This is a genomic window from Scandinavium tedordense, from assembly GCF_024764965.1.
Taxonomy (GTDB): Bacteria; Pseudomonadota; Gammaproteobacteria; order Enterobacterales; family Enterobacteriaceae; genus Scandinavium; species Scandinavium tedordense.
In genome coordinates this window covers 57,672-115,342 of the sequence record NZ_JALIGG010000053.1, presented here as the reverse complement: position 1 = coordinate 115,342, position 57,671 = coordinate 57,672, and the positions used below count along the sequence as shown (strand labels likewise).

General features: G+C 53.9%; 52 protein-coding genes (2 of these 52 cut by a window edge). 20 read left to right on the top strand and 32 right to left on the bottom strand.

From position 1 onward, the window contains the following. Window positions 1-2,240 carry the 3' portion of a preprotein translocase subunit SecA gene (secA, locus tag MUU46_RS08230; RefSeq protein WP_374684997.1) on the top strand. The gene continues 463 nt to the left of window position 1, outside the view, so the window shows 2,240 of its 2,703 coding nt (coding positions 464-2,703); its start codon lies beyond the left edge, outside the window; it ends in the stop codon at window positions 2,238-2,240. Between the two features lie 70 nt (window positions 2,241-2,310). After that, the gene (gene mutT / locus MUU46_RS08225) at window positions 2,311-2,703 is read left to right on the top strand and encodes an 8-oxo-dGTP diphosphatase MutT (protein WP_159761065.1); all 393 of its coding nucleotides are present in this window, start codon (window positions 2,311-2,313) and stop codon (window positions 2,701-2,703) included. Here mutT and yacG read toward each other — a convergent pair. From yacG to coaE, 3 genes are read right to left on the bottom strand one after another with little or no spacing between them, the layout of a single operon-like run. Then, a complete protein-coding gene (yacG, locus tag MUU46_RS08220; protein ID WP_258965279.1) occupies window positions 2,700-2,894 on the bottom strand; it encodes a DNA gyrase inhibitor YacG in 195 nt (64 codons plus the stop codon). The two genes, mutT and yacG, sit on opposite strands and share 4 nt — an antisense overlap. A 9-nt stretch (window positions 2,895-2,903) precedes the next feature. Continuing rightward, window positions 2,904-3,647, bottom strand: coding sequence for a cell division protein ZapD (zapD, locus tag MUU46_RS08215; protein WP_258965278.1), 744 nt, complete (start codon window positions 3,645-3,647; stop codon window positions 2,904-2,906). Beyond that, entirely contained in the window at window positions 3,647-4,267 is a 621-nt protein-coding gene (gene coaE / locus MUU46_RS08210) for a dephospho-CoA kinase (protein WP_258965277.1), read from the bottom strand. Before coaE ends, zapD begins: the two co-directional genes overlap by 1 nt. A 228-nt stretch (window positions 4,268-4,495) precedes the next feature. Here coaE and MUU46_RS08205 point away from each other — a divergent pair, with 228 nt between their 5' ends. Next, on the top strand, window positions 4,496-5,539 hold the full coding sequence (locus MUU46_RS08205; protein WP_159761073.1) for a GMP reductase: 1,044 nt from the start codon (window positions 4,496-4,498) through the stop codon (window positions 5,537-5,539). 34 nt (window positions 5,540-5,573) lie between these two features. On the opposite strand, the gene hofC is transcribed toward MUU46_RS08205, so the two are convergent. Genes hofC through ppdD form a run of 3 tightly spaced genes read right to left on the bottom strand, consistent with a single transcriptional unit; the run spans window position 5,574 to window position 8,595 of the window. Beyond that, the gene (gene hofC / locus MUU46_RS08200; RefSeq protein ID WP_258965276.1) at window positions 5,574-6,773 is read right to left on the bottom strand and encodes a protein transport protein HofC; all 1,200 of its coding nucleotides are present in this window, start codon (window positions 6,771-6,773) and stop codon (window positions 5,574-5,576) included. Beyond that, complete coding sequence (gene gspE, locus MUU46_RS08195) at window positions 6,763-8,148, bottom strand: type II secretion system protein GspE (protein ID WP_258965275.1); 1,386 nt, start codon at window positions 8,146-8,148, stop codon at window positions 6,763-6,765. Before gspE ends, hofC begins: the two co-directional genes overlap by 11 nt. 9 nt (window positions 8,149-8,157) lie before the next feature. After that, window positions 8,158-8,595 carry a prepilin peptidase-dependent pilin gene (ppdD, locus tag MUU46_RS08190; RefSeq protein ID WP_258965274.1) on the bottom strand — a complete coding sequence of 146 codons (438 nt, stop codon included), beginning with the start codon at window positions 8,593-8,595 and terminating at the stop codon, window positions 8,158-8,160. Between the two features lie 437 nt (window positions 8,596-9,032). Here ppdD and MUU46_RS08185 point away from each other — a divergent pair, with 437 nt between their 5' ends. Then, complete coding sequence (locus MUU46_RS08185) at window positions 9,033-9,734, top strand: hypothetical protein (protein WP_258965273.1); 702 nt, start codon at window positions 9,033-9,035, stop codon at window positions 9,732-9,734. A gap of 70 nt (window positions 9,735-9,804) precedes the next feature. Here MUU46_RS08185 and nadC read toward each other — a convergent pair whose 3' ends face one another. Continuing rightward, a complete protein-coding gene (nadC, locus tag MUU46_RS08180; RefSeq protein WP_159761083.1) occupies window positions 9,805-10,698 on the bottom strand; it encodes a carboxylating nicotinate-nucleotide diphosphorylase in 894 nt (297 codons plus the stop codon). Window positions 10,699-10,785: 87 nt separating this feature from the next. Here nadC and ampD point away from each other — a divergent pair, with 87 nt between their 5' ends. Further along, window positions 10,786-11,349: a 1,6-anhydro-N-acetylmuramyl-L-alanine amidase AmpD gene (ampD, locus tag MUU46_RS08175; RefSeq protein ID WP_159761085.1), complete on the top strand. Its 564-nt coding sequence runs from the start codon at window positions 10,786-10,788 to the stop codon at window positions 11,347-11,349. Then, a complete protein-coding gene (ampE, locus tag MUU46_RS08170) occupies window positions 11,346-12,200 on the top strand; it encodes a beta-lactamase regulator AmpE (protein ID WP_159761087.1) in 855 nt (284 codons plus the stop codon). Before ampD ends, ampE begins: the two co-directional genes overlap by 4 nt. Before the next feature lie 46 nt (window positions 12,201-12,246). Here ampE and MUU46_RS08165 read toward each other — a convergent pair whose 3' ends face one another. From MUU46_RS08165 to aroP, 6 genes are all read right to left on the bottom strand, one after another. Then, window positions 12,247-13,197, bottom strand: coding sequence for a glycoside hydrolase family 43 protein (locus tag MUU46_RS08165; RefSeq protein WP_159761089.1), 951 nt, complete (start codon window positions 13,195-13,197; stop codon window positions 12,247-12,249). Further along, window positions 13,194-14,597 (bottom strand): glycoside-pentoside-hexuronide (GPH):cation symporter, encoded by a 1,404-nt coding sequence (locus MUU46_RS08160; protein ID WP_159761091.1) that lies wholly within the window; start codon window positions 14,595-14,597, stop codon window positions 13,194-13,196. Before MUU46_RS08160 ends, MUU46_RS08165 begins: the two co-directional genes overlap by 4 nt. Before the next feature lie 164 nt (window positions 14,598-14,761). Then, window positions 14,762-16,129 carry a PTS transporter subunit EIIC gene (locus MUU46_RS08155; RefSeq protein WP_258965272.1) on the bottom strand — a complete coding sequence of 456 codons (1,368 nt, stop codon included), beginning with the start codon at window positions 16,127-16,129 and terminating at the stop codon, window positions 14,762-14,764. 39 nt (window positions 16,130-16,168) lie between these two features. Then, window positions 16,169-17,239 (bottom strand): SIS domain-containing protein, encoded by a 1,071-nt coding sequence (locus MUU46_RS08150; protein ID WP_258965271.1) that lies wholly within the window; start codon window positions 17,237-17,239, stop codon window positions 16,169-16,171. Window positions 17,240-17,391: 152 nt separating this feature from the next. Next, the gene (locus MUU46_RS08145; RefSeq protein WP_258965270.1) at window positions 17,392-18,432 is read right to left on the bottom strand and encodes a LacI family DNA-binding transcriptional regulator; all 1,041 of its coding nucleotides are present in this window, start codon (window positions 18,430-18,432) and stop codon (window positions 17,392-17,394) included. 104 nt (window positions 18,433-18,536) lie between these two features. Next, window positions 18,537-19,904, bottom strand: a complete 1,368-nt coding sequence (gene aroP, locus MUU46_RS08140; protein ID WP_159761099.1) for an aromatic amino acid transporter AroP — start codon at window positions 19,902-19,904, stop codon at window positions 18,537-18,539. A gap of 560 nt (window positions 19,905-20,464) precedes the next feature. On the opposite strand from aroP, the gene pdhR reads away from it, so the two are divergent. The 5 genes from pdhR to MUU46_RS08115 all read left to right on the top strand — a co-directional run bounded on the left by pdhR (window position 20,465) and on the right by MUU46_RS08115 (window position 28,046). Further along, entirely contained in the window at window positions 20,465-21,229 is a 765-nt protein-coding gene (gene pdhR, locus MUU46_RS08135) for a pyruvate dehydrogenase complex transcriptional repressor PdhR (RefSeq protein WP_110510788.1), read from the top strand. 158 nt (window positions 21,230-21,387) lie between these two features. Further along, window positions 21,388-24,051 (top strand): pyruvate dehydrogenase (acetyl-transferring), homodimeric type, encoded by a 2,664-nt coding sequence (aceE, locus tag MUU46_RS08130; RefSeq protein WP_258965269.1) that lies wholly within the window; start codon window positions 21,388-21,390, stop codon window positions 24,049-24,051. 14 nt (window positions 24,052-24,065) lie between these two features. Beyond that, a complete protein-coding gene (aceF, locus tag MUU46_RS08125; RefSeq protein ID WP_258965268.1) occupies window positions 24,066-25,943 on the top strand; it encodes a pyruvate dehydrogenase complex dihydrolipoyllysine-residue acetyltransferase in 1,878 nt (625 codons plus the stop codon). 203 nt (window positions 25,944-26,146) lie between these two features. Continuing rightward, the gene (lpdA, locus tag MUU46_RS08120; protein WP_159761264.1) at window positions 26,147-27,571 is read left to right on the top strand and encodes a dihydrolipoyl dehydrogenase; all 1,425 of its coding nucleotides are present in this window, start codon (window positions 26,147-26,149) and stop codon (window positions 27,569-27,571) included. A 190-nt stretch (window positions 27,572-27,761) separates the two neighbouring features. Next, the gene (locus MUU46_RS08115) at window positions 27,762-28,046 is read left to right on the top strand and encodes a hypothetical protein (protein WP_159761105.1); all 285 of its coding nucleotides are present in this window, start codon (window positions 27,762-27,764) and stop codon (window positions 28,044-28,046) included. 80 nt (window positions 28,047-28,126) lie between these two features. Here the strand turns inward: MUU46_RS08115 and MUU46_RS08110 are convergent, their stop codons facing one another. The 5 genes from MUU46_RS08110 to MUU46_RS08090 form a co-directional block, all read right to left on the bottom strand. Beyond that, complete coding sequence (locus MUU46_RS08110; RefSeq protein WP_258965267.1) at window positions 28,127-28,606, bottom strand: GlcG/HbpS family heme-binding protein; 480 nt, start codon at window positions 28,604-28,606, stop codon at window positions 28,127-28,129. An 87-nt stretch (window positions 28,607-28,693) separates the two neighbouring features. After that, window positions 28,694-29,305, bottom strand: a complete 612-nt coding sequence (locus MUU46_RS08105) for a response regulator transcription factor (protein ID WP_258965266.1) — start codon at window positions 29,303-29,305, stop codon at window positions 28,694-28,696. A gap of 6 nt (window positions 29,306-29,311) precedes the next feature. Continuing rightward, the gene (locus MUU46_RS08100; RefSeq protein WP_159761111.1) at window positions 29,312-30,616 is read right to left on the bottom strand and encodes a sensor histidine kinase; all 1,305 of its coding nucleotides are present in this window, start codon (window positions 30,614-30,616) and stop codon (window positions 29,312-29,314) included. 146 nt (window positions 30,617-30,762) lie between these two features. Continuing rightward, entirely contained in the window at window positions 30,763-31,557 is a 795-nt protein-coding gene (locus tag MUU46_RS08095) for a DUF2950 family protein (RefSeq protein WP_258965265.1), read from the bottom strand. Between the two features lie 12 nt (window positions 31,558-31,569). After that, on the bottom strand, window positions 31,570-33,315 hold the full coding sequence (locus MUU46_RS08090) for a DUF3300 domain-containing protein (RefSeq protein ID WP_258965264.1): 1,746 nt from the start codon (window positions 33,313-33,315) through the stop codon (window positions 31,570-31,572). A 491-nt stretch (window positions 33,316-33,806) separates the two neighbouring features. Between MUU46_RS08090 and acnB the strand changes: the two genes are divergently transcribed. Together acnB and yacL are read left to right on the top strand one after the other, a co-directional pair. Next, on the top strand, window positions 33,807-36,404 hold the full coding sequence (gene acnB, locus MUU46_RS08085) for a bifunctional aconitate hydratase 2/2-methylisocitrate dehydratase (protein ID WP_258965263.1): 2,598 nt from the start codon (window positions 33,807-33,809) through the stop codon (window positions 36,402-36,404). 219 nt (window positions 36,405-36,623) lie between these two features. Beyond that, window positions 36,624-36,986 carry a protein YacL gene (gene yacL, locus MUU46_RS08080; RefSeq protein WP_159761119.1) on the top strand — a complete coding sequence of 121 codons (363 nt, stop codon included), beginning with the start codon at window positions 36,624-36,626 and terminating at the stop codon, window positions 36,984-36,986. A 39-nt stretch (window positions 36,987-37,025) separates the two neighbouring features. On the opposite strand, the gene speD is transcribed toward yacL, so the two are convergent. The 3 genes from speD to MUU46_RS08065 form a co-directional block, all read right to left on the bottom strand. Beyond that, window positions 37,026-37,820: an adenosylmethionine decarboxylase gene (gene speD / locus MUU46_RS08075; RefSeq protein WP_159761121.1), complete on the bottom strand. Its 795-nt coding sequence runs from the start codon at window positions 37,818-37,820 to the stop codon at window positions 37,026-37,028. Continuing rightward, window positions 37,807-38,694, bottom strand: a complete 888-nt coding sequence (gene speE, locus MUU46_RS08070) for a polyamine aminopropyltransferase (protein WP_258965262.1) — start codon at window positions 38,692-38,694, stop codon at window positions 37,807-37,809. The genes speD and speE overlap by 14 nt, the downstream gene beginning before the upstream one ends. A 97-nt stretch (window positions 38,695-38,791) precedes the next feature. After that, window positions 38,792-39,139, bottom strand: a complete 348-nt coding sequence (locus tag MUU46_RS08065; protein WP_159761125.1) for a YacC family pilotin-like protein — start codon at window positions 39,137-39,139, stop codon at window positions 38,792-38,794. Between the two features lie 145 nt (window positions 39,140-39,284). Between MUU46_RS08065 and cueO the strand changes: the two genes are divergently transcribed. Further along, on the top strand, window positions 39,285-40,859 hold the full coding sequence (gene cueO / locus MUU46_RS08060; RefSeq protein ID WP_258965261.1) for a multicopper oxidase CueO: 1,575 nt from the start codon (window positions 39,285-39,287) through the stop codon (window positions 40,857-40,859). Window positions 40,860-40,973: 114 nt separating this feature from the next. Here the strand turns inward: cueO and MUU46_RS08055 are convergent, their stop codons facing one another. Then, window positions 40,974-43,364: a glucose/quinate/shikimate family membrane-bound PQQ-dependent dehydrogenase gene (locus MUU46_RS08055; protein ID WP_258965260.1), complete on the bottom strand. Its 2,391-nt coding sequence runs from the start codon at window positions 43,362-43,364 to the stop codon at window positions 40,974-40,976. 206 nt (window positions 43,365-43,570) lie between these two features. Here MUU46_RS08055 and hpt point away from each other — a divergent pair, with 206 nt between their 5' ends. Beyond that, window positions 43,571-44,107 carry a hypoxanthine phosphoribosyltransferase gene (gene hpt, locus MUU46_RS08050; protein WP_258965259.1) on the top strand — a complete coding sequence of 179 codons (537 nt, stop codon included), beginning with the start codon at window positions 43,571-43,573 and terminating at the stop codon, window positions 44,105-44,107. Between the two features lie 92 nt (window positions 44,108-44,199). On the opposite strand, the gene can is transcribed toward hpt, so the two are convergent. Continuing rightward, entirely contained in the window at window positions 44,200-44,862 is a 663-nt protein-coding gene (gene can, locus MUU46_RS08045; RefSeq protein WP_110510807.1) for a carbonate dehydratase, read from the bottom strand. A gap of 106 nt (window positions 44,863-44,968) precedes the next feature. On the opposite strand from can, the gene MUU46_RS08040 reads away from it, so the two are divergent. From MUU46_RS08040 to MUU46_RS08025, 4 genes are all read left to right on the top strand, one after another. Then, entirely contained in the window at window positions 44,969-45,895 is a 927-nt protein-coding gene (locus MUU46_RS08040) for an ABC transporter ATP-binding protein (RefSeq protein ID WP_159761133.1), read from the top strand. Beyond that, window positions 45,892-46,662, top strand: coding sequence for an ABC transporter permease (locus MUU46_RS08035; protein WP_110510809.1), 771 nt, complete (start codon window positions 45,892-45,894; stop codon window positions 46,660-46,662). Before MUU46_RS08040 ends, MUU46_RS08035 begins: the two co-directional genes overlap by 4 nt. A 110-nt stretch (window positions 46,663-46,772) precedes the next feature. Then, window positions 46,773-47,213: a PTS sugar transporter subunit IIA gene (locus MUU46_RS08030; RefSeq protein ID WP_159761135.1), complete on the top strand. Its 441-nt coding sequence runs from the start codon at window positions 46,773-46,775 to the stop codon at window positions 47,211-47,213. Between the two features lie 61 nt (window positions 47,214-47,274). Continuing rightward, the gene (locus tag MUU46_RS08025; protein WP_258965258.1) at window positions 47,275-48,522 is read left to right on the top strand and encodes a polysaccharide deacetylase family protein; all 1,248 of its coding nucleotides are present in this window, start codon (window positions 47,275-47,277) and stop codon (window positions 48,520-48,522) included. A gap of 3 nt (window positions 48,523-48,525) precedes the next feature. Here MUU46_RS08025 and panD read toward each other — a convergent pair whose 3' ends face one another. The 9 genes from panD to thpR form a co-directional block, all read right to left on the bottom strand. After that, window positions 48,526-48,906: an aspartate 1-decarboxylase gene (gene panD / locus MUU46_RS08020; protein ID WP_159761139.1), complete on the bottom strand. Its 381-nt coding sequence runs from the start codon at window positions 48,904-48,906 to the stop codon at window positions 48,526-48,528. A 247-nt stretch (window positions 48,907-49,153) separates the two neighbouring features. Then, window positions 49,154-50,017, bottom strand: a complete 864-nt coding sequence (gene panC / locus MUU46_RS08015; protein ID WP_159761141.1) for a pantoate--beta-alanine ligase — start codon at window positions 50,015-50,017, stop codon at window positions 49,154-49,156. 10 nt (window positions 50,018-50,027) lie between these two features. Continuing rightward, complete coding sequence (gene panB, locus MUU46_RS08010) at window positions 50,028-50,819, bottom strand: 3-methyl-2-oxobutanoate hydroxymethyltransferase (RefSeq protein ID WP_258965257.1); 792 nt, start codon at window positions 50,817-50,819, stop codon at window positions 50,028-50,030. A gap of 75 nt (window positions 50,820-50,894) precedes the next feature. Then, window positions 50,895-51,374 carry a 2-amino-4-hydroxy-6-hydroxymethyldihydropteridine diphosphokinase gene (folK, locus tag MUU46_RS08005; RefSeq protein WP_159761143.1) on the bottom strand — a complete coding sequence of 160 codons (480 nt, stop codon included), beginning with the start codon at window positions 51,372-51,374 and terminating at the stop codon, window positions 50,895-50,897. Then, window positions 51,371-52,768, bottom strand: a complete 1,398-nt coding sequence (pcnB, locus tag MUU46_RS08000; protein ID WP_159761266.1) for a polynucleotide adenylyltransferase PcnB — start codon at window positions 52,766-52,768, stop codon at window positions 51,371-51,373. The genes folK and pcnB overlap by 4 nt, the downstream gene beginning before the upstream one ends. A 94-nt stretch (window positions 52,769-52,862) precedes the next feature. Continuing rightward, window positions 52,863-53,717 carry a tRNA glutamyl-Q(34) synthetase GluQRS gene (gene gluQRS, locus MUU46_RS07995; RefSeq protein ID WP_258965256.1) on the bottom strand — a complete coding sequence of 285 codons (855 nt, stop codon included), beginning with the start codon at window positions 53,715-53,717 and terminating at the stop codon, window positions 52,863-52,865. Window positions 53,718-53,781: 64 nt separating this feature from the next. After that, window positions 53,782-54,237 carry an RNA polymerase-binding protein DksA gene (gene dksA / locus MUU46_RS07990; RefSeq protein ID WP_159761147.1) on the bottom strand — a complete coding sequence of 152 codons (456 nt, stop codon included), beginning with the start codon at window positions 54,235-54,237 and terminating at the stop codon, window positions 53,782-53,784. Between the two features lie 155 nt (window positions 54,238-54,392). Next, window positions 54,393-55,118, bottom strand: a complete 726-nt coding sequence (gene sfsA, locus MUU46_RS07985) for a DNA/RNA nuclease SfsA (RefSeq protein WP_258965255.1) — start codon at window positions 55,116-55,118, stop codon at window positions 54,393-54,395. A gap of 12 nt (window positions 55,119-55,130) precedes the next feature. Further along, entirely contained in the window at window positions 55,131-55,661 is a 531-nt protein-coding gene (gene thpR, locus MUU46_RS07980) for an RNA 2',3'-cyclic phosphodiesterase (RefSeq protein ID WP_258965254.1), read from the bottom strand. Window positions 55,662-55,734: 73 nt separating this feature from the next. Here thpR and hrpB point away from each other — a divergent pair, with 73 nt between their 5' ends. After that, on the top strand, window positions 55,735-57,671 hold the 5' portion of the coding sequence (gene hrpB / locus MUU46_RS07975) for an ATP-dependent helicase HrpB (RefSeq protein ID WP_258965253.1). The gene runs 493 nt beyond the window's last position; 1,937 of the gene's 2,430 nt are visible here — the first part of the coding sequence; the start codon lies at window positions 55,735-55,737; its stop codon lies off the right edge, out of view.

Below are 57,671 nucleotides of genomic sequence, written 5' to 3'. Positions count from 1 at the left end.
TAAACATGTCCGGTATGCCCGCTCCGGCGAAGCGTGAAGCTTACGCCGCCGACATCACTTACGGTACCAACAACGAATACGGTTTCGACTACCTGCGCGATAACATGGCGTTCAGCCCTGAAGAACGCGTTCAGCGTCAACTGCACTACGCATTGGTCGATGAAGTGGATTCAATCCTCATCGATGAAGCTCGTACTCCGCTTATCATCTCCGGCCCGGCTGAAGACAGCTCCGAGATGTACAAGCAGGTAAACAAAATTATCCCGCATTTGATCCGTCAGGAAAAAGAAGACTCCGACACCTTCCAGGGTGAAGGTCACTTCTCCGTGGATGAGAAATCGCGTCAGGTTAACATCACTGAACGTGGTCTGGTGCTGGTTGAAGAACTGCTGGTGAGAGAAGGCATTATGGATGAAGGGGAGTCCCTGTACTCTCCAACTAACATCATGCTGATGCACCACGTGACCGCCGCGCTGCGTGCCCACGTGTTGTTCACCCGTGATGTCGACTACATCGTGAAAGATGGCGAAGTGATCATCGTCGATGAACACACCGGTCGTACCATGCAGGGTCGTCGCTGGTCTGACGGTCTGCATCAGGCGGTTGAAGCCAAAGAAGGCGTGGACATTCAGAACGAAAACCAGACGCTGGCTTCCATTACCTTCCAGAACTACTTCCGTCTGTATGAAAAGCTGGCGGGTATGACAGGTACTGCGGATACCGAAGCGTTCGAGTTCAGCTCCATCTATAAACTCGACACCATCGTCGTGCCAACCAACCGTCCAATGATTCGTAAAGATATGCCGGACCTGGTCTACATGACCGAGCTGGACAAAATTGGCGCGATCATCGAAGACATTAAAGAGCGTACCGCTAACGGCCAGCCAGTACTGGTGGGGACCATCTCCATCGAGAAATCCGAAGTGGTTTCAAACGAGCTGACCAAAGCGGGTATCAAGCACAACGTTCTGAATGCCAAATTCCACGCCAACGAAGCAGGTATCGTTGCTCAGGCGGGTTATCCGGCGTCAGTGACCATCGCAACTAACATGGCAGGTCGTGGTACGGATATCGTGCTGGGCGGTAGCTGGCAGGAAGAAGTTGCCGCTCTGGAAGAGCCAACTCCTGAGAAGGTAGCCCAGATTAAAGCGGACTGGCAGGTGCGTCACGATGCTGTTCTGGCATCCGGCGGTCTGCATATCATTGGTACTGAGCGTCACGAATCTCGCCGTATCGATAACCAGCTGCGTGGTCGTGCAGGTCGTCAGGGGGATGCCGGTTCTTCCCGCTTCTACCTGTCGATGGAAGATGCTCTGATGCGTATCTTCGCCTCCGATCGCGTTTCCGGCATGATGCGTAAGCTCGGTATGAAACCTGGCGAAGCGATTGAGCACCCGTGGGTGACCAAAGCGATTGCCAACGCACAGCGTAAAGTTGAAAGCCGTAACTTCGATATTCGTAAGCAGCTGCTGGAATATGATGATGTCGCGAACGATCAGCGTCGTGCGATCTACTCCCAGCGTAACGAATTGCTGGACGTGTCCGATGTGAGCGAAACCATCGCCAGCATCCGTGAAGACGTGTTCAAAACCACCATTGACGCGCACATTCCGCCACAGTCTCTGGAAGAAATGTGGGATGTTGAAGGCCTTCAGGAACGCCTGAAAAACGACTTCGACCTCGAAATGCCAATCAAAGAGTGGCTGGATAAAGAGCCGGATCTGCACGAAGAAACACTGCGTGAGCGTATTCTGCAGAGTGGAATCGAAGTCTATCAGCGTAAAGAAGAAGTGGTCGGCACCGAAATGATGCGCCACTTCGAGAAAGGCGTAATGCTGCAGACGCTCGACTCCCTGTGGAAAGAGCACCTGGCAGCGATGGATTACCTGCGTCAGGGTATCCATCTGCGCGGCTATGCGCAGAAAGACCCTAAGCAGGAGTACAAGCGCGAATCGTTCTCCATGTTTGCGGCTATGCTCGAATCACTGAAATATGAAGTGATCAGCACCCTGTGCAAAGTGCAGGTGCGTATGCCAGAAGAAGTCGAAGCGATGGAAGAACAGCGTCGCGAAGAAGCTGAGCGTCTGGCACAGATGCAGCAGCTTAGCCATGCTGATGACAACACCGCTGTCTCCGAAGAGCTGGCTGCCCAAACCGGCGAGCGTAAAGTCGGTCGCAACGATCCGTGTCCGTGCGGTTCAGGTAAAAAATATAAGCAGTGCCATGGTCGTATCAACTAAGCTCTGCTAAACACTCAGATCTGCGAAACAAAGGCGCTGGTGACAGCGCCTTTTTTATGGAATGAAGACAATGAAAAAACTGCAAATTTCAACCGGGATCCTGCGTAACGCCGCAGGCGAAATCTTTATCACCCAACGTGCCGCCGATGCGCATATGGCAAACATGTGGGAGTTCCCGGGTGGGAAGATTGAAGAAGGTGAAAGCCCGGAGCTGGCACTGGCGCGAGAGTTATTCGAAGAAGTGGGGATCTTGCCTGAGTCTGCAATGCTATTTGATAAGCTGGAGTTTGAATTTCCGGACCGACATATCACGCTGTGGTTCTGGTTGGTGGATAGCTGGCAGGGTGAGCCTTGGGGGAAAGAGGGTCAACCGGGACGCTGGGTCGCACAGAAAGATCTGTTGGCCGAAGAATTTCCACCTGCCAACGAACCGGTTATCGCCAAACTGATAGCACAGGCTTAAATCTGTTCCTCGCTCCAGTCTTCGCTTTCAGACAGATCGCCGCTGCTCGGGATCCGTTTCTCTTCAGCGGCCCACTCGCCTAAATCGATCAGCTGGCAGCGTTTGCAGCAGAAGGGGCGGAACGGACTCTGTTCGCCCCAGATGATGCTCTTGCCGCAGGTGGGGCAGTTTACGTTAATTACGTCGCTCATGATGATTCCTTAACAACAAGCCAGTTCGAAATCCAGACGCTCTGGAACAGTGCCATTTTCGCTGTCCAGAGGCAAGAAACGGATGGCAAAACGGCTCTTGTGGCCGGAGATTTGCGGATACAGCTGATCGTCAAGCACCAGCTGGAGACGCAGAAGGTCAGCATCTTCGCCGTTATCCTGAAAGAAACCATTCAGGCTGGTTTGCTTACGGAACGCCGCGGAATTACGGATCAGATCGATAATAAGCGTCAGTGCCTGATTCATCGGTTCCAGGCTTTCCAGCCAATGCGTTACCTGTGCGTCGCGCTTCGACTGTGGGGCATGCAGCCAGATATGCAGCGTCGGTAAATCAAAGCTACAGCAGCCACCGGGAATGCTCAGACGCTGGCGCACCAGAGCAATCAGTTTGTCTTCGCGCAGCAGCTGGCCTACGCGCGGAGCAGCCATGAGAATACTGCTGCTGTTTTTTAGTTGTTGGCGCAGGGATTCAATGCGGTTTTTATCGACGCCGGGCACTTCATCCCATTGCTTCAGTTTGCGCTGCTGGCGTTCCAGTTCTTTCAGTAAATCTGTACGAACTTCACCGCGTTCGAACACATCCAGTAAGTCCCCAATATTTCTAAAAAAATGCAATGCGCTGGCGTGATCGCGTACCGGCAGGTTGCAATTCAGTTGCTGAACCAGGAACTCAATGCGTAACCAAGTGCGCATTTTCTCATTCAGGGGATGTTCAAAGAGGACGTGGGTGTGCATTACGATTTTTCCTGTGAATCGGCCTGACGAGCCAGCTTCAGATAGCTGTCGTGCAGGCGGGCTACATCCAATGCGATGGCATCTGGTGCACCGTTGTTATCAATGATGTCGTCCGCCACGGCGAGGCGCTGTTCACGCGTGACCTGGGCGGCTAGGATCTGTTTTGCATGTGCTTCTGACACATTATCGCGCTGCATCGTGCGCTGGAGCTGTGTTTCCTCAGAAACGTCGACTACCAACACTCGGTCAGCTTTTTGCCAGAGCTGATTTTCCACCAACAGCGGAACCACCCATAGAACATAAGGCGATGTTGCCTGCTGTATCTGACGCTGTGTTTCCTGCTGGATCAGAGGGTGAAGAAGGGCATTAAGCCAGGATTTCTCAGCGGCATTAGCGAAAATTCGCTCCCGAAGCTGACGACGATTTAGGCTGCCATCGGGCAAGCGTAGCGCAGCGCCAAAGTGGCTGACAATGGCCAGTAACGCTGGCGTTCCAGGTTCGACAACCTGACGCGCGATGATATCGGCATCAATAACGTTAACGCCTAAGTCGGCAAAGGCGTTCGCAACGGTGCTTTTTCCACTCCCGATGCCACCTGTTAACGCGACTGTATACCCCATACCACCCTATCCTGTGAATAATTACCGCTACAAATCAACCGGTTAAATTTAAGCTTTATGGTGACCAAAATGACAAACGTTAAAATCGCTGTTCACCAGGTAAATTTGTACGATTGTAGCGTAAAAAAAGTGAAAATCGCAGTCTTGCGAAGGGATGATTACTGCGTATGATAACGTCACTGGAGTTGTGCTTAGTCCATTTTTGCCTCTAACCCCAGGAATCCGTACATGCGTATCGAAGAAGATCTGAAGTTAGGTTTTAAAGACGTTCTTATCCGCCCTAAACGCTCTACCCTCAAAAGCCGTTCCGAAGTTGAGCTGGAACGCGAATACACCTTTAAGCATTCTGGTCAGAAATGGTCTGGTGTTCCAATCATTGCTGCAAACATGGATACGGTTGGCACATTCGCAATGGCAAAAGCCCTGGCGTCCTTCGGTATTCTGACCGCCGTGCACAAACACTATTCTGTTGAAGACTGGAAAGCCTTCGCGGGTAGCGTGTCTGACGATATGCTGAAACACGTGATGGTTTCTACCGGTACGTCCGACGCGGATTTCGAAAAAACCAAACAGATCCTCAACCTGCATTCTGCGCTGAACTTCATCTGCATCGACGTGGCGAACGGTTATTCCGAACACTTCGTTCAGTTCCTGATTAAAGCGCGTGAAGCCTGGCCGACCAAAACCATCTGTGCAGGTAACGTCGTTACCGGTGAGATGTGTGAAGAGCTGATCCTGGCTGGCGCTGACATCGTGAAAGTCGGTATTGGTCCTGGTTCCGTTTGCACCACCCGTGTAAAAACCGGTGTTGGCTACCCGCAACTGTCTGCTGTTATCGAATGTGCCGATGCGGCACACGGCCTCGGCGGTCAGATCGTAAGTGATGGCGGCTGTACAACTCCGGGCGACGTAGCGAAAGCCTTTGGTGGCGGCGCTGATTTCGTGATGCTTGGCGGTATGCTGGCCGGTCACGAAGAAAGCGGCGGCACTGTAGTTGAAGAGAACGGCGAAAAATTCATGCTGTTCTACGGTATGAGCTCCGAGTCTGCGATGAATCGTCACGTTGGTGGTGTTGCTAAATATCGCGCGGCAGAAGGTAAAACCGTTAAGCTGGCACTGCGTGGCCCGGTAGAAAATACCGCTCGTGATGTCCTCGGTGGCCTGCGTTCTGCATGTACCTACGTCGGTGCATCACGCCTGAAAGAGCTGACCAAACGTACGACCTTTATCCGCGTTCAGGAACAAGAGAACCGCGTGTTCAACAGCCTGTAATGCCGTGAATCGCTGGCGTATTTTGCGCCAGCGATTACCCTCCACTGATAGCATCCCCCAGATGAAATATTGGCAGATACATTGCCACCACCAGTGTTCCGATAATAACGCCTGTCACCAATAACATCACCGGTTCGAGTAGCGTTGCCAGATTCTCAGCCTGCTGATGCGTTTGACCACTGTGATAGTGCGCCAGATTCTCGAGCATTTTATCGAGAGAGCCTGATACCTCGCCGGTTCTGACCAGCTGTTTACACAACGGCGTAAAGATTTTTTGCTGATCCATTGCCTGCCAGATGGCACAGCCCTTGGCGATTGATTCGCTGGTCTGATGGATAACATCGCGCCACCACGGACAGGTCAGGGTCTTTCCCACGCTTTCCAGACCTTGCAGAAAAGGGATCCCAGCGTTCTGCGTTAAGGCCAGAACGGTATAAATCTGGCTGAGTCTTTGTCCGCGAATCAGTCCGGACACCACCGGAAGCGCTAACAGCAGTTGCGGCCGAATCCTTTGCCAGTAAGGGCTACGGCGTAAAACAGGGCGAAGTAAAAAAGGGAGCGCTGCCAGTAATCCAATCAGCGGTAACCCATTTTGTACCCCGGCTGACAGCGACATCACTATCTGAGTCAGCATTGGAAGCGGCGTATCAAAGGTGCGATAAATGGCGGCAAACTCCGGCAATACAAAGACACTCATTCCAATTACCACTAATAACGCCAGTAGCAATATGATCAGCGGATAGCGCAATGCCTTTTTCACCTTTTGACTCAGCTTATGTTGTTCTTCCTGCTGACGGGCAAGATGGGCGCAGCAATAATCGAGCTTACCGGTCATTTCTCCGGCCTGGATAAGCGTGTGATATAGCGGTGGAAAGGCCTCCGGCCACTGCTGCATGGCGTCGGAGAGTGACTCACCGTGCGCCAACCGCTGGGCCAGATCCCGCATCATTGCCTGCCACTGCGCGACAGGATGCTGTTCAGCCAAAAGCATCAAACTCTCTGAAAGCGTCAGCCCTGCCTGTAGCAATGTGGCCAGTTGCTGCATTAGCTCACTGCTGTATTGCGTGCGCCAGTGTGATTTTCGGGTAGCCCGGCGGGTGAGAGACAATGGCTGGATCCCGTCACGCCCGGCATTCTCCATCGCCGCCATTTTATTTTCCGCCCAGACGTTACCCTGGCGGATTTCACCGAGCGACGTCACGCCACGCCAGTGCCAGAGCTGTTTACTCGCCATCGGGGACGCCGATCACCCGCAGCAGCTCTTCCACTGTGGTTTGCCCTTGCTCGACGGCTTTACAGCCATGTTCAAACAGGGTCATCATGCCGGAATCACGGGCCAGACGTTGCACGTCTTCCGGGCTGGCACCGCTGACAATGGCCTGTTTCAGCGAAGGCATAATAGTGAGTACTTCAAACAGCGCGATACGCCCATGGTATCCGTGATAGCAGTGCTCGCACCCGACGGCTCGCCAGCGCGGCAACGCCTTGGGCCACAGGGAAACCGGGAGTGAGTCATGGTACCCTTCTTGCTGGCAACAATGCGGGCATAAACGGCGCACTAGCCGTTGGGCGATGACCAGCAACAGCGCCGAGGAGATCATCCAGCGGGCGACGCCCATTTGCTGAAGCCTGACCAGCGTTTCGGTGGTGGAATTGGTGTGTAGCGTCGACAGCACCAGATGCCCGGTCTGTGCGGCGTTGATGGCGATTTCGGCGGTTTCGGTATCGCGTATTTCGCCCACCATCACCACGTCCGGATCCTGGCGCAGCAGCGCGCGCAAAACGCTCTGGAAAGTCAGGCCTGCCCGGGTATTGATCTGTGTCTGATTGATGCCATCAAGCGGGATCTCGACCGGATCTTCGACGCTACACAGATTTATCTCCGGGCGATTACGAGCCTGTAGCGCACTGTACAGCGTGACGGTTTTGCCGCTGCCGGTGGGACCGGTAACCAGTATCAGTCCCTGTGGTTGATTAAGCGCCTGAAGAAAGGCTTCAAGTTGGGCATTGTCCATTCCCAGCGTATTGATATCCAGCGCTAGCTTCACCTGATGCAGGAGGCGGAGAACCACTTTTTCACCGCCGCGACAAGGCAGGGTGGCAATGCGGAAGGAGACGCTGCGCCCGGTGATGTCGACGGTAAATTGGCCGTCCTGCGGCAATCGCCGTTCAGCGATATCCAGATTTCCTAATACCTTGAGGCGGGCAGTGAGTGGCGCGCTGAGCGTGGGGGCGAAATCCGGCAAGGAATGCAGCACGCCGTCCACCCGAAGTCGAATGCGCAATACGTCCTCCCCTGGCTCGACGTGAATGTCGGATGCGCGCTGTTGGAGCGCCTGCTGAAAGGTCTGGTTCAGCAATTCAACAACGTTGCCGTTGTCGTCCCTGGCAGCAGGTAAATATGAATCATGAGAGGTGTGAAGATGCTGATCCATGCGGGGCTGATCCCAGCATTCAATATCGATGCGCTTTTGCGTGGAGAATCGCAGGGCGGCCATTAACTCGCCAGGTGGCGTGCCGACAACCGCAATATTTAGAACCTGTTCGCCATTGCTGAGCAGTACCGCCTGGTGCCGCTGGCATAACGTGAGAAGTTTATCGTTTTTCATTTTCGCCTCTCAAGGTGCCGTGAAGCGGAATACGTCTTCACACGCCTGTTGCAGAGCACTGTCGCTGGCGATGGTGCAGGTGCGCTGCCAGCCGGTTACGCCATTCGCATTGTCCCAAGCGGGTATCAGGGTAACGCTTAAGCCGTTCAGGCTTTCCTGGCCGGTTAATGTCACCGTTCCCTGGAGGATTTCCATGGCAGAGACATAGCGGCTGGTGGTGGGGGAATGGATCCCATTGGTGCTTCCATCGCAGGGGGCGGTTCCTCCGTGGTCGAGAGCGCAAAGCTCAATGGCAGTGCGGTACGGCATAAACGTTTGTAGCATGTCTGTGAGGGCTGCTTTTCGCAGGTAATTTTGATAAGCCGGAATGCCGATGGCACTGAGGATGGCAATGATGCCAATCACCACCATCAGTTCTATCAGGGTGAATCCTTGTTGTTTATTCATGCGTAAGTTCCTTATATGACTGGATGCATCCTGACAGGCTATATCTCAGATAGATAACCATGAATTCTGAAACAGGAAAGCGTCTTCCAGTCTTTTTAATGTGTTTCACTTAATAGAGGAAATATTGCTGGAAGGATCGCAAAGTTGTTATGGAATGACACGCTCCTCGCTCATCAATGAATAATGTTGCAGGCGGTCATTACACCTCTTGCTGTGCTGTTTACTCGTGGGGGACGTTATTTTTTCTGTTGCATATATTTAACGCGCGCATGAGCAGTTCTTAACATGTGCCTGCAGATATCGTTTAACGCAATGAAATCATTTATGAAACAGATCGTAAGCTTATTAATTATAATTTATAAATATATAATTTAATTGCAGCATTGGTTTTTAAATAGATACTGTGAATAAATTGAACTGTCTCTTAGGAGCATCTTTTGGGTTTTAACTTTGGTGGTATGTTTTCACGGCGATTGGCAACGACACCTGTGCCCTCATCTTCAGGACGGCCCTACACAGGTACCTTTAATTTAACTGCCCAGCTAGATGTGGTAGCGAAAGGTATGTTGATTAATCGTATTGAAAAGGTCATGCGTGAGTATTTGCTGTCCTCACAAAATAATGAAGTGAGCAGATCTATGCGCGTCGATTTGTCAAGAATGGATTTCTATCTGGATAGCAAGAAAGTCAGTGTTCCCGGAAATGAAAATGCCAGTTTCGATAACTTTATGCTTGCCGCTTCACAGCCAGGTTTTGAGTGGATGCAGGGGGGGATTCCGGCTATCTCTTCATTTTTTCACCAGGGTTTGTTTGTTGACTTGCACGCATCAATTCCGCAGTGGTCCTCGGATAATGGTGAACCATGGATTATCAATATGGTAAGTCTGGATAATCATTCCACAGTAAATGAGTTTCACCTCTTTAGCTCAGGTGTTATGAAGATAATTTCCCGCGCGAAGGTAGCTAATGTCATTATTATTGGAAATAAAATAGTTTTAACAAATAGAAATACAAGCAATATTGAGATGCAATTAACGCTCCGTTTGGCGGGGGGGAAAGGACGGCGCTGTTGGGTCACCGATCCCCGAAATCATGCGGATTATGCGGTCGCGCGGTTAGAGTGCGAAGGGTTGATGTAAAAAAATAAGCGTTGTGCAAATTATGTAGAATACATGTAAGGCCTCTTCCTCGCAGGAAGAGGCCTCTTGGTTAGCGAAAACGCATCGACAGGTCGAGTGCCTGCACGTGTTTGGTTAGCGCGCCAACGGAGATGTAATCCACACCGGTTTCAGCAAAATTACGAATGGTGTCGAAAGTCACGTTGCCAGACACTTCAAGCCGCGCCTGGCCATTGGTCATTCTCACGGCTTCGCGCATTTGTGCGGTATCGAAGTTATCCAGCATGATGATGTCGGCCCCGGCGTTCAGCGCGGCCTGTAACTCTTCCAGGTTTTCCACTTCAACTTCTACCGGTACATCCGGGTGCAGCCAGAAGGCTTTTTCCACCGCCTGACGAACGGAACCGGAAGCAATAATGTGGTTCTCCTTAATCAGAAATGCATCTGATAAGCCCAGACGATGATTAGCCCCGCCACCGCACAATACAGCGTATTTCAGTGCGGTACGCAGGCCTGGTAAGGTTTTTCGGGTGTCGAGGAGTTGCGTGTTCGTGCCTTCGAGTAAATCGACATAGCGACGAACCACACTGGCGACGCCGGAAAGGGTTTGCACAAAATTCAGCGCGGTACGTTCGCCCGTCAGCAGTACACGTGATGGGCCGTTCAGTTCAAACAGTGGCTGATTTTCTTCCAGTAAGTCGCCGTCCTTAACGTGCCAGATGATGCTGACGTCGTCTCCGGCGAGCTGAATAAACACTTCTTCCACCCAGCGTTTACCGCAAAATACGCCTGCTTCACGGGTGATCACCACGGCATGAGAGCGCGTGTCTTCCGGCAATAGCTGTGCGGTAATATCGTTCGCGGCGTTCACTTCGCCACCTAAATCTTCACGGAGTGCATGGGCAACGGCAGCAGGGATATCGAGGTTAATACGTTCCAACAGTGCGTCACGACGATGCTCAGGATTGTAGCGGCGAGGCGGCATGATAAAACTCCAAATGGTAAGGAATCATAAGTTATAAACATGCTACTCTGAACCGGATTTCTGCACCATATATTAAGGAGAGCCCGCATGCAGTTACACGGTGGCTGGCTGGAGAACGCCCGTCGTGTTCCATCGCCGCATCATGATTGCCGCCCGGATGATGAAGCGCCTTCGCTGCTGGTGGTTCATAATATCAGTTTGCCGCCCGGTGAATTTGGTGGCCCGTGGATTGACGCATTATTCACTGGAACTATAGACTCCGAAGCACATCCTTTTTTCGCCGAAATTGCCCAATTACGCGTTTCAGCCCATTGTCTGATTCGCCGTGACGGCGAAATCGTGCAGTATGTTCCCTTCGATAAACGCGCCTGGCATGCGGGTGTTTCACGCTACAACGGGCGCGAAAGATGTAATGATTTTTCGATTGGTATTGAACTGGAAGGCACGGATACTCTGGCATATACCGATGAACAATATCAGCAACTTGCGGCCCTGACCCAAGTGTTGATGTCGGCTTATCCGGCGATTGCCCGCAATATGACGGGCCACTGTGATATCGCACCTGAACGTAAAACCGATCCAGGCCCGGCGTTTGACTGGTCACGGTTTCGTTCTCTGGTGAGCCACCCGTCAGATAAGGAGATGACATGACGCTGTTTACCACCTTACTGGTGTTGATCGCCGAACGTTTGTTCAAACTAGGCGAACACTGGCAACTCGACCACCGGCTGGAAGTTCTTTTCCGCCGTATCAAGAACTATTCCTTTATTGGCACCGTGCTGATGACCGTCATCACGATGGCGATTGTGTATGTGTTGCAGCGCGCGCTGCTCGGGGTGTTGTTTAACGTTCCGCTGTTAGTGATGTGGATCCTGATTGGCCTGCTGTGTATTGGCGCGGGCAAGGTACGATTGCATTATCACGCCTATCTGAAAGCCGCTTCCCGTAACGATGCCCATGCGCGTGATGCGATGGCCACTGAGTTGACGCTGATTCATGGCGTTCCGCCGGGTTGTGATGAGCGAGAATTTCTGCGTGAGCTGCAAAATGCGCTGCTGTGGATTAACTATCGTTACTACCTCGCGCCGCTGTTCTGGTTCGTCGTCGGCGGTCCGTTCGGGCCAGTAACGCTGATGGGCTACGCGTTCCTGCGAGCGTGGCAAAGCTGGCTGGCGCGTTATCAGACGCCGCGTGACCGTCAGCAATCCGCAGTCGATGCCATTTTGCACGTGCTGGACTGGGTGCCGGTGCGGCTGGTGGGCGTTGTGTACGCGTTGATTGGCCATGGTGAAAAAGCGCTGCCAGCGTGGTTCGCCTCGCTGGGCGATCGCCATACGTCGCAGTATCAGGTGCTGACTCGTCTGGCGCAGTTCTCGCTGGCGCGTGAGACGCATGTCGATAAAGTGGAAACGCCAAAAGCGGCGGTGTCGATGGCGAAGAAAGCTTCCTATGCGGTGGTGGTTATCATGGCGTTGCTGACGATTTACGGCACGCTGGTTTAATACCCTGCAACTCTAATTATTTGGGTATAACAGCGTGCCGTTGTTTTTACAGAGAGTCCGCATGCGGGATGCCGAAATCAGGCATCCCGTTTTCTTTCCAGTGGATAAGCTTCAAACGGGTATGACGGTTCGGATCGTACAGCGGGTCACCTTCGATTTCGGTATAGTTCCGGGCATGATAAACCAGCACATCGTCACCGTTCGGGGTTTGAGTAAAGCTGTTATGCCCCGGCCCGTACTGCTTGTTTTCATAGCTGGTAGTGAACACCGGCTGCGTTGATTTATGCCAGTTGCTGGCCTGCATCGGGTCGGCGTCGATATCAATCCATAACAGCCCCATGCAGTAGTTTTCATCGGTGGCGCTGGCGGAATAACTAACGAACAGTTTGTCGTTATGAACCAGCACTGCCGGGCCTTCGTTAACCAGAAAACCGCGACACTCCCAGTCAAATTCCGGTTTGCTGAGCATTACCGGATTGCCCTTAATCGTCCACAGATTTTCCAGTTCGGCCAGATACAGATTGGTGTTTCCGGCGATATCCGGCGCCTTCTGCGCCCACAGATACCACTGCTTTCCCTGATGTTCAAACGTCGTGGCGTCGAGGGCAAACGTATCAAACTGCGTCTTCACCTGGCCTTTCTCCCACCACATACCCGTCAGCGGATCGGCGTCGTCACAGGTCAGGGCGAACATCCGGTGCTGGAACATTCCAAGCGTATCCAAATCATGGGTATGCGTCGCGGCAAAATAGATAACCCAGGTGCCGTCGATACAGTGCAGTTCTGGCGCCCAGATGAGCTGGCTCATCGGGCCGGTGTCGGGTTTGCGCCACACAACCACCGGTTCGGCTGTGCGTAATCCGTCGATATCAGCAGCGCGGCGAATTTCCAGCCGGTCATATTCCGGCACCGAGGCAATGAAGTAATACAGGCCGTCATGGCGCAGGATAAACGGGTCCGCACGCTGCTCAATAAATGGGTTTAGCCAGTGGCTCATTGTGGTTTCCTCACCAGTTCAGCCTGTTGCTGATAGTCACTCAGTTCACGATAATTCTGGCGACGTTTTTCCAGGTCGGACTGAATCTTCTTCATCATTTCACGATCCACTTTCAGCAGGCGCACCACGCCAGCAGTGATCAGATAGCCCACGCCTGGAATGATGCTGAACAGCAGGACAATGCCGTTCAGCGCTGCCGGGCTTTGTGCTTTCGCACCCGCATCGTAACCGTACCAGGAGAGCAGGAAGCCGACCATCGCGCCCGCTACCGCCAGCCCGACTTTCAGGAAGAACAGATTACCTGAGAAGCTGATGCCGGTGATGCGTTTGCCCGTTTTCCATTCGCCGTAGTCATCGACGTCCGCCATCAGCGACCAGTGCAGCGGGGATGGGATCTGATGCAGGATGTTGAGCAGGAAGTAGAGCACCATTATCATCATCGTGGCGTGCGGGTCGAAGAAATAGAAGGCACAGGAGAAAATCGCCAGCACGATGTTGGTCCAGAAGAACACTTGCAGCTTGCACCAGCGGTCGGTCAGTACTTTCGCCAGCATACTGCCAATCATCATACCCACGACGCCGAGGCTGATAAACAGTGTCGCGAAATGGGTACTTTGCTGCATCACCCAGGTAACGTAATACATGGTCGCTGCCATGCGGATAAAGCCAGGGCAGACGTTGCTCAGGGTCAGCAGCAGAATGCGCACCCACTGATCGTTTTTCCACACGTCCTTCAGGTCACGCTTTAATTCATCATTGGTTTGCACCGCCGGACGTACACGTTCGCGCACGGTTGCGAAACAGAACAGGAACATACACATGCCGATAAACGCCAACACGGTCATCGCCATCTGGTAGCCTTTGGCTTTGTTATCGCCGCCAAACCAGTCGGCCATTGGCAGCAGCGTCAGCGATAGCAGCAGTGTGGCGATGCCGACCATCACGAAACGATAGGACTGGCACGCCACGCGTTCTTTTGGGTCATTGGTGATAACGCTGCCGAGCGAGCAATAAGGAATGTTGATTGCCGTGTAGGTAATCGACAGCAGGAAATAGGTGACGAAGGCATAGATAACTTTGCTGTTGTAGCTCCATTCCGGGGTGGTGAACATCATCACGCTGAATAGCGCGTAGGGGAACGCAATCCACAACAGCCAAGGGCGGAAGCGGCCATATTTGCTGCGGGTGCGGTCCGCCATTGCGCCCATAAGCGGGTCGGTGACCGCATCAATAACGCGAATCGATAGCAGTAATACCCCGACAAGTGCAGGCGAGAGCCCAAAAATATCGGTATAAAAGTAGTTAACAAACAACATAATGGCGCCGAAGATGATGTTGCATCCCGCGTCGCCCATGCCATAGCCGATTTTTTCTTTAACCGTTAATTTGTTGTTTTCCATCGACGTTTCCTCGCCATGAGATATGCAGTCGATTATTCACGGACGATGGCAATATTGCGTTGCAGGAATGCGGTGCTGATATGGATAAATGAGCTGTGAAGAAGAAAGTGTGAGGAAGGTAACATGCTGCTGTAGCGGTTTCAGCCGCTACAGCATGTGGATAATTAGCGTAAATCGGTGGCGGGAACCAGCAGGCGACTCTTGCCGTAGATAATGGTGAGAATTGCCGGAACGCTGAAGGCCACTGCAATCGCAATCACTTCGTAAATGGCTTTCGAATCCGGGCCGCTGAACAGACCGAGCTCAAAGACGTTTAGCACCGGCAAGAAGCTATAGGTTTTAACCCGCAGGAAGCCGGTGATAGCACCACCCATTGCCGCGCCGATACAGCCGAAGATAAATAGCATCCGATATTTCAGGTTTACGCCGTACAGCGCTGGTTCGGTGATGCCGAAAAACGCGGAGATAGAGGCGGAAATCGCGAGCTGTTTATCTTTCAGGTTACGGGCGATAAAGATGGCCCCGAACGCCGCACCAAACTGGCCCATGACCGCCGACATAAACATTGCCATTACAGTGTCGTAGCCGTTGACCTGCATATTGATGAGCGCTATCGGGATGATCCCCCAGTGCACGCCGAACACGACAAACAATTGGCCAATGCCGGCCAGTAGCGCCCCGGACAGTACCGGACTCAGGTTATACAGCCAAGTGTAACCGTTGGCGATACCCATCCCCACGTAGTCGGCAATCGGGCCAATCACCGTGAAGACAACGAAACCACACACCAGCAGAGACAGGCACGGCACGAAGACCAGCGCGGCCACTTCCGGAACCACTTTTTTAAACCAGCGCTCGACGTAGCTCAGGAACCACACCGCGAAAATTGCCGGGATCACCGCGCCGCCATAGATTTTCAGCGGGAAGGTGAGGTGGAAAATCTCGATGCTGTTTGGCGTGGCGGCATCCGTTAACGGGAAGATCATCGCCGCGGTCAGCGCTAGCGCGGTAAAGCGATTGGTTTTGAATTTATCGGATGCGGTGACGGCGATAAACAGCGGCAGCATCACGAACACCCCGCTTGAGAGCGCGTTCAGCACCACGAACAGCCAGGATTTGGTGGAAATCAGATCCATCGTTTGCAGCAAAACGACCAATCCTTTGACCACCCCGACGCCCGCCAGTACGCCGATGTACGGCGTGAAAATGGCGGAGAGCGTTGCCAGCATCCGGTTGAACAACGAGCTTTTTTGCGCAGGCTGTGCGGCGGGCGCGTTGCCGTCCGAGAGGATTGGGCTCATCGCCGCGAACACGTTCTCAACTTTAGGGCCGATAACAATCTGGAACTGGCTGCCGTTGTTCACCAGCTTCACCACTTCTGGCAGCGCGTACAGCTGCTCTTCATTGATTTTGCTGTCGTCTTTCAGGTTCAGACGCAGACGGGTGGCGCAATGAGTGGCGTGAACCACATTTTCCTTACCGCCAACGGCGGCGAGGATCTGCTCTGCTATGGGTAAGTATGAAGTCGCCATGGTGAAGCACCTTATAAGTCAGAGGGTACGGTTGGCTAATCAGGCGTAGTCGCCAGGTTTGGTTTTACTTTTCACGGCAATGCCAAAGTCGGTAAAGATGCGTTGTGGCAGGTTGTTGCCTTTCCCCTCGGCGATGTGATGAGCGAGGATCTGGAACGGGATAATCATCAGCAGCGGCAGCACGGTTTCCGGCATATCGACGTTCAGCGCCAGCGTATGTGGGTCATCGCTGTTGCCCGGCATGACGGTGTAAACGTACTGGGTGTGGCGCTGTTGGTACTGGCGCAGCAGGTTCAGACGCTCGCGGGCCACGCTCGGCACGTCGAGGAAAAATAGCCGGTGCTGCGGGTTAATTTCGAAATACGGGCCGTGCATAAACACTTCCATTTCAATGCCCTGAGATGGCACGCGCACGGTTTCGGTGAATTTGGTCGCCATTTCCATGCATACGCCAACCGCCGGGCCGTAGCCGATGCTGGTGAAGCGTGGGGAGGCGATGAGACTGTCCTGCCAGCGGGTGAAAAATGATTCGGTGGTGTCGATGATGGCCGGGATTGCGTTCACGGCTTCGCGCAATGTCGCCAGCTCTTGCAGCTCACGCGCATCATCAATCGCCCCAACGGCGTGAGCGTGACGCAAGCCCATCAGCATTAGCGTCAGAATGGTGGCGACGTAGCCTTTGGTCACGTAGCCCACGCGCTCTTCGCCGATATCCAGCAGCACAAAGGTGTCTGCCGTTTTGGCCAGCTCACTTTGCGGTTTGCTGGTTACGCCGACGGTTTTCACGGGATAGCGTTTTTTCAGTGCCGTCAGGGCGTGCAGGGTAGAGGTGCTTTCCCCGCTCTGCGAAACCGCCACTACCGTACGAATGGCAGGATTATGCTTCTCGAAATGCTGATAGTGGAACGGCTCAGCGATAGTTACGCGCACATCAGACAGGCTTTCGATGTAGTACTTGGCGCTGATCGCTGCGTTGACGCTTGATCCAGTTGCCAGTAGCAACCACTCATTCTCGTCTTCGATTACCGGGATTGACGCCGGATAGTTATTCAGGATTTGCGACAATGTCGCGTGTTCTTCGTGGATGTAAGTCATCATAGTCGGATTCATCTTGCCCTCTCTGTGTCAAAAACCTGAAAACGTTTTCAGTAAAATATGATCAGGGAAAATGATTGGTCAATTTAATGATCTCAGGTATGTGATTTAGATCGATTTACAGGCCCGGTTAGCGCAGTGCCACCGGGCAAGGTCGAGGGAAGGAATTAAGCAGATTCGCCGGTAATGAGCTGGGGGACTATCTCTGATGCGTCAGGCAACATGTCCTGCAATAGGGTCATCATTTGACGGATAACCTGTTGCCCTAACACATTATTTTGATGATCGATGGTAGTCAGGCGTGGAATATAATATTCGCTGCCGGGGAAGTATTCACAGCTGGCGACGGCGATATCGTTCGGCACATTCAGGCCGTTGTCTTTGAGAGCGCGAATGGCACCCATCGCCACACGGTCGTTGATCGCCAGTAACGCCTGGGGCAGGGCGCGCCCGGATTTCAGCAGTCGCGAAATGGCCTCATAACCGTGCTGGGAGTAGAAGTTGGTTTCGATGATATGCGCGTTGTCAGCGTCGATCTCAGCCTGTCGCAGGGTATCGCGGAAGGCACTGACACGCTGGCCTGTCATGTATACGCCCGGCGAACCGCCGATAAACGCGATGTCGCGATGACCTTTCTCCAACAAATATTTGGTCACCATTTTCACGCAGTTCACCTGATCGCGCTGCAGGCAGGTGTAATCGTAATGAGCCAGTTTTCGCCCCACCACAATCACCGGCAGCGTGGTAATAAGTTTCTGTAAACCATCGAGATAGCCTTCTGGAATTTTCAGATAATCGATGTTGCCGCCGAGGATAATCACCCCGTCGAGCTGGCTGTCGATGATGCTGCTGAAAATCTGATCTTCGGCGATCACCTGGCTTGAATCGGTGCGCTTGTTGGCGGATTGCGTATCGAACAGCACGATTTTGTAGCCCGCCTGCAAACAGGATTTTTCAATCTGTTCGACCAGAGTGGCGAAGTAAGGGCTGGTGATGTCGGAAACCACAACGGCCAGCGTCATGCTCTTGCGGGAGATCATGCTGCGGGCCATCAGGTTCGGGCTGAAATTGTGATCGTCGATGACTTTTTGTACTTTCTCGCGCGTCTTGTCAGACACCCAGCTGTTGTTGTTCAGCACCCGTGAAACAGTCGCGATGGAGACGTTCGCCAGTTCGGCAATGTCTTTGATCGTCAGGTTCTTTTTCATCGGTCGCACGCATCCTTTTGTCGGCTGTTACCGCTGGATGGTACATCTTTTTGGGCGGGGGAGAAACGCTCTGTACCCGCAATGAGGTACAGAGCGTGAAGGGATTAAGCGCGGACGGCTTTAGCCCCTTTCTGTTTAACCATGTAGCCAATGCCCAGAATCACAATCCACACCGGGATCAGATAGACGGAGATGGCCATGCCCGGCGTCATCAGCATGATGACCAGCACCGCGGCAACGGTAAACAGGCAAATCCAGTTCCCCAGTGGATAGAACAGGGCAGGGAAGCGCGTGGCGACGCCCTGCTGTTTCTTCGCGCGGCGGAATTTGATGTGCGCCAGGCTAATCATCGCCCAGTTAATCACCAGAGCAGACACAACCAGCGCCATCAGCAGGCCAAATGCAGATTCCGGCGCCAGGTAGTTGATCAGCACACACAGCGCGGTGAACAGCGCAGAAACCAGAATGGTGTTAACCGGCACGCCACGTTTGTCGACTTTAGACAGCGCTTTCGGGGCGTTGCCTTGCTGCGACAGGCCGAACAGCATACGACTGTTACAGTATACGCAACTGTTATACACCGACAGCGCGGCGGTCAGCACCACTACATTCAGGGCGTTAGCCACGAAGGTGTCACCGAGTTCGTGGAAGATAAGCACGAACGGGCTGGTGTCTGAGGTGACGCGCGTCCACGGCATCAGCGACAGCAGCACCGCCAGCGAGCCCACATAGAAGATAAGGATCCGGTAGATAACCTGGTTGGTGGCTTTCGGGATGCTTTTCTGCGGATCATCGGCTTCAGCGGCAGTGATACCGACCAGCTCGAGGCCGCCGAAAGAGAACATGATGATCGCCATCATCATCACCAGTCCATGTATGCCATGCGGCAGGAAACCGCCCTGCTCCCAGAGGTTGCGCACGGTAGCCTGTGGGCCGCCATTGCCGCTGAACAGCAGCCAGCCGCCGAACAGGATCATTGCTACAACTGCGACCACTTTGATAATCGCGAACCAGAACTCCATCTCCCCGAACACTTTAACGTTGGTCAGATTGATGAGGTTAATGGCCACGAAGAACACCGCAGCTGACGCCCAGGTTGGGATTTCAGGCCACCAGAACTGGATGTACTTCCCGACCGCCGTCAGCTCTGCCATCGCGACCAGCACGTACAGCACCCAGTAGTTCCAGCCGGAAGCGAAACCGGCAAAGTTGCCCCAGTACTTATAGGCAAAGTGGCTGAAGGAACCGGCAACCGGCTCTTCTACCACCATTTCCCCTAACTGACGCATGATCAGAAAGGCCACAAAACCTGCTATCGCATAGCCGAGAATAATCCCCGGTCCTGCGGATTGAATAACGGAGGCGCTGCCCAGAAACAGACCCGTTCCGATAGCTCCACCCAGCGCAATCAGCTGAATGTGGCGGTTTTTAAGGCCGCGCTTCAGCTGTTCGCCTTGCTGTTGACCTTCCATTATGAAACCTCGTGATTGATTGTTTTCTCTACGCTTTTATAAGAACCGAGGTTCTAAGCGCGTGTCGTTATGAACTTTCCATATCCTGTACATTATTTTTTACAGAGCAGAGGTCTGAAAGTTATTCGAGAGTCTTCCGCAGTTGGGAGAATAGTGGTAAGTGCGCCTGAATGCACCTGCTTTATGAAGGGGTGATGACGAGTTGCATAAAAAGAAAGCAAATGTAAATGCGGGAAGGGAGTAGATCGGTAATCTGATATTTAGACATTACGGGGAGAACATGAATGTTAATGCATTTTTTGTGGTGTTGAATCGGTTCAGGTTGCACATTTTTTCGTTTCCGCCAGGTTAAATCTCCTCCTTTATAGGTAAACGCGACATTTGTGCAAAGTTACAATTCTGAAACGTGTCTTCTGTAAGGTTGTTAAAATGTGCCGGGTTTACTGATTTCAATCAAAACCTGTATGGACAGAAGGTGAATACTTTGTTACTTTAGCGTCACGAACTATGAATTGGTAAGACCAATTGACTCCGGGTAAAATGGCTTGAGACAGGGAACCATGGCCTACAGCAAAATCCGCCAACCAAAACTATCCGATGTGATTGAGCAGCAGCTGGAGTTTTTGATCCTTGAGGGGACGCTGCGCCCCGGTGAAAAACTCCCGCCTGAACGCGAACTGGCAAAACAGTTCGACGTGTCCCGACCCTCTCTGCGTGAGGCGATCCAACGTCTCGAAGCGAAGGGCCTTCTGCTTCGTCGCCAGGGAGGCGGTACCTTTGTTCAAAGTAGCCTTTGGCAGAGCTTCAGCGATCCGCTGGTAGAATTGCTCTCCGACCACCCTGAATCCCAATTTGATCTGCTGGAAACCCGCCACGCACTGGAAGGTATTGCCGCGTACTATGCTGCTTTACGCAGTAACGAAGAAGATCGTACGCGCATCCGCGAGCTACACCGCGCGATTGAAGTCGCTCAGCAGTCCGGCGATCTTGATGCCGAATCCAGCGCTGTCGTCCAGTATCAAATTGCCGTCACCGAAGCCGCCCATAATGTGGTCTTACTCCATCTGCTACGCTGCATGGAACCTATGCTCGCGCAGAACGTTCGACAGAACTTTGAATTGCTGTATGCCAGTCGGGAAATGCTTCCGCTGGTCAGCAGCCATCGCACTCGTGTTTTCGAGGCGATAATGGCCAGAGAGCCGGAGCAGGCACGAGAAGCGTCGCACCGTCACCTGGCCTTCATTGAGGAAATCTTGCTGGACCGCAGTCGAGAGCAAAGTCGTCGAGACCGCTCGCTTCGCCGCCTACAGCAACGGAAGGACTAGCATCATCTGATTTTTATGCGCCAGTTTTTAGAGCGCGGCAACTAAACGCAGAACCTGTCTTATTGCGCTTTCCATTGCCTGAAATATGAAGGGCAGAAAACGCAATGGGACAGGTTCCAGACTAATCAACGTTATTAGATAGATAAGGAATACCCCCCATGTCAGACCGTTTGCAAAATGACGTGGATCCGATCGAAACTCGCGACTGGCTACAGGCGATCGAATCGGTCATCCGTGAAGAAGGTGTTGAGCGCGCTCAGTATCTGATTGATCAGCTGCTTTCCGAAGCCCGCAAAGGCGGTGTGAGCGTGGCAGCTGGAGCCGGGGCAAGCAATTATGTGAATACAATTGCCGTTGAAGATGAGCCGGAATATCCGGGCGATCTGGATCTGGAACGCCGCATCCGTTCAGCTATCCGCTGGAACGCGATCATGACCGTTCTGCGCGCATCCAAAAAAGATTTGGAACTGGGTGGCCATATGTCCTCCTTCCAGTCTTCTGCGACCATTTATGAAGTGTGCTACAACCACTTCTTCCGTGCACGCAACGAGCAAGATGGCGGCGACCTGGTGTACTTCCAGGGTCATATCTCTCCTGGCGTTTACGCACGTGCATTCCTTGAAGGTCGTCTGACCGAAGACCAGATGAACAACTTCCGTCAGGAAGTTCACGGTAACGGTCTGTCTTCTTACCCGCACCCGAAACTGATGCCAGAATTCTGGCAGTTCCCGACCGTTTCCATGGGTCTGGGCCCAATCGGTGCTATTTACCAGGCTAAGTTCCTGAAATATCTGGAACACCGTGGCCTGAAAGATACCTCTAAGCAGACTGTTTACGCCTTCCTGGGTGACGGCGAGATGGACGAACCAGAATCCAAGGGTGCTATCACCATCGCAACCCGCGACAAGCTGGACAACCTGTGCTTCATCATCAACTGTAACCTCCAGCGCCTGGATGGCCCGGTCACCGGTAACGGTAAAATCGTTAACGAACTGGAAGGCATCTTCAGCGGTGCTGGCTGGAACGTGGTGAAAGTCATGTGGGGCGGTCGTTGGGATGAGCTGCTGCGTCAAGACACCAGCGGCAAGCTGATTCAGCTGATGAACGAAACCGTTGATGGCGACTACCAGACCTTCAAATCCAAAAACGGCGCTTACGTACGTGAGCACTTCTTCGGTAAATATCCTGAAACCGCCGCACTGGTTGCAGACTGGACTGATGAGCAGATCTGGGCGCTGAACCGTGGTGGTCACGATCCGAAGAAAGTCTACGCTGCACTGAAAAACGCGCAGGACACCAAAGGTAAAGCGACTGTCATCCTTGCACATACCGTTAAAGGTTATGGCATGGGCGAAACTGCCGAAGGCAAAAACATCGCTCACCAGGTGAAGAAAATGAACATGGACGGCGTTCGTTACGTCCGCGATCGTTTCAACGTACCGGTTACCGATGCTGACATCGAAAAACTGCCGTACGTCACCTTCGCTGAAGGTTCTGAAGAACACACCTACCTGCACGCACAGCGTCAGAAGCTGCATGGCTACCTGCCAAGCCGCCAGGTGAACTTCTCCGAGAAACTGGAAATGCCTGCGCTGGCAGACTTCTCTCCGCTGCTGGAAGAGCAGAACAAAGAGATCTCTACCACCATCGCTTTCGTTCGTGCCCTGAACGTGATGCTGAAGAACCCGTCTATCAAAGAGCGCCTGGTTCCAATCCTCGCCGATGAAGCGCGTACCTTCGGTATGGAAGGTCTGTTCCGTCAGATTGGTATCTACAGCTCCAATGGTCAGCAGTACACCCCGCAGGACCGTGAGCAGGTAGCGTATTACAAAGAAGACGAGAAAGGTCAGATCCTGCAGGAAGGTATCAACGAACTGGGTGCCGGCGCATCCTGGTTGGCGGCTGCGACATCTTACAGCACCAACAACCTGCCAATGATCCCGTTCTACATCTACTACTCCATGTTCGGTTTCCAGCGTATCGGTGACCTGTGCTGGCAGGCAGGCGATCAGCAGGCTCGTGGCTTCCTGGTCGGTGGTACTTCCGGTCGTACAACCCTTAACGGTGAAGGTCTGCAGCACGAAGATGGTCACAGCCATATTCAGTCTCTGACTATCCCGAACTGTATCTCTTATGATCCGTCTTACGCGTACGAAGTTGCTGTCATCATGCATGACGGTCTGGTTCGCATGTACGGTGAAGCGCAAGAGAACGTGTTCTATTACATCACCACGCTGAACGAAAACTACCACATGCCGGCGATGCCGGAAGGCGCCGAGGAAGGTATCCGTAAAGGTATCTACAAACTCGAAACCGTTGCGGGTAACAAAGGTAAAGTTCAGCTGCTGGGCTCCGGTTCTATCCTGCGTCACGTCCGTGAAGCAGCGCAGATCCTGGCCAACGACTACGGCGTGGGCTCTGACGTGTACTCCGTCACCTCCTTCACTGAACTGGCCCGTGACGGTCAGGACTGTGAACGCTGGAACATGCTGCACCCGATGGAAACTCCGCGCGTTCCGTACATCGCTCAGGTGATGAACGACGCACCGGCAGTTGCATCGACTGACTATATGAAACTGTTTGCTGAACAGGTTCGTACTTATGTACCGGCTGATGATTACCGCGTACTGGGTACCGACGGCTTTGGTCGCTCCGACAGCCGTGAAAACCTGCGTCACCACTTCGAAGTTGATGCTTCTTATGTGGTTGTTGCAGCCTTGGGCGAACTGGCCAAACGTGGTGAAATCGACAAGAAAGTGGTAGCGGAAGCGATCACCAAGTTCAACATCGATGCAGATAAAGTTAACCCGCGTCTGGCGTAAGAGGTAAGAGAATAATGGCTATCGAAATCAATGTGCCGGACATCGGGGCTGATGAAGTTGAAATCACCGAGATCCTGGTCAAACCAGGCGACAAAGTTGAAGTTGAACAGTCGCTGATCACCGTAGAAGGCGATAAAGCCTCTATGGAAGTTCCGTCTCCGCAGGCTGGCATCGTCAAAGAGATCAAAGTCTCTGTCGGTGACAAAACTGAGACCGGTAAACTGATCATGATTTTCGATTCCGCCGACGGTGCAGCAGCTGCTGCACCTGCCAAGGCAGAAGAGAAGACAGAAGCGGCACCTGCTGCTGCCCCAGCTGCGGCTGCGGCAAAAGACGTTAACGTACCGGATATCGGCGACGACGAAGTTGAAGTCACCGAAATCCTGGTCAAAGTGGGCGACACCGTTGCCGCTGAGCAGTCTCTGATCACCGTTGAAGGCGACAAAGCCTCAATGGAAGTTCCGGCACCGTTCGCAGGCACTGTGAAAGAGATCAAAATCAACACCGGCGACAAAGTGTCTACCGGCTCCCTGATTATGGTCTTCGAAGTGGCGGGTGCTGCACCTGCTGCCGCTCCGGCACAGTCTGCAGCTCCGGCTGCTGCAGCGGCTCCTGCTGCGACTGGCGCAAAAGACGTTAACGTACCGGACATCGGCGGTGACGAAGTTGAAGTAACCGAAGTGATGGTGAAAGTGGGCGACAAAGTTGCCGCTGAACAGTCACTGATCACCGTAGAAGGTGACAAGGCTTCAATGGAAGTTCCGGCTCCGTTCGCAGGTACCGTAAAAGAAATCAAAATCAGCACCGGCGACAAAGTGTCTACCGGCTCTCTGATCATGGTCTTCGAAGTGGAAGGCGCAGCACCTGCTGCGGCTCCGGCTGCTGCACCAGCGGCCGCCGCTCCGGCACCGGCTAAAGCAGCCCCGGCTGCGAAAGCAGAAGGCAAATCAGAGTTTGCTGAGAACGACGCTTACGTTCACGCGACTCCGCTTATCCGTCGTCTGGCACGCGAATTCGGCGTTAACCTGGCAAAAGTGAAAGGTTCCGGTCGTAAAGGCCGTATCCTGCGCGAAGACGTTCAGGCTTACGTGAAAGACGCAGTGAAACGCGCTGAGTCAGCACCTGCTGCCGCAAGCGGTGGTGGTCTGCCAGGCATGCTGCCATGGCCGAAAGTGGACTTCAGCAAGTTCGGCGAAATCGAAGAAGTGGAAATGGGCCGCATCCAGAAAATCTCTGGTGCTAACCTGAGCCGCAACTGGGTGATGATCCCGCACGTTACCCACTTCGACAAAACCGATATCACTGATCTGGAAGCGTTCCGTAAACAGCAGAACGAAGAAGCGGCTAAGCGCAAGCTGGACGTGAAGTTCACCCCAGTGGTGTTCATCATGAAAGCAGTTGCAACTGCACTTGAGCAGATGCCACGTTTCAACAGCTCTCTGTCTGAAGATGGCCAGAAACTGACGCTGAAGAAATACATCAACGTCGGCGTCGCGGTTGATACCCCGAACGGTCTGGTTGTTCCGGTCTTTAAAGATGTGAACAAGAAGAGCATCACCGAACTGTCTCGCGAACTGATGGCTATCTCCAAGAAAGCCCGTGATGGCAAGCTGACCGCTGGCGAAATGCAGGGCGGTTGTTTCACCATCTCCAGCCTCGGCGGGATCGGGACGACTCACTTCGCGCCAATCGTGAATGCGCCAGAAGTGGCCATACTCGGTGTGTCCAAGTCGGCGATGGAGCCGGTGTGGAATGGTAAAGAGTTCGTACCGCGTCTGATGATGCCTATGTCTCTTTCCTTCGACCACCGTGTCATCGATGGTGCTGATGGTGCTCGCTTCATTACCATCATCAACAACACCCTGGCTGACATTCGCCGCCTGGTGATGTAAGCGAAAAAGCCGGCCAATCGGCCGGCTTTTTTCTGGTAATCTCATTACGCACCATGAGGTTATCGTCGCAAAAAGACAATTCGTTTGCCGTTTGTTGTTTCAAAATTGTTAACAATTTTGTAAAATACGGGCGGATAGAACATCCCGGTGGCAATGGGCGAAGTAAGACCAGGGATCGTCGGGAATAAATAACAGAGGTCATGATGAGTACTGAAATCAAAACTCAGGTCGTCGTACTTGGGGCAGGCCCGGCAGGTTACTCCGCTGCCTTCCGTTGCGCTGATTTAGGTCTGGAAACCGTCATCGTCGAGCGTTACAGCACCCTCGGTGGTGTTTGTCTGAACGTCGGCTGTATCCCTTCTAAAGCGCTGCTGCACGTCGCGAAAGTTATCGAAGAAGCGAAAGCGCTGGCTGAACACGGTATCGTCTTCGGTGAGCCGAAAACGGATATCGACAAAATTCGTACCTGGAAAGAAAAAGTTATCACTCAGCTGACCGGTGGCCTCGCTGGCATGGCCAAAGGTCGTAAAGTAAAAGTGGTAAACGGTCTGGGTAAATTCACCGGTGCGAACACGCTGGAAGTGGAAGGCGAAAACGGCAAAACCGTTATCAACTTCGACAATGCGATCATCGCGGCGGGTTCCCGTCCGATCGAACTGCCGTTCATTCCGCATGAAGATCCGCGCGTGTGGGACTCCACCGATGCCCTGGAACTGAAAACCGTACCAAAACGCCTGCTGGTCATGGGTGGCGGTATCATCGGTCTGGAAATGGGTACGGTGTATCACTCTCTGGGTTCAGAGATTGACGTGGTTGAAATGTTCGACCAGGTTATCCCGGCTGCCGATAAAGACGTCGTTAAAGTCTTCACCAAGCGCATCAGCAAGAAATTCAACCTGATGCTGGAAACCAAAGTAACTGCCGTTGAAGCGAAAGAAGACGGTATTTACGTTTCCATGGAAGGCAAAAAAGCGCCTGCTGAAGCACAGCGCTATGACGCCGTGCTGGTCGCTATCGGCCGTGTACCGAACGGTAAAAACCTCGACGCGGGCAAAGCTGGCGTGGAAGTGGACGACCGTGGTTTCATCCGTGTTGACAAGCAGCTGCGTACTAACGTCCCTCACATCTTTGCTATCGGCGATATCGTCGGTCAGCCAATGCTGGCACACAAAGGTGTTCATGAAGGTCACGTTGCCGCTGAAGTTATCGCGGGCATGAAGCACTACTTCGACCCGAAAGTGATTCCATCTATCGCCTATACTGAGCCAGAAGTTGCCTGGGTTGGTCTGACGGAGAAAGAAGCGAAAGAGAAAGGCATCAGCTACGAAACCTCCACCTTCCCGTGGGCTGCTTCTGGCCGTGCTATCGCTTCCGATTGCGCAGACGGTATGACCAAACTGATTTTCGACAAAGAAACTCACCGTGTTATCGGTGGTGCGATTGTCGGTACCAACGGCGGCGAGCTGCTGGGTGAAATCGGTCTGGCTATCGAAATGGGCTGTGATGCAGAAGACATCGCTCTGACTATCCACGCTCACCCGACTCTGCACGAGTCCGTTGGCCTGGCGGCAGAAGTGTTCGAAGGTAGCATTACCGACCTGCCGAACCCGAAAGCGAAAAAGAAATAAGATTTCTGAATGTAATAAGCGGCCTGAGGGCCGCTTTTTTTATGCTCGTAGAAAGCCTGTAGATGCTCGGCGAAGTGGTAAGTTGTTTATTTAAAAACATTTCTGCGTAAATATCTGTGCACATCTATTCATTACTTTGAAAATAATCACGGGGTAAACTTATAGTGTAAAAACTAGAGTGAGGTGCACTATGAAAACTTTTCTGACTACCGCTGTGCTGGCGACGACGCTATTTTCCGGTCTGGCATTGGCTGATGATCCCGTCATCCCTTGGGCAGACAACAGCGGCGGTACTGAAACCACCCACATCGCGACGATGGGACAAAACCTGAATGCCCAGCATCAGGCGATCTCCAAAACCCAGGAAGGCGTTTGGGCCGCAAACTCCGGCAGCATTAAAGCCGATGAAAATGCGCTGACCAGCACACGTCCTGCCGTGGTCGAACAGCCTGGTCTGATGCCACATCAGGGCTAAGTTACTGCTTAGCGGGCAATAAAAAAGCAGAAGGATGTTTTCACATTCTTCTGCTTCAGTGTTCTAACCGACCAGACGTTTTACAACTTCACGTTATCCAGTGCCGTTTGCGCACAGACTTCGTCCAGATTGCCGCCCGGCGCACCGCCGATACCGATAGCGCCAATCACCTCATTCCCGTCTTTCACCGGTAAACCACCGGCCAGCAACAGCAGGCCCGGAATATCCTTTAAGTTCTGCGTGCCCGCATTGCTCTGTGCCGCTTTCATGACTTTACCGCTGGCATTTTTCATGGTCAGGGCGGTGTACGCTTTCATTTGACTAGCCTTCACGGTGTGCGGCCCGGCGTTGTCGGTTCGCTGCACGGCTTTCACCACACCCGCTCTGTCGACCACGGTAACCGTTACCTGATAATTCTTCGCGCTGCAGGCGCTGATGGCTTCCTGCGCCAGGCTGTTGGCCTGCGTCAGAGAGATATTTTTCTGGCTCAGGGGTTCAGCCTGAACTGCGGCAGAGACTAAACCGGCCAGCAGGGCGGCGGAGATGATGAGTTTTTTCATTGCAGGCTTCCTCTTTGTCGTGTTCAGTCATGCTAACAAGGCAAAGCCGGAAGGGTAATTCGGGCGAATACGGAGTCGTCCTGGTAATTATACGTATTCCAGTTTGTCGTGTTCGCGAATGGCCTGCACCAGACTGCTGACGCCGAGCTTGCTGAAAATCGCCGCCCGGTGCGCTTCGACGGTGCGGGTTGAGAGCGCTAAGCGCACCGCGACCTCTTTGTTGCTGGCTCCGGTCATCAGCTCATGCAGCACGTCCGTTTCTCTGGCGGTCAGCTGGGCGAAGAGCGCTTTGGCACGAGCGCGTTCCTGCCATCTGTGTTGGCGTTTTTTGCTTTCGGCAAAGGCCAGATGAACCGTCTCAATAAGCAGATCGGCGTCCAGCGGCTTGGTGAAAAACTCAAACACGCCGTGATGAAACGCCCGACGGCAAGCGTCGACCGAGCCATGGCCAGTCATCATCACCACCGGCAGCAGTGGATGTGATGCGCTGTGTTTTTCGATCCACGCCAGGCCGCTTTGGCCCGGCATCCGCATATCCAGCAGCAGGCAGCCGGCTAACATGCTTTCTGGCTTGCAGGCCGCGCTAAAGGCGTCAATGGCGTCGAAGCACTGCGTTGACCACTGCATGGTCGAGAACAGAAAAGCGAGCGATTCGCGAATCGACGCGTCGTCGTCCACCACGTAGATAATGTTTTCCATTGTTAGTTACGTCTCTCTGATAAACCACAAACTGATTTCGGCCCCGCCATCCGGAGTATTCGCCAGTTGAATATTGCCATTCATCCGCATCATCAGCGATTCTGTAAGCGTTAGTCCCAAACCTAATCCTCCTTCACGTTCGCTGAACAGCGGCATTAGCGCCAGCTTAAGCGCCTCCGGGCTAAAGCCTGGACCGCCGTCGGCGATCGTCACCTTTACCCGATCGCCAGCCGCAACGCTGGCAATATGTACCCAACCGCGTCCGCTTGCCATTTGGGCCTGAATGGCGTTGTTAAGCAAATTATGCAGCACTTGTTCCAGCCAAAGACGATCGGCCTGGATTATCCATGCGCTGAAATTATGGGTGAGACGAATGTGTTTTGAGCCAGGCTCGTGTTCCAGCAGATTGCCGACTCGCTGCCAGCTGTGTTCCAAATTGACCCTGGTCATCGCGACCGCTTCCCGGGTCAGATGCGCGCGAAAACGGGTGAGCAACTCGCTTATTCGCTGAGTCTGAGTCAGCGCCGAGCGCATGGCGTGGAGCGCTTCGGCGTTGTGACCCTGATCCAGCTGGCGCATTCCGCCCTGGATCCACATCTGGGTCGCCGTCAGTGGCTGGTTAATTTCGTGTACTACGCCAGCGGCCATTTCGCCGAGCGTGTTCAGCCGCGCGTGCTGATAAAAATCTGCGCGCTGGCGATCGGTGCGCTGTTGTTCACGGCCCCACAACAGCAGCATTATCATGCTGATAACCATAGTCCAGGCGGCGACAATCAGAAAATAAGGGAAACGCGCCACGCCGAGCCAGTCAGGGTTCGTGCTGGCCTGCAAAATGAATGGCTGAAAGTGTTGCGGGAATTGCCGTGTCCAGTGCCAGCGATATTCCCCCAGGGCTTGCGGGACGCTCAGGCTGAGCTGAATATCGGTAAAGCGTGAGTCAGTTTGCAGCAGCGGCGCGAGATTGATTTGCACCCGAATCTGGCGATAAGGGTTATACAGCCAATAGCTCATAGGCGAGAGCATTTCGACGCGCGGCGCATTCAGTGGGCGCAGAACGGTTTTTTCCAGCACCTGAATCTGCGGGAATTTTTGCTGTAGCAGCGAAAGCGATTCATCACCATTGAGAATGGGAATGACCGATTCATTTTGCGTGAGGGCGGTGCTGATGGTACTGAACAATCCGTTGAAGGCGCGATCACAAGCCCAATACTGACGGCGGATCTGCTCGGCGTACAGCAGAGCACTGCTCAGCAGACAGGCGATGAGCCAGATAAGCACTCCTCGTTGAAGATACGCGCGTTGAGTTGTCATTCTGCATCCGAAAAATCCTGTCACTAATGACTAGTATCACAGAGAATAAGGCGGCTCGTCAGCAGGATATTGAAATGTGCGCGAGTTCACGCGATTGGGTGGGGAGATAATGAAAAAGGGCCCGCCTGATGCGAGCCCCTCGGTGTTTACTGATTAATTTCCTGCCACGGTTTCTCTGGGGCAAAAACCTTAACGGCTTCGACTTTATACGGCGTCAGCAGGCCGGCATCCATCTGCCAGACCCTGTCTTTCTCATCGATTATAAAGCTCATGATCCCCGTTTCACCGTATTTCACCGGCCAGGCAATCAGCGCAAAGCCCTGTTTGTCGTTGTCGGGAATGATACGGAAGAGGTAGCCGTGATAGCCTGTACCGGGCTCATCAGGGCTGTAGGCTGGTCCTAACGGGCTTGGCTCATCGCCTGGCTGCGTAGGCCAGTACAGACCGTCTTTCGAGCCTTCAGTGCTGAGCAGCTTCTTGGCATAGATCTGGAAGCGCTGGTAGTAGTCGTTCTGCGCATCAACGTAGGCGTGCATCGCCTGAATGGCCGACAGCTCGTTGCGCCCGATTTCTCGAGTCTGAATTTCGTCGACGGCCTGCGCCATATCGAAGTGCCAGCCCTCTGTTGTTTTCAGTATCGGGATCGGCAACTGCCACTCTTCCCGCCCGACGTTCAGGTGCGCGGTATCGCCCTGTTCGACAATACTATGACTGACTTTCCAGTCACGCAGAAAACGGGCCACGGCTTCGGGGTCGGCTTCCTGCTGCGGTAAATACTGCTGCCAGTTTTCACCAAGCAAATCGTCCAGCGCCGTGTTGTTCTGGCTGGAAACGGCATCTGCCAGCGCGTTAGCGGCTTTCTCTGGCGTAGCAAAATGCTGCTGCGCAAAAGCGGGGAGGGCAAATAGCGCCAGTAAGCCAGAAATCATCAATTTTTTCATTACAACAGCTCCTTAGCGGTGACGCAGTTCGCGATGTTGAGACCCATGTTGCTGGACCGCCGCACGCTGATTACTGTTCAGGTGCGCGGAACTGCGGCTCTGCATTCCCCGTTGACGCTGGGCTTCCCAGGACGGTGAGCGGCTGTCGTTCCCACTGAGCGCGTTAGAACGCAGATATTGTGCCTTCTGCTGGTGCTGCTGATGTTGCTCAGGGGTGACGGTGGCTCGGTGCTGCTGCACCTGAGATTTCGCCGTTTCGCGATGCTGTTGCTGCTGCGCTGTTGGGTTCTGGGCCCGTGACTTCACTTCCTGACGATGCTGCTGCTGTTGCGCCGTCGGGTTCTGGGCTCGAGATTTCACATCCTGACGATGCTGTTGCTGCTGCGCAGTGGGGTGCTGCAACTTCTCTTTTGCTGCAGTCCGATTCTGCGGTGTGTCATAGCCTCGGTAGTTGCTGCGCTGGGTAATTTTATTCAATTGTTGTGAAGCCGCCTGACGCTGTGAATTTCGATTACCCGCGACGGCAGCGGCACCGCCTGCGGTCAGTCCGGCAGCAGCACCGTTGTGGGTGCGCTGTTGGAACTGGTTCAACGCATCCTGACGCTGGTTGGTCAGGTTGCCTGGTGCGTGCTGCGTGGCGCTCAGGCCGCCAGGGACGTTGGTCTGGTGGAAACGCTGCGCGGTGTTGTTGTTCGGGTACGGCACGTTATTACGGAACGTCGGGTTATGCTGCCAGTTCACGTTTTTACCATCCAGATGCTGGTTGGTGAAATGATTGTAGTTGTTGACGTTGATATTGATGTTGTTGTTTCCGCCGCCGTGATAGCCGCCATCGTGATGGTAGTAATCGTCGTCGTGATGATGGTGGTCGTCATCCCAGTCGATACTGCTGAACAGTGCCCAGGTGGTAGCGACGCCGAGGCTATAGCCGAGGCCATTCACGAAGCTGTTACTGAACTGCTGACCCGGGGTCGGTGGCAGATAAACCGGAGGGTATGACGTGTTTGGCCAGGTGCCGTACACAGTGTTCGGGTTGTAGGTCGGGACGTACACCACATTCGGATCGGTGGATTCGATTTTGATAATTTGTGTGGTCGGTGCCGGTTCGACTACGGTCGTGGTGCTGCTTCGGGTCGTAGACGTCGTTGATGTTGCTTCCGGCGGCGGCGGAGCGATTTGGGTGGTGGTCACTTTCTGCTGTGGGGACGATTTCAGCGTCCCGGTTTGCTGGGCCACGGTACGCAGTTTCTGCACTGAATCCATTACGTCCTGCGGCTGGGCCAGAAACGCATTACCCAGATCCTGCACCCACTGCGGGTTTTCACCCATCAGCGACAGCAGCGCCGGGAAGGCAACCAGCGATTTTACGCTCGGGTCCCACGGCTGGTTAGCGACGGCCTGCACGGCGGCATCGCCCTGCATCGTCGGGTTATCCTGAGACCACTGAACAGCTTGCAGCACGTTGCTTGGGTAGGTTGAGGCCATCAGCACCTGCGACAGCAGGTTGTCCGGGTAGAGTGCGATAGGCGCGACCCACTGATCAATTTGTGCAGACGTAAATGTCGCAGTGACCGGCTGTGCGGCGGCTGTAGTCGGTGTGGCTACGGCTGCAGGTGCAGCAGCGACAGGCTGTGCGACAGGAGCGGGCGCTGGCGGTGCATCTGCCGCGCGACTTTTGATATACAGTGTTCCCGAGGCGGCTAAAAGCCCGGCGCTACAGATGAGCGCAAGGATATGGGGCTTGAAAGGCAACGTCATTTTTATCTCCTGGCGCAAAATTTGGCCTGTGTCAGAGAGTATTGCCGAAAATGGCAGCATTGCCGGGAGTATAGGGAGACTTATTTTTTCTTTTTGACTTTTGTTGGGATATTGCGCAATTAAAGTGATTCTTAGGAAATTAAACCGACCCAAAAAGGGATTTTTACCTTCTTTATGCTGACCTTAACGATTCAGCAAATTTTTAATGTTGCTTTTTTGTAAACGGATTAACACCCCCCCTAAATCCTGCTATGCTGCCCGACGCGGTATCGGGCTAAAGTACCCTACTAACTGCTGTCTCACAGGAGCGTGAAGAGAACATCCCGTCCCGTTACGCAAAGGCATTCAAGTGGCATCAAGGCGGCAAGAGAGTGAATCCGCAGGAGCTTACTCCAGTAAGTAACTGAGGTGAACGAATGTAGCCAATGCAGAGGCAACTTGAAGGCATAAGCGTAAACCGCATTATATAATGAGAGCGAGGAGATACCGTCGTGCTAGAAGAATACCGTAAGCACGTAGCTGAGCGTGCCGCCGAGGGGATTGTTGCAAAACCTTTAGATGCAACCCAAATGGCCGCACTCGTCGAGCTGCTGAAAGCACCGCCCGCGGGCGAAGAAGAATTCCTGTTAGATCTGCTGATTAACCGTGTACCACCAGGCGTCGATGAAGCTGCCTACGTGAAAGCCGGTTTTCTTGCTGCTGTCGCCAAAGGCGAAGCAACCTCCCCATTAGTGACCCCTGAAAAAGCGATCGAACTGCTGGGTACGATGCAGGGCGGCTACAATATTCACCCTCTGATTGACGCGCTGGACAGCGCTACGCTGGCACCGATTGCCGCTAAAGCCCTGTCTCATACGCTGCTGATGTTCGATAACTTCTACGACGTCGAAGAAAAAGCGAAAGCGGGTAATTCCTACGCCAAACAGGTGATGCAGTCCTGGGCCGAAGCTGAATGGTTCCTGAACCGTCCTCAGCTGGCTGAAAAACTGACCGTTACCGTGTTCAAAGTGACTGGCGAAACCAACACCGATGACCTGTCTCCGGCGCCGGATGCCTGGTCACGCCCGGATATTCCACTGCACGCCCTGGCGATGCTGAAAAACGCCCGTGAAGGAATCGATCCGGATCAACCGGGTGCCGTCGGCCCGATCAAACAGATCGAAGCGCTGCAGGCAAAAGGTTTTCCTCTGGCCTACGTCGGTGACGTGGTCGGTACCGGTTCTTCCCGTAAATCCGCCACCAACTCGGTGCTGTGGTTCATGGGTGATGATATTCCGAATGTGCCGAACAAGCGCGGCGGCGGTCTGGTTCTGGGCGGTAAAATCGCACCAATCTTCTTCAACACTATGGAAGATGCGGGCGCGCTGCCGATAGAAGTGGACGTTAACAACCTGAACATGGGCGACGTAATTGACGTTTACCCGTTCAAAGGTGAAGTGCGTAATCACGAAACCAACGAACTGCTGGCAAACTTTGAGCTGAAAACCGATGTGCTTGTCGATGAAGTACGTGCCGGTGGCCGTATTCCGCTGATCATCGGTCGCGGCCTGACGACTAAAGCGCGCGAAGCGCTGAAACTGCCACTCAGTGATACATTCCGTCAGGCGAAAGATGTGGCTGAAAGTAGCCGTGGCTATTCGCTGGCGCAGAAAATGGTTGGCCGCGCATGTGGCGTAGAGGGCGTGCGTCCAGGCGCTTATTGCGAACCGAAAATGACCTCTGTAGGCTCTCAGGACACCACCGGCCCAATGACCCGTGATGAACTGAAAGACCTGGCGTGTCTGGGCTTCTCTGCGGACCTGGTGATGCAGTCCTTCTGTCACACTGCGGCCTATCCGAAGCCAGTTGACGTGACCACGCACCACACGCTACCGGACTTCATCATGAACCGCGGCGGTGTGTCTCTGCGTCCGGGCGACGGCGTAATCCACTCGTGGCTGAACCGTATGCTGCTGCCGGATACCGTTGGCACTGGCGGTGACTCGCACACTCGTTTCCCAATTGGCATCTCCTTCCCGGCCGGTTCTGGGCTGGTGGCGTTTGCTGCTGCGACCGGCGTAATGCCGCTCGACATGCCGGAATCCGTACTGGTGCGCTTCAAAGGCAAAATGCAGCCGGGCATTACTCTGCGTGATCTGGTCCATGCTATCCCGCTGTATGCCATCAAGCAGGGTCTGCTGACCGTTGAGAAGAAAGGGAAGAAAAACATCTTCTCTGGCCGCATCCTGGAAATTGAAGGTCTGCCGGATCTGAAAGTGGAGCAGGCGTTCGAACTGACCGATGCCTCCGCTGAGCGTTCTGCTGCGGGCTGTACCATCAAACTGAACCAGGCGCCGATCGAAGAGTATTTAAGCTCTAACATCGTGCTGCTGAAGTGGATGATTGCGGAAGGCTACGGTGATCGTCGTACGCTGGAGCGTCGCGTTCAGGGCATGGAAAAATGGCTGGCGGATCCGCAGTTGATGGAAGCCGATGCTGACGCGGAATACGCGGCGGTTATCGACATCGATCTGGCGGATATCAAAGAGCCAATTCTGTGCGCGCCGAACGATCCGGACGATGCACGTCTGCTGTCTGACGTGCAGGGCGACAAGATTGACGAAGTGTTCATCGGTTCGTGCATGACCAATATCGGTCACTTCCGTGCGGCAGGCAAGCTGCTGGATGCCCATAAAGGCCAGCTGCCAACCCGCCTGTGGGTGGCACCACCGACCCGTATGGATGCTGCGCAATTGACGGAAGAAGGCTACTACAGCATCTTCGGTAAGAGCGGGGCACGTATCGAGATCCCGGGCTGCTCCCTGTGCATGGGTAACCAGGCGCGTGTGGCAGACGGTTCAACGGTGGTTTCCACCTCGACCCGTAACTTCCCGAACCGTCTCGGCACTGGCGCGAACGTCTATCTGGCTTCTGCTGAACTGGCCGCCGTTGCGGCGCTGATTGGCAAACTGCCAACGCCGGAAGAGTACCAGACCTTCGTGTCGCAGGTTGATAAGACCGCGGTGGATACTTATCGCTACCTGAACTTCGACAAGCTGACTCAGTACACTGAGAAAGCCGACGGCGTGATTTTCCAGACCGCTGTATAAAAGCACCAAACCCCTCACCCTCACCCTAACCCTCTCCCCAAAGGGGCGAGGGGATCGCCCAAGGCGATTTTCCCCCTCTCCCTTTTAGGGAAAGGGGGAGGTGAGGGTTTTTTATTTCCATTCCTTACACCCGCCACGCTTTTTTTCTCCTCCCTAACTGCGATAATTAGTACAGATGCAATGCAGCGGTGACGCGTTGCCGTTTACGAGGAACACACTATGGAATACGAATTTCTGCGCGATATTACCGGAGGCGTAAAAGTGCGGATGTCGATGGGCCACGAAGTCGTCGGGCACTGGTTCAACGAAGAGGTCAAAGATAACCTCACGTTGCTGGACGAAGTTGAACAAGCCGCGGCGACGGTAAAAGGCACCGAACGTTCCTGGCAGCGGACTGGCCACGAATATACCCTGTGGATGGATGGCGAAGAGGTCATGATACGCGCCAATCTGCTCGAGTTTTCAGGTGATGAAATGGAAGAGGGAATGAGCTATTACGACGAGGAGAGCCTGTCGATGTGTGGCGTGGAAGACTTTCTTCTGGTGGTGGCGGCCTATCGCGATTTCATGAAACAGAAATAAACGCGACTGCCGGGCGGAGCGTCCCTGCTCCGTAATGGCTTACACGGTCGGAATATTGCGGCCGTAGTAGATTTCACGCATTTCTTTCCAGAGCAGGTTGGTAATCGCCTTCCGCTCTTCTTCACTTAAATCTTCCGGTCTGGTGTGGAACATGTAGTGTTTCAGATCGAACTCTTTGAGTAACATCTTGGTATGGAAGATGTTTTCCTGGTACACGTTCACATCCATCATGTCATACAGCGCTTTCATGTCATCGGACATAAAGTTCTGAATGGAGTTAATTTCGTGATCGATAAAGTGCTTCATGCCGTTCACGTCGCGGGTAAAACCGCGCACGCGGTAGTCGATGGTCACGATATCCGACTCCAGCTGATGAATCAGGTAATTCAGCGCGTTCAGCGGTGAAATCACGCCACAGGTCGATACTTCAATATCAGCCCGGAACGTACACAGGCCGCCTTCCGGATGACTTTCCGGATAGGTGTGTACGCAAATATGGCTTTTATCGAGATGGGCGACGACGGCTTCCGGCAGCGGACCGGGGTGCTCGGTGGTGTCGATCAGTTTCGGGTCAACCGGCTCTTCGCTCACCAGAATAGTGACGCTGGCACCTTGTGGTTCGTAATCCTGACGCGCGATATTCAAGATATTGGCGCCGATAATTGAACAGGTTTCTGACAGGATCTCGGTCAGTCGGTTGGCATTATAGAGTTCGTCGATATAGGCGATATAACCATCGCGCTCTTCTGCCGTTTTCACGTAACAGATATCGTAAATACAAAAACTCAGGCTTTTGGTCAGGTTGTTAAAGCCATGCAGTTTAAGCTTTTTCAATTGGGTTCACCTCCTCAGGTGCAGACAGCGCGTTCTGCAGGTATTGCGGTAAGGCAAAGGCCGCGGTGTGAATCGCCGGATTGTAGTACCGACAGGTCAGGTTTGTCTGCTGGAAACGGGCCTGAATAATTTCAGTGGAGAGGTGGCGTAGGGCTTCGTTGTCCGTCGCCCAGGCGAAGGTCATGATGCCACCATAGTACGTCGGAATTGCCGCCTGATAGAAACTGACGTCGCCAAAGTAATGGCTGAGTTTACGATGGCTATCGAGGGCTTCGTCCTGTTGCAGGAAGCACACGCCGTTCTGCGCCACGAAAATACCACCCGGATTCAGGCAGCGTTTGCAGCCTTCATAAAATGCCGAGGTAAACAGACTTTCACCGGGACCGATCGGATCGGTACAGTCGGAAATGATCACGTCAAACGTTTGCGTGGTCTGGTTAACAAAATTGACGCCGTCGTCAATGACCAGGTTGAAGCGCGGATCGTCGTAGCTTCCGGCATTGTGGTTCGGCAGATACTGGCGGCAGAAGGACACCACGCCCGCATCAATCTCGACCATGGTGATGGTTTCGATGTTTTTATGACGACTCACTTCACGCAGCATTGCGCCGTCGCCACCGCCGATGATCAGCACGTGTTTCGCATGACCATGGGCCAGTAAGGGAACGTGAGTCATCATTTCATGGTAGATAAACTCGTCGCGCTCGGTGGTTTGCACCACACCGTCCAGTGCCATCACGCGGCCAAAGGCGGCGTTCTCGAAGATAATGAGATCCTGATGATCCGTCTTCTCATGATAGAGCACGTTATCAACGGCAAAGTACTGACCAAACTGGTCGTGTAGCGTTTCATGCCACTGAAAATTGTCGGCCATTGGTGGATACCTCCTTCGTTAACACCCTTTCAAAATAGGCGCAACATCATAGCCAACAATGACCGGTGATGCACGGTCATTATTTCAGCAGAAGGGGTTACTTGACGTAGGCGAGCAGGCTCAGAGAATCGCGAGCCAGCGCTTTGCACTTTTTAGTGGTTGGGATGCGGATGCCGCTGAGATCGCGGTAGCTGTCTTCGCCGAGCGCCTTCATGTTAAAGGTGTCATAGTTGCTAAGATCCCATTGGTTTTGCTGGGCAAAAAAGACCAAAGCACGGCGAATTTGCTGGTTCGGCAGATTCTGGTAACCACAGTCGTTTTTCAGGAACACAAATACCGCCGTGAGATCGGCCATATCTTCGGCCTCGGACTCACTCAATGCATAGCTGTTAGTAGAGATAGCAAGCAGAGTTCCGAGTACCACAGTTCTAAAAAACGTCTTCATTTTAGTTACCAATGCATCCACGAAATTCAACGTTAGCATACTTCTAAAACCTGCGCAGGGCTTTATTAATGGGATTATGCTTGACCTTCCGCTAAGGGAAAGGTTTAAGCTCAATAAATCGCCTGCAGACGAAAAGGGAGTGAAGATGCAACGTCGTGAATTTATCAAATTAGCCGCCGCAGTAGGTGTCGCCAGCGCATTACCGTTATGGAGTCGAAGCGCGCTAGCGGCCGATCGCCCCGCATTACCGATCCCCAATTTACTCACCACGGATTCCCGCAGCCGCATTTCGCTGACGGTACAAAGTGGCAAGTCCCAGTTTGGATCGCACAACGCGGCCACCTGGGGATATAACGGCAATCTGTTGGGTCCGGCGCTGCAATTGCAGCAGGGCAAACCGGTTACCGTGGATATCCATAATCAGCTGGCTGAAGAAACCACCGTGCACTGGCATGGGTTGGAAATTCCCGGCGATGTCGATGGTGGCCCGCAGGGCATCATTAAGCCTGGTGCCACGCGTACCGTCACCTTTACCCCGACGCAGCAGGCCGCAACCTGCTGGTTCCATCCGCATCAGCACGGAAAAACAGGGCATCAGGTGGCGATGGGGCTGGCGGGACTGGTACTGATTGAAGACCCGCTGATCCATTCGTTGCTGCTGCCTAAACAATGGGGCATTGACGATGTACCGGTGATTATCCAGGACAAGCGTTTTACCGCCGAGGGGCAGATTGATTATCAGCTGGATATCATGAGCGCGGCGGTGGGCTGGTTTGGCGATACGCTACTGACCAATGGCGCGATTTACCCGCAGCATGCGTCCCCTAAAGGCTGGCTGCGTCTGCGCTTGCTGAACGGCTGTAACGCGCGCTCGCTGAACCTTGCGGCCAGCGATAACCGTCCGCTGTATGTCATTGCCAGCGACGGCGGTCTGTTAGCCGAACCGGTAAAAGTGACCGAGCTGCCGATGTTGATGGGTGAGCGTTTCGAAGTGCTGGTCGACACCAGTGATGGCAAACCGTTTGACCTGGTGATGTTGCCCGTTAATCAAATGGGGATGGCGGTGGCGCCGTTTGATAAGGCTCACCCGGTGATGCGCATTCAACCACTGCTGATCCCTGCATCTGCAAATCTGCCGGACACCCTGGCGAAGTTGCCTGCACTACCTTCCCTCGAGGGACTGAAGCAGCGTAAATTCCAGCTATCGATGGACCCAATGCTCGACATGATGGGCATGCAGGCGTTGATGAAAAAGTACGGCAAGCAGGCGATGGGCGGTATGGATCACGGCCAAATGATGGGCCACGGTGATATGAAAATGGAAGGGATGGACCACGGCAACATGGGCCATATGAATCACGGCGCTCAGGGCTTTGATTTCCACAATGCTAACCGTATTAACGGTCTGGCCTTTGATATGAATAAGCCGATGTTTGCCGCCAGTCGCGGACAGTTTGAACATTGGACGATTTCGGGCGAAGGCGACATGATGCTGCATCCGTTCCATATTCACGGAACCCAGTTCAGAATTCTGTCAGAAAATGGCAAACCGCCAGCGGCTCATCGGTCAGGCTGGAAGGATACGGTTCGAGTGGAAGGGGGCGTCAGTCAGGTGGTAGTGAAGTTTGACCACGAAGCATCGAAAGAGCATGCCTATATGGCACATTGTCATTTGTTAGAGCATGAAGATACGGGAATGATGCTTGGGTTTACGGTTTAAAAAAACCTCACCCCGGTCCTCTCCCTAAAAGGGAGAGCGAGATGATAATCCCCTCGCCCCAAAGGGGCGAGGGCGCAACCATAAAAAACGGCAACCGAGGTTGCCGTTTTGCTTTTACTTCGCGTCGTCCGGAAGAGCGTAGGCCACAATGTAGTCGCCCATCTTCGTACCAAACGAACCGTGACCGCCCGCTGAGATGACAACGTACTGCTTGCCATTCGCTTCATAGGTCATCGGCGTTGCCTGTCCACCCGCTGGCAGACGGCCTTCCCACAGTTTGTCACCGTTAGTCATGTTGTACGCGCGCAGATAGTTATCCGCTGTTGCCGCGACAAACAGGACGTTACCGGCGGTGGAAATTGGACCACCCAGCATTGGCATCCCCAAATTGAACGGGAGTTTAAACGGCATTGGGAAGCCCAGGCTATCCTGCGGCGTACCGATACGTTTTTTCCATGCAATCTGGTTGGTTTTCAGATCCAGAGCGGAGATATAACCCCAGCCCGGCTGTTTACACGGCAGGCCAAACGGTGACAGGAATGGATTCAACGTCACGCCATACGGCACGCCGTACTGTGGCTGAATACCGGTTTCTGTACCGGAACCTTTCGCATCTTTAGGCGGCTCAATCGGGTTACCCGGACCGCGTGGCATCAGACGAGAAACGAACGGCAGGGCGATTGGGTTAGCAATAGCCACCTGACGGTTTGGATCGACGGAGATACCACCCCATTCGAACATCCCCAGATTCCCCGGGAATACCAGCGTGCCCTGCTCAGACGGTGGCGTGAAGATGCCCTCGTAGCGCAGTTGGTGGAACATTACGCGGCACACCAGTTGGTCGAACATGGTCGCACCCCACATATCCGCGCCGGACATATCTTTTTTCGGGCGGAAAGTGAGATCAGAGAAGGGCTGAGTTGGGCTCAGACGATCGCCTTTGGCCGGGCCTTGTGGAACCGGTTTTTCTGGCGCAGGGACAACCAGCTGTCCGTTACGACGGTCGAGCACAAAGATATTACCGGTTTTCGCCGGTGCGTAGACCACCGGCACGGTTTTGCCGCCCACGGTGATATCTGCAAGCGTAGGCTGCGACGGCTGGTCCATATCCCACAGATCGTGGTGAACGGTCTGGTAGCTCCAGGCGAGCTTACCGGTGGTTGCATTCAGCGCCACTATCGCGCTCGCATAACGTTCCTGCTCCGGTGTACGGTTTCCGCCCCAGATGTCCGGAGTCGTGACGCCCATCGGCAGATACACCATATCCAGCTTCGCGTCATAGGCCGCAGGTGCCCACGAGTTTGGCGAGTTCAGGGTGAAATGATGCTCGTCATCCGGGATTGCGTTAGGATCTTTCGCTCCTGGATCGAAGGCCCACAGCAGCTTACCGGTGTTCACGTCGAAACCACGGATAACGCCTGATGCTTCACGGTTCGAGAAGTTATCAGTCACGGAACCGGCGATGACGATGGTGGTATCGGTCACAATCGGTGGCGACGTCGGTTCATACATCCCCGGCGTAGTCACTGGCTGGTTAGTCTGTAGATTCAGCACGCCTTTGTTGCCGAAGCTTTCGCACAGTTTGCCGTTATCGGCATTCAGTGCAAACAGACGACCGTCGTTCACTGGCAGGAGGATACGACGCGGACAATCAGCAACCACGTCAGCCGGCGCGCTGTTTGCTTTGGCTTCGTGATACGACACGCCGCGGCAGGTTACATGCTGGAAGAAGGTGTTGGTGTTGAGTTGCGGGTCGAAGTGCCATTTCTCTTTACCGGTCGCGGCATCCAGAGCGAACAGACGCTGGTGCGCGGAGCAAAGATACAGCATGTCGCCGACTTTAATTGGCGTCACTTCGTTGGTGATTTCACCCGGATCGTTTGGCTGCTTCAGATCACCGGTGCGGAAGACCCACGCTTCTTTCAGCTGATGAACGTTATCAGCGTTGATTTGTTTCAGAGGAGACCAGCGCTGGCCTTCCTGATTACGACCATACGCAGGCCAGTCCTGATCGGCCACCTGAGAAATCGGTGCTGCTGGCGTCACGTCGGTGCTCAGCGTACCGTTGATTTCCTGTGGATCGTGGAAGCCAGCCCAAGTCAACATACCAGCAGAAATCAGCAGCACCACGATCAGTGCGGCAACCGCTCCGCTGGATGGCACAATCAGACGACGCCAGACAAATGGCAGAATCAGCCAAATGCCGAAGAACACCAGAATGTCGCAGCGCGGCGTCAGTGCCCAGAAGTCGAAACCGACTTCCCAGACGCCCCAGATCATGGTGACGAGCAGCACCAGCGCATACAGCCATAGGGCGGAACGTTTACCACGCCACAGCATGGCGGTGACGGCGAGCATGACCAGCCCGACGATAGGGTAATACCAGGAGCCGCCCAATGAGACGAGCCAGACTCCACCGATTAACAGATACAGCCCGCAGAAGGCTGCAAACAGAGCCGTCAGCTTCACAAGAAGCCCGCTCTGTTGTGGATTTGTTTCTGCCATAGAAAGCACACCTATATGTTGTTAATTTTTTAGTAGCAATTAAGTATAGGATTTAACAAGTGTGATCGGAATCACAATTTGTGATTTCTTATCTCATACACCCGATAAATGGTTTTACTGGTATACTGCATGGCTTGCCGATCAACGGCGTGTGCTGAGGTACACGTGGTTGAGAGATTTATCTCTGAAATCAGATGGTTAGTTATATGAAACATACTGTTGAAGTGATGATCCCGGAAGCGGAGATCAAAGCGCGTATCGCCGAATTGGGCCGTCAAATTACCGAACATTATCAGGACAGCGGCGGCGAAATGGTGCTGGTTGGCCTGCTTCGCGGCTCATTTATGTTTATGGCGGACCTGTGTCGTGAAGTGCACGTCCCCCATGAAGTCGATTTTATGACGGCTTCCAGCTACGGCAGCGGTATGTCGACCACCCGTGATGTGAAAATCCTCAAAGACCTGGACGAAGATATCCGCGGCAAAGACGTGCTGATTGTCGAAGACATCATCGACTCCGGAAACACGCTCTCCAAAGTCCGTGAGATCCTGAGCCTGCGTGGACCGAAATCCTTAGCGATTTGTACCCTGCTTGATAAACCACAACGTCGTGAAGTTGAAGTTCCGGTGGAATTCGTGGGTTTCTCAATTCCTGATGAGTTCGTTGTGGGCTATGGCATTGATTACGCGCAGCGTTATCGCCATCTGCCGTACGTCGGGAAAGTGGTACCGCAGGACGAGTAAATAAAAAGCCCGGCGCTAATGCGAACCGGGTTTAAAAGATGCTCTGTCGTAGGCCGGGAAAGGCGAAATCGTCCCCCGGCTTTTTTACAGACTTATTTGTGATTGATGTGGCGAGTGTGCAGGTTAGAGATCGCCATGCGATAACCCTGTTCCAGGCTTTCGCGGTTGGTCGCGGTGACGTTGAGGTCACGCAGCAGGCCATCATGAATGCCGTAAGCCCAGCCATGGATCGTCACTTTCTGCCCACGTTTCCAGGCAGACTGCATGATCGTAGAGTGGCCGAGGTTATACACCTGCTCCATTACGTTCAATTCGCACAGGGTGTCCATGCGACGTTCCTGCGGCATTTCGCCCAGCAGTGAGCTGTGCTTGAACCAGATATCGCGGATATGCAGCAGCCAGTTGTTGATCAGACCCAGTTCAGGGTTCTCAACCGCCGCCTGTACACCGCCGCAGCCGTAGTGACCGCAAATGATGATGTGTTCGACTTCCAGCACATCTACCGCATACTGAACCACGGAAAGACAGTTTAAGTCGGTATGGACAACCAGGTTGGCCACGTTACGGTGAACAAACAGTTCACCCGGCTCCAGACCCGTCAAACGTTCCGCTGGAACGCGACTGTCTGAGCATCCAATCCATAGAAAGCGCGGTTTCTGCGCCTGTGCCAGTTTCTGAAAGAAACCAGGATCCTCTTCATTCAGCATCTTTGACCATAGTGCATTATTGCTGATGAGTGTATCTATGTCGTTCATGGAGGTTAATGACCTGTAACCAAGTAAGTGCGTTGCGCTAATATAGGTCAACTCGGCTTTATTTAAAACCATACATCGATTGCAAGATTTGAATAAGAGACACTGAATGACCATTGCACTTGAATTGAAACAGCTTAAAAAGACTTACCCAGGCGGCGTTCAGGCGCTGCGTGGCATTGACCTGACGGTCGAAGCCGGGGACTTTTATGCTCTGCTGGGCCCAAACGGTGCGGGGAAATCCACGACTATAGGGATTATCAGCTCGCTGGTGAACAAAACCTCCGGTCAGGTAAATGTATTTGGCTACGATCTGGCGAAAGACGTGGTCAACGCCAAGCGCCAGCTCGGACTGGTGCCGCAGGAATTCAACTTTAACCCGTTCGAGACGGTACAACAGATTGTTGTTAACCAGGCGGGCTACTACGGCGTCGAGCGCAAAGAAGCGGTTGAACGTAGTGAAAAGTACCTGAAACAGCTCGATCTGTGGGAAAAACGTAACGAACGTGCACGGATGTTATCCGGAGGCATGAAGCGCCGTTTGATGATTGCCCGTGCGCTGATGCATGAGCCAAAACTGTTGATTCTGGATGAGCCTACCGCGGGCGTCGACATCGAACTGCGTCGTTCAATGTGGGGCTTCCTCAAAGATCTCAACGACAAAGGCACCACCATTATTCTGACCACCCACTATCTGGAAGAAGCCGAAATGCTGTGCCGTAACATCGGCATCATTCAGCACGGCCAGCTGGTGGAAAATACCTCGATGAAAAACCTGCTGTCGAAGCTGAAGTCTGAAACCTTCATTCTCGATCTCGCGGCGAAAAGTCCGCTGCCGCACCTCGAAGGCTATCAGTATCGTCTGATGGATACCTCAACGCTTGAAGTAGAAGTACTGCGTGAGCAGGGGATTAACAGCGTTTTTGCTCAGTTGAGCGAGCAGGGCGTGCAGGTATTGAGTATGCGTAACAAGGCCAACCGTCTGGAAGAGCTGTTCGTCACGCTGGTTCATAATAAGACAGGAGAACAGGCATGATGCAGCTCTATTGGGTGGCGCTGAAAAGTATCTGGGCCAAAGAAATTAACCGCTTCATGCGCATCTGGATCCAGACCCTGGTACCGCCGGTCATCACCATGACCCTTTATTTCATCATCTTCGGCAACCTGATTGGTTCGCGCATTGGCGAGATGCATGGCTTTACTTACATGCAGTTTATTGTGCCTGGCCTAATCATGATGGCGGTAATCACCAACGCCTATGCAAACGTGGCATCGTCGTTCTTCAGCGCCAAGTTCCAGCGCAACATTGAAGAGCTGCTGGTGGCGCCGGTGCCAACGCACGTGGTTATCGCCGGATACGTCGGTGGCGGCGTGGCGCGCGGGCTGTGTGTCGGCGTGCTGGTCACGGCGATTTCGCTGTTCTTTGTGCCATTCCAGGTGCATTCATGGCTGTTCGTCGGTTTGACGCTGCTTCTGACGGCGATTCTGTTCTCGCTGGCGGGCCTGCTGAACGCAGTCTTCGCCAAAACGTTTGATGATATCAGCCTGATCCCGACCTTCGTGCTAACGCCGCTGACCTATCTTGGCGGGGTGTTCTACTCGCTGACGCTGCTGCCGCCGTTCTGGCAGGCGCTGTCGCACCTGAACCCGATTGTCTACATGATCAGCGGTTTCCGCTTCGGCTTCCTCGGCATTTCGGACGTCCCGCTGTTCACGACCGTCGGCGTGCTGGTCGTGTTTATCGCCGCGTTCTACGCCCTGTGCTGGTACTTGATCCAGCGTGGTCGTGGGCTGCGTAGCTAAGTCTGTTTTTAGCCGGGGGACGCACCGTTGCCCGGCCTCAAACCTTGATCAATCGCACCCCTCCTGAACCTTCACTCCGATAAACTACTTGTCTGCTAAGGAGCTGGGCTATGTTAGGTTGGGTGATTACCTGCCATGACGATAGGGCGCAGGCGCTGCTGGATCGTCTGGAAAAGAAATTTGGACCGCTGCCACAGTGCCGGGTGGTGAGTTTCTGGCGTGGTCTCAGCACCAATATGCTCAGTCGTATGATGTGCGATGCGCTGCATGAAACCGATTCCGGTGATGGCGTTATTTTTCTGACCGACAGCGCGGGAGACGCGCCCTATCGCGTTGCGGCGTTAATGAGCCATAAACATTCCCACTGTGAAGTCATTTCCGGTATCAGCTATTCACTTATCGAAAGAATGGTACCGCTACGCGCGACATTAAGTAGCGAGGCGTTTCGTAATGCTTTCGTGACCTTAGGCTATCCCGATGCCAGCAGTCTGTGGCATCAACAGCAAAAAAATCCCCCGTTTGTCCTGCTGCATGACCTGTATGCAAATTAACCATTGGTATTGATGGCACTTTTGTTAAACTAACAGCTTCATATCGCACCGGTTAGAGCGCATGCTGATTCGCGTTATTTTCTCCTTTTTAGTCCTTCTTTCTGGCAGTGTCTCTGCCAGTTTGTTGAGCCAACATGGGCAGCCCGCCCGCTACATGCAAACCACCGAAGACGCCATAATCTGGGCGCAGCTGGGTAATGACGTCGTCACCGTCGGAACCGTGGAAGAGGGGCAAATACTCGCTGTGGTACCGACTGCGGCCGATTACTACGAATTCAGCTTTGGCTTTGGTACCGGATTTATCGATAAAGGGCATCTCGAGCCGGTGCAGGGTAAACAGCGGGTGGAAGACAGTCTCGGCGATTTGAACAAACCGCTCAGTAATCAGAATCTCGTTACCTGGCGGGACACGAAGATGTATAACGCGCCAAATCTGGGCAGTGCGCCGTTTGGCGTGCTGGCAGACAATATCCGCTACCCGATTATTGCCAAACTGAAAGACCGTCTGAATCAGACCTGGTTTCAAATCCGTATTGGTAACCGGCTGGCGTGGGTCAGTAGCCTGGATGCGCTGCAGGATAACGGTATTCCGATCGTGACGTATCACCACATTTTGCGCGACGAAGAAAACACGCGTTTTCGCCATACCTCCACGACGACCTCGGTGCGTGCATTCAGCAACCAAATGACCTGGCTGCGCGATCAGGGCTACACCACGCTGACGATGTACCAGCTCGAAGGTTATGTCCGTAATAAGATGAATTTACCGGCTCGTTCGGTGGTCATTACCTTCGATGATGGTCTGAAATCGGTCAATCGCTACGCCTGGCCGGTGCTAAAAGAGTACGGCTTCAAGGCCACAGCGTTCATCATCTCGTCGCGCATCAAACATCATCCGCAGAGGTGGGATCCTAAGTCGCTGCAATTTATGAGTATTTCAGAGCTGAGGCAGATTCAGGACGTGTTTGACATTCAGTCGCACACCCACTTTTTGCACCGCGTGGACGCGCACCGTCGGCCTATTTTGCTGAGCCGCAGCTATCACAATGTTTTGTTTGATTTCGAACGTTCACGCCGAGCGCTGGGCCAGTTCAACCCGCACGTGCTGTATCTGTCCTATCCGTTTGGTGGCTATAACACCACGGCGGTGCAGGCGGCGAACGATGCTGGTTTTCATATGGCGGTGACGACGGTGAAAGGGAAGGTGAAGCCGGGAGATAATCCGTTCTTACTGAAACGCCTGTACATCTTAAGAACAGATTCTTTAGAGACGATGTCGCGGCTGATCAGCAACCAGCCGCAAGGGTAGATCTTACGCGACCTGAACCGGAATGGCTTTTGCCGTGCGCTTCATGTCGTTGTCGCCCTCAAAGTAGGCCACGTTTGGACGCCAGGTGCGTGCCTCGGCGTCAGACATGGTCACAAAGCTCGCGATAATCACGATGTCGCCCACGTCGGCATTGTGTGCCGCCGCGCCGTTCACGGAAATGATTTTCGAGCCGCGCTCTGCCGCGATGGCATAGGTTGAGAAACGTTTGCCGTTGTTCACATTCCAGATATCAATGGCTTCGTTTTCAAGGATCCCGGATGCGTCGAGGAAATCCTGGTCGATGGCGCAAGAGCCTTCATAATGCAGGTCCGCATGAGTGACTTTTACGCGGTGGAGCTTGCCCTGCAGCATAGTGCGAATCATAACTTTACCTTTGTTGCTGTGTAGCCCTCTCAACCCTGTTTCCCCCATCTCTTTTAGAGGCGTGGGGGGCAGGGAGTGAGGATATATTCACCAAATTTATTGGCGCAGTATTGCCCGTTTTTTAACCCCTGTCTATGTCCGTCATCTTTCACGCTGCAAATGCGTTGGCTGTCTTCGCAAACCCGAATCATCCACCTAAGTAAACTCATCGGATTTGCTCACTTGCCGCCTTTATGCAACGTGAAATCTATTGGGCACTCTGGGTTAATTCCACCGTTTTGTTATCGATAAGACGCGCCTGGCCAAGCCATGCCGCCATCAGGATAACCGCCCGCTGGCTGGTATCTGAGAGCGCTAAAAGCGTATCCGCATCGCGGATCTGAATGTCGTCGGCGCGGAAGCCTTTCTCGTTCAATTCTTGTTCTGCCAGCGCAATCATCTCTTCCAGACCACGATCGCCTTCACGCAGTTTGCCCGCCATGGCATTCATCACTTTGCTCAGACCTGGCGCGATTTTACGCTGATCGCTGGTGAGATAACCGTTGCGGGAACTCAGGGCCAGACCGTCTTTCGCGCGCACCGTTGGCACACCGATGATATCAATGTCATAGCCCATATCGGCCGCCATCTTGCGGATCAGCGCCAACTGCTGGAAATCTTTCTCGCCAAAGCAGGCGACGTCCGGCTGAACCAAGTTGAACAGTTTACTGACGATGGTGGAGACGCCACGGAAATGGCCCGGACGGCTCGCGCCTTCCAACATGGTAGAAATGCCCGGTACCTCGACAAACGTTTGAGTCTCCGTACCCTGCGGATAAATATCAGCCGGGGCAGGGCAGAATACGAAATCGACTTTACGTTTGTTCAGCTTCTCGCTGTCTTCCTGCAAGGTGCGCGGATAGCGGGCCAGGTCGTCAGCTCTGTCGAATTGCATCGGGTTCACAAAGATACTGACCACCACCACATCGGCAGCGGCTTTCGCTTCATCAACCAACTTCATATGACCGTCGTGCAGGTTGCCCATGGTTGGCACCAGCGCGATGCGTTTGCCTTCCTGACGAAGACGACGGATATGCTGGCGCAGCAGCGGAAGGGTTTCGATAATCAACACAACAAACTCCTTAATGGAAACTGTGTTCTTCGCCCGGATAGACTCCGGACTCGACTTCGGCAATATACTGCCGCACCGCGGCGCGCATGTCGCCGGCATCGGTCAGAAAATTTTTCGCAAATTTAGGGATGTGGCCACCGGTAATGCCGAACGCATCGTGCATCACCAAAATTTGCCCATCAGTGACGTTCCCGGCACCGATACCGATAACCGGAATGGTCAGTGCGTCGGTAATGCGTTTCGCCAACGCGACCGGGACGCATTCCAGCACTAACAGCTGAATACCGGCGGCTTCCAGTGCCAGAGCATCGTCAAACAGGGTTTGTGCGGCATCGCCACGGCCCTGCACTTTATAGCCGCCGAAGACGTTAACCGACTGTGGGGTCAGGCCGAGATGACCGCACACCGGCACGGCGCGTTCGGCCAGCATTTTTACGGTTGAAGCGAGCCAGGCGCCGCCTTCCAGCTTCACCATATTGGCACCGGCGCGCATGACCACGGCAGAATTATCAAATGCCTGCTCCGGCGTGGCATAAGCCATAAACGGCAGGTCAGCCAGCAGCAGGCAATTCGGCGCACCACGGCGCACGGCGCGCGTGTGGTAAGCGATATCGTCGACGGTGACAGGCAGCGTTGAGTCGTGGCCCTGAACGGTCATACCCAATGAATCACCGACCAGCATGACGTCGATTCCGGCATCGGCGAACAGTTTCGCGAAGCTGAAATCATAGGCGGTGATGGTGGCGAAGCGTTTCTTTTCCTGTTTGCATTTCTGCAGCAGGGAGATGGTGGTGGGTTTCATAGCGTTTCCTGATAACGAAAGCCGAATCTAGCGGCATTGTATCAGTCAGATAGAGCGGGGCAATGGTTTTGCTGTTTACCAGTGAGCGGGTTTTGTACAGTTAAGGCGTTGCAGCAATGTGGTCAGCGAGGTGCCGTCGGGGAAGGTCAGGTCTGGCGCGATTTCTGCCAGCGGCCACAGCATAAAGCCGCGGTTGTGCATGTCGTAATGCGGCACGGTCAGGCGCTCGCTGTTCAGCGTTAGCTCACCAAACAGCATAATGTCGAGGTCAAGCGTGCGCGGCCCCCAGCGTTCGGCTTTGCGGGTACGGCCCTGCTCGAGTTCGATGCGTTGGGTGTTATCCAGCAGCGCTTCTGGTTCGAGGTCGGTATCCAGCGCCACGGCGGCGTTGAGATAGTCAGGTTGATCCTGCGGACCCAATGGCGGCGTGCGATAAAACGACGAAACCGCCACGACGGCGGTTTGCGGGATTTCGCCCAGGGCAGCAATCGCCGCGTTCACCTGATCGAGCGGTGAAGCTAGATTGCTGCCGACGGCGATGTAAACGCGTGTCATGCGGTGCCGCCCTGACGAGGCGCACGCTTGCGTGGACGACGATGGCGACGACGCGCAGCCGGTTCTTCATCCAGACCGTTGAGCATGTCTTTCTGAGCCGGTGGTGCTGCCACCTGGAATTCGCCCCACCACTGCGTCAAACGCTGCAGTTCATGGTTGTTTTCCGCTTCGGCACGCAGCGCCAGCAGATCGTAGGCGGCGCGGAATTTAGGATGCTCCATCAGCTTCCATGCGCGTTTACCCTGACGACGGGACATGCGCAGTTGCAGCTGCCAGATATCGCGCACCAGTGCGGTAATACGTTTCGGAATAGCCAGCGAACGGCAAGCCTCGTCCAGCACGTCATTCATTGCCATGGCGAATGCGTCGAAATAGGCCAGACCACTTTCCTGGGTGATGCGCTGTGCGGTTTCGAGCAGCGGATACCAGAACATTGCGGCAAACAGGAACGCCGGATTCACGCGCATGTCGTTGTGAATTCGGGTGTCGGTGTTTTTAAACACCTGGCTGACGATGCGTTCCATCGGGCTATCACCGTTTTCGGTGAAGTAGCGGGTGATGGTCGGGAACAGCGGCTGGAACAGGCTGTATTCGCGCAGCAGTTTATAGGTTTCGTAACCGTAACCTGCCTGCAGCAGCTTCAGGGATTCTTCAAAAAGGCGCGCCGGCGGCACGTCGTTGATAAGCGTTGCCAGGCGTGGGATAGGCTCAGCCGTTTCTGTACTGATTCGCATATTCAGCTTGGCAGCAAAGCGCACCGCGCGCAGCATCCGCACCGGATCTTCACGGTAGCGGGTTTCTGGGTTGCCGATCAGGCGAATGACGCCGTCCTGCAAATCGCGCATCCCGCCAACGTAATCGCGAACCGTAAAGTCTGCCACGCTGTAGTAAAGGCTGTTGATGGTGAAGTCACGACGCTGGGCATCTTCTTCGATGGAACCGAAGATGTTATCACGCAGCAGCATACCGTTCTGGCCGCGCTGTGAGGTGGCGCGATCGTCCGGCGTCCCTTCGTGATGGCCACGGAAGGTCGCCACTTCAATAATTTCGGGGCCAAACATCACGTGGGCCAGACGGAAACGGCGACCAATCAAACGACAGTTGCGGAACAGTTTGCGAACTTGTTCCGGCGTCGCGCTGGTGGTCACATCGAAATCTTTGGGTTTTTTGTCCAGCAGCAAATCGCGCACGCCGCCGCCCACGAGATAAGCCTCGTAGCCCGCTTTGTTCAGACGGTAGAGCACCTTGAGGGCATTTTCACTGATATCTTTGCGGGAAATAGCGTGCTGCTCACGCGGAATAACCGTCATTTCTGGTTTTATCTCGACGGTTTCAGCCCCGGTTTCTTCACGGGTAAGCACCTTACGGCAAAAATTAGCGACTCGGGTAAAAATGTTGCACCTCGGTTTTCAAGTCAGTCGGAAGTCATGAGGACAAAAAAATAGCGGCTAATCATAGCTCAGCGAGAGGCATTTGAGAATGCTCCATTTATGCAACTGATGAAAGGTTCCAGTTTTGCACCGCGTTTTTCAGCAGATCCTCGAGCGTCATGTCCTGCCACTCTTTAACAATAGCCTGATTAAGAAACTGTAAGGCCCGGATTAATTCCGGGCGTGGGTCGCCGGTTGATAACGCAGGCGCATGATTTTGTTTCGACAATTTATTGCCGTCGCTATTTAACGCCAACGGCAGATGAACATAGCCTGGAACAGGCCAGCCAAAATGGCGGTACAGTGAAATTTGTCGCACCGTCGGTTCAATTAAATCTGCGCCGCGCACGATTTCCGTCACGCCCTGAAAATGATCGTCGACCACCACGGCAAGATTGTAGGCAAATAAACCATCACGGCGGTGAATAATAAAATCTTCCCGCGCCAGCGGCTCGTTGGTGACAATCGTGCCGCGCAGTCTATCGTCAAATTGCAATACCGGTTGAGTCTGGTGTAAGCGCAGTGCCGCATTCTGCGGGCCAAGATGCAGCGTCCGGCAGTGGCCGTCGTAAATGCCGCCGACGCTCTGAATTCGCGCGCGGGTACAGGTGCAGTAATAGCTCAGCCCCTGTTCGCGCAACCAGGCGAGTCGTTCACGGTAGGCGTCATGGCGTTGAGATTGCCACACAACTTCGCCATCCCAGAGCAGGCCATAATGTTCCAGCTGATGCAGAATGATATTTGCAGCACCGGGAACCTCACGGGGAGGATCAATATCTTCAATACGAACTAACCACTTTCCCTGTTGGGCGCGGGCCTGTAAATAGCTGCCAAGCGCGGCAATCAATGAGCCAAAATGAAGTTCGCCAGAGGGGGAAGGGGCAAAACGCCCTGTATAATCTGAATTTGCCATATGCCAAAAAAGAACAAGGCGGGAGAAAGCTCCCGCCATGGTGATGTTATGCGAAACGAATGGCTTAGCCAGCCATCTGCTTTTCGCGGATTTCCGCCAGCGTTTTGCAGTCGATGCACAGATCGGCAGTCGGACGCGCTTCCAGACGACGGATACCGATTTCAACTCCGCAGGATTCGCAGTAACCGAAATCTTCGTCTTCAACCTTCTTGAGCGTTTTTTCGATCTTTTTGATCAGTTTGCGCTCACGGTCGCGGTTACGCAGTTCGAGGCTGAATTCTTCTTCCTGTGCGGCACGGTCTACCGGATCCGGGAAGTTAGCTGCTTCGTCTTGCATATGAGTAACGGTACGATCAACTTCATCCCTAAGTTGGTTACGCCACGCTTCAAGGATACGCCTGAAGTGAGACAGCTGGGCTTCGTTCATATACTCTTCACCCGGCTTCTCTTGGTATGGCTCCACCCCAGCGATGGCGAGAATACTCAGGGACGATGTTTTACGGATTTGCCCTTCTTGCATGTTGCTTCTCCTTAACACGCACTATCGATCCCCATGTGGGGGAAAAATCAGGCCGCTATAAATAGCAGAAGCTTTTCAGGATAGCAATTGTCTAAACGTTACACTTGACAACCCTGTGAGGAAAAGCGTATTTGCGCACGCGACCAGCACATTTATTATTCAACCGTTTTCACTGGTGTTAGCACCACGGGTAACGGCTCTATCAGAGTCATATTATCGGCAGAAAGTTCCGCTTTATAAGCCAGAATTTCGACCCCCTTGTTTTGTGCCTCATTCAACAACTGCGCGTACGTCGGATCGATATGGCGCGCGGGTGAAAATTGGGTAATGGCAGAGTGAAGTACCGCAAAGAACACCACGGCACGGTCACCTGAGGCCGCCACGCCCATCAGCTCTCGCAAATGCTTCTGACCACGTTCTGTCACCGCATCGGGGAAATAACCACACTCTTGTTCCGCTAACGTAACCGATTTCACTTCAATATAGCAGTCAGGACGCTCTTCCGCCTCTAACTTGAAATCAATCCGGCTGCGCTCTGAACCGTATTTCACTTCGTTTTTCAACACGCTATAACCCTTCAGCTCGGGAATAGCTTCTGCCTGAATAGCTTCTTTTACCAGCTGATTGGCCCGTAATGTGTTGACACAAATAAATGCACCCGTCTGCGTCTCGGTGATTTCCCAGGTGTGTGGGTATTTGCGCGTTTTACTGTCCGAAGTCGAGTACCAGACGGTATCGCCCGGGGTAGCGCAGCCGGTCATTGCACCGGTGTTTGGACAATGCAGGGTTAATTCTTCACCTTCGGGGGTGATAACGTCGGCCAGAAAACGTTTATAGCGCTGAATAAGGCGGGCGTGTTTTAACGGCGGCAGAAACTGCATGACGATTCCTTGTTATTCGGTAAGTGTCCAGCGCGTAAGCCGGGTATAACGGGTGCGTCCGCGGGAGTATTCAGAGGCGTACAGCGCAAATTCAGAGATGGGCACCTGCCAGCTAAAACCCGGCGCGGGAATGGGCACGGCGGTCGCCGTATTGCGCAGCAGCGTAATGTGCGGGTGGAACGGCTGCGGGCTTTGATAACAGCCGCTGCGGGCCGCCTGAGCGCGCAGCATATTCGCCAGCTGTAATAACCCGCGTGGCGGTTGGCGCGTGCCGAGCCACACCACCTGTGAACGCAACCACTGTCCGGCGTCATTGAGATCTAATGTGAAACCCGGCTGGCGGATGCGCCCGGCCAACGTCTCTAACGCCCGCTGTTTGTCTGCACTCACTTCGCCCAGGAACGCCAGCGTTAGATGTAAATTCGCGGCAGCCACTGGACGCCCGCTGTCGGCGGGGAAGTTTGCGGCACGCCAGTGAATAATCTGCTGCTGTACGTCATCAGGAAGCTCAAGAGCGAAAAACAGTCTTTTGGGTTCGGGCATGCCAGGGTCTCGGTAATGATTTAGCGCAATGCTACAATGCCGGGCCATTTAAAGTCACCCACTGGAGCCCTTTGTGTCGTCATTGCCGGTCGCCTCTGTCCTTCCTGAACTTCTCCAGGCGCTCAATACTGCGCCCCAGGTGCTGCTGAACGCGCCCACCGGCGCCGGTAAATCGACCTGGCTGCCGCTGCAAATCCTGCAATCCGGCGGCATTCAGGGCAAAATTATCCTGCTGGAACCGCGCCGACTGGCGGCGCGAAACGTTGCTCAGCGGCTGGCGGAACTGCTGAATGAGAAGCCGGGCGACACCGTGGGCTATCGAATGCGCGCCGAAACCTGCGTCGGTAAAAACACCTGCCTCGAAGTGGTGACGGAAGGCATTCTTACTCGCATGATCCAGCGCGACCCAGAACTGAGCGGCGTTGGGTTGGTTATCCTCGATGAATTCCATGAACGCAGCCTACAGGCCGATTTAGCTCTGGCACTGTTGCTCGATGTGCAGCAAGGGCTGCGAGACGATTTAAAACTGCTGATCATGTCCGCGACGCTGGATAACGTCCGATTGCAGATGCTTTTGCCCGACGCGCCGGTGATTTCGTCCGAGGGCCGTGCGTTCCCGGTGGAAAGGCGCTATCAGGCGCTAGCCACTCATCAGCGTTTTGATGAAGCCGTGGCGGCGGCTACGGCGGAACTGCTGCGCAATGAGGCAGGCTCGCTGCTGCTGTTTTTACCGGGAGTGGGTGAAATCCAGCGTGTACAGGACCAGCTCGCTGGGCGGGTAGGTACTGATGTGGTGCTGTGCCCGTTGTACGGGGCGCTGTCGTTAAGCGAACAGCGCAAGGCTATCCTACCGGCAGAAAAAGGGCTGCGCAAAGTGGTGCTGGCGACCAACATCGCAGAAACCAGTCTGACTATTGAAGGCATTCGTCTGGTCGTCGATTGCGCCCAGGAGCGTGTGGCGCGTTTCGACCCACGCTCCGGATTGACGCGTTTACTTACCCAGCGCGTCAGCCAGGCGTCAATGACTCAACGTGCTGGTCGTGCCGGACGACTTGAGCCGGGGATTTGTCTGCATCTATTAGGCAAAGAGCAGGCAGAACGCGCGGCGGCGCAGGGCGAGCCGGAAATCTTGCAGAGTGATTTATGCGGGCTGGTGCTCGAACTGTTGCAGTGGGGCTGTCAGGATCCGGCGCAGTTGAACTGGTTGGATCAACCGCCAGCCACAAATCTGACGGCTGCGCGAACGTTGTTGTCCCAGCTTGGCGCGTTCAACGGTAAACAACTGACGGCGCAGGGGCAGAAAATGGCGACCCTCGGTAATGACCCGCGTCTGGCGGCGATGCTGGTGGCGGCAGATTCGCCGGACGAAGTGGCGACTGCTGCAAAATTGGCTGCCATTCTGGAAGAGCCGCCGCGTGGCGGAAATGCTGACCTCGGAATGGCGTTTTCGCGTCATCAGCCGAACTGGCAGCAGCGCGCCAAAGCGCTGAGCCAGCGCATTAATAACCTATCCGGGCAGCCCGATGCCGGACGAATAACGGCACTGCTGGCGAAAGGGTTTGCCGATCGCATAGCGCGACGACGCGGCCAGGAAGGGCGCTACCAGCTAGCGAACGGCATGGGCGCGATGCTTGATGCCGACGATGCGCTGGGTCGCCATGAATGGCTGATTGCGCCACTTCTATTGCAGGGCAGCCAGTCCCCGGATGCGCGAATTTTACAGGCACAGGCGCTCGACATCGACACGCTGGTGGCCGAATGCCCTGAACTGCTTTCGCAGTCTGACACCATCGAATGGGATGAAAACCAGGGCACGCTGAAAGCCTGGCGTCGCAGCCGTATCGGGCAGCTGACAATAAAGGTGCAACCGTTGGCGAAACCTTCCGAAGACGAACTGCATCAGGCAATGCTCAACGGCCTGCGTGATAAAGGCCTGAGTATTCTTAACTGGACGCCGGAAGCGGAGCAGCTACGCTTGCGTATTCAGAGCGCCGCCCGTTGGTTGTCCGA

What these genes read in the sequence shown, in the direction of transcription:
- zapD (WP_258965278.1), bottom strand. Translation starts at nt 3,647, where the DNA reads ATGCACACCCACGTCCTCTTTGAACATCCCCTGAATGAGAAAATGCGC.
- yacG (WP_258965279.1), bottom strand. Translation starts at nt 2,894, where the DNA reads ATGAGCGACGTAATTAACGTAAACTGCCCCACCTGCGGCAAGAGCATC.
- MUU46_RS08025 (WP_258965258.1), top strand. Translation starts at nt 47,275, where the DNA reads ATGCTGATTCGCGTTATTTTCTCCTTTTTAGTCCTTCTTTCTGGCAGT.
- aceE (WP_258965269.1), top strand. Translation starts at nt 21,388, where the DNA reads ATGTCAGACCGTTTGCAAAATGACGTGGATCCGATCGAAACTCGCGAC.
- MUU46_RS08105 (WP_258965266.1), bottom strand. Translation starts at nt 29,305, where the DNA reads ATGGAAAACATTATCTACGTGGTGGACGACGACGCGTCGATTCGCGAA.
- MUU46_RS08160 (WP_159761091.1), bottom strand. Translation starts at nt 14,597, where the DNA reads ATGGAAAACAACAAATTAACGGTTAAAGAAAAAATCGGCTATGGCATG.
- dksA (WP_159761147.1), bottom strand. Translation starts at nt 54,237, where the DNA reads ATGCAAGAAGGGCAAATCCGTAAAACATCGTCCCTGAGTATTCTCGCC.
- speE (WP_258965262.1), bottom strand. Translation starts at nt 38,694, where the DNA reads ATGGCCGACAATTTTCAGTGGCATGAAACGCTACACGACCAGTTTGGT.
- ampD (WP_159761085.1), top strand. Translation starts at nt 10,786, where the DNA reads ATGCAGTTACACGGTGGCTGGCTGGAGAACGCCCGTCGTGTTCCATCG.
- yacL (WP_159761119.1), top strand. Translation starts at nt 36,624, where the DNA reads ATGGAATACGAATTTCTGCGCGATATTACCGGAGGCGTAAAAGTGCGG.
- MUU46_RS08035 (WP_110510809.1), top strand. Translation starts at nt 45,892, where the DNA reads ATGATGCAGCTCTATTGGGTGGCGCTGAAAAGTATCTGGGCCAAAGAA.
- MUU46_RS08145 (WP_258965270.1), bottom strand. Translation starts at nt 18,432, where the DNA reads ATGAAAAAGAACCTGACGATCAAAGACATTGCCGAACTGGCGAACGTC.
- MUU46_RS08205 (WP_159761073.1), top strand. Translation starts at nt 4,496, where the DNA reads ATGCGTATCGAAGAAGATCTGAAGTTAGGTTTTAAAGACGTTCTTATC.
- aceF (WP_258965268.1), top strand. Translation starts at nt 24,066, where the DNA reads ATGGCTATCGAAATCAATGTGCCGGACATCGGGGCTGATGAAGTTGAA.
- MUU46_RS08150 (WP_258965271.1), bottom strand. Translation starts at nt 17,239, where the DNA reads ATGAATCCGACTATGATGACTTACATCCACGAAGAACACGCGACATTG.
- MUU46_RS08065 (WP_159761125.1), bottom strand. Translation starts at nt 39,139, where the DNA reads ATGAAGACGTTTTTTAGAACTGTGGTACTCGGAACTCTGCTTGCTATC.
- hpt (WP_258965259.1), top strand. Translation starts at nt 43,571, where the DNA reads ATGAAACATACTGTTGAAGTGATGATCCCGGAAGCGGAGATCAAAGCG.
- MUU46_RS08055 (WP_258965260.1), bottom strand. Translation starts at nt 43,364, where the DNA reads ATGGCAGAAACAAATCCACAACAGAGCGGGCTTCTTGTGAAGCTGACG.
- ampE (WP_159761087.1), top strand. Translation starts at nt 11,346, where the DNA reads ATGACGCTGTTTACCACCTTACTGGTGTTGATCGCCGAACGTTTGTTC.
- gspE (WP_258965275.1), bottom strand. Translation starts at nt 8,148, where the DNA reads ATGAAAAACGATAAACTTCTCACGTTATGCCAGCGGCACCAGGCGGTA.
- MUU46_RS08090 (WP_258965264.1), bottom strand. Translation starts at nt 33,315, where the DNA reads ATGACGTTGCCTTTCAAGCCCCATATCCTTGCGCTCATCTGTAGCGCC.
- nadC (WP_159761083.1), bottom strand. Translation starts at nt 10,698, where the DNA reads ATGCCGCCTCGCCGCTACAATCCTGAGCATCGTCGTGACGCACTGTTG.
- MUU46_RS08110 (WP_258965267.1), bottom strand. Translation starts at nt 28,606, where the DNA reads ATGAAAAAACTCATCATCTCCGCCGCCCTGCTGGCCGGTTTAGTCTCT.
- thpR (WP_258965254.1), bottom strand. Translation starts at nt 55,661, where the DNA reads ATGCCCGAACCCAAAAGACTGTTTTTCGCTCTTGAGCTTCCTGATGAC.
- MUU46_RS08100 (WP_159761111.1), bottom strand. Translation starts at nt 30,616, where the DNA reads ATGACAACTCAACGCGCGTATCTTCAACGAGGAGTGCTTATCTGGCTC.
- folK (WP_159761143.1), bottom strand. Translation starts at nt 51,374, where the DNA reads ATGACACGCGTTTACATCGCCGTCGGCAGCAATCTAGCTTCACCGCTC.
- MUU46_RS08115 (WP_159761105.1), top strand. Translation starts at nt 27,762, where the DNA reads ATGAAAACTTTTCTGACTACCGCTGTGCTGGCGACGACGCTATTTTCC.
- coaE (WP_258965277.1), bottom strand. Translation starts at nt 4,267, where the DNA reads ATGGGGTATACAGTCGCGTTAACAGGTGGCATCGGGAGTGGAAAAAGC.
- cueO (WP_258965261.1), top strand. Translation starts at nt 39,285, where the DNA reads ATGCAACGTCGTGAATTTATCAAATTAGCCGCCGCAGTAGGTGTCGCC.
- gluQRS (WP_258965256.1), bottom strand. Translation starts at nt 53,717, where the DNA reads ATGGCAAATTCAGATTATACAGGGCGTTTTGCCCCTTCCCCCTCTGGC.
- hofC (WP_258965276.1), bottom strand. Translation starts at nt 6,773, where the DNA reads ATGGCGAGTAAACAGCTCTGGCACTGGCGTGGCGTGACGTCGCTCGGT.
- MUU46_RS08165 (WP_159761089.1), bottom strand. Translation starts at nt 13,197, where the DNA reads ATGAGCCACTGGCTAAACCCATTTATTGAGCAGCGTGCGGACCCGTTT.
- mutT (WP_159761065.1), top strand. Translation starts at nt 2,311, where the DNA reads ATGAAAAAACTGCAAATTTCAACCGGGATCCTGCGTAACGCCGCAGGC.
- MUU46_RS08155 (WP_258965272.1), bottom strand. Translation starts at nt 16,129, where the DNA reads ATGGCGACTTCATACTTACCCATAGCAGAGCAGATCCTCGCCGCCGTT.
- panD (WP_159761139.1), bottom strand. Translation starts at nt 48,906, where the DNA reads ATGATTCGCACTATGCTGCAGGGCAAGCTCCACCGCGTAAAAGTCACT.
- MUU46_RS08030 (WP_159761135.1), top strand. Translation starts at nt 46,773, where the DNA reads ATGTTAGGTTGGGTGATTACCTGCCATGACGATAGGGCGCAGGCGCTG.
- MUU46_RS08095 (WP_258965265.1), bottom strand. Translation starts at nt 31,557, where the DNA reads ATGAAAAAATTGATGATTTCTGGCTTACTGGCGCTATTTGCCCTCCCC.
- can (WP_110510807.1), bottom strand. Translation starts at nt 44,862, where the DNA reads ATGAACGACATAGATACACTCATCAGCAATAATGCACTATGGTCAAAG.
- MUU46_RS08040 (WP_159761133.1), top strand. Translation starts at nt 44,969, where the DNA reads ATGACCATTGCACTTGAATTGAAACAGCTTAAAAAGACTTACCCAGGC.
- lpdA (WP_159761264.1), top strand. Translation starts at nt 26,147, where the DNA reads ATGAGTACTGAAATCAAAACTCAGGTCGTCGTACTTGGGGCAGGCCCG.
- sfsA (WP_258965255.1), bottom strand. Translation starts at nt 55,118, where the DNA reads ATGCAGTTTCTGCCGCCGTTAAAACACGCCCGCCTTATTCAGCGCTAT.
- aroP (WP_159761099.1), bottom strand. Translation starts at nt 19,904, where the DNA reads ATGGAAGGTCAACAGCAAGGCGAACAGCTGAAGCGCGGCCTTAAAAAC.
- pdhR (WP_110510788.1), top strand. Translation starts at nt 20,465, where the DNA reads ATGGCCTACAGCAAAATCCGCCAACCAAAACTATCCGATGTGATTGAG.
- panB (WP_258965257.1), bottom strand. Translation starts at nt 50,819, where the DNA reads ATGAAACCCACCACCATCTCCCTGCTGCAGAAATGCAAACAGGAAAAG.
- ppdD (WP_258965274.1), bottom strand. Translation starts at nt 8,595, where the DNA reads ATGAATAAACAACAAGGATTCACCCTGATAGAACTGATGGTGGTGATT.